Annotated in this window: 49 protein-coding genes (2 of these 49 running past the window's edge); 13 read left to right on the top strand and 36 right to left on the bottom strand. The window is 63.3% G+C overall.

Annotated features, from left to right (window positions below; all coding sequences use genetic code 11):
* Positions 1-987, top strand: the 3' portion of a protein-coding gene (locus SOQ14_RS03625; protein ID WP_322896680.1) for an acyl-CoA dehydrogenase family protein. 144 nt of this gene lie to the left of the window's left edge; the window shows 987 of its 1131 coding nt (coding positions 145-1131); its start codon lies off the left edge, out of view; its stop codon occupies positions 985-987.
* A 103-nt stretch (positions 988-1090) separates the two neighbouring features.
* Here SOQ14_RS03625 and SOQ14_RS03620 read toward each other — a convergent pair whose 3' ends face one another.
* Together SOQ14_RS03620 and SOQ14_RS03615 are read right to left on the bottom strand one after the other, a co-directional pair.
* The gene (locus SOQ14_RS03620; RefSeq protein WP_322896679.1) at positions 1091-1783 is read right to left on the bottom strand and encodes a DUF2490 domain-containing protein; all 693 of its coding nucleotides are present in this window, start codon (positions 1781-1783) and stop codon (positions 1091-1093) included.
* 82 nt (positions 1784-1865) lie between these two features.
* Positions 1866-2453: a metal-independent carbonic anhydrase family protein gene (locus tag SOQ14_RS03615; RefSeq protein WP_322896678.1), complete on the bottom strand. Its 588-nt coding sequence runs from the start codon at positions 2451-2453 to the stop codon at positions 1866-1868.
* Positions 2454-2602: 149 nt separating this feature from the next.
* On the opposite strand from SOQ14_RS03615, the gene SOQ14_RS03610 reads away from it, so the two are divergent.
* From SOQ14_RS03610 to SOQ14_RS03595, 4 genes are read left to right on the top strand one after another with little or no spacing between them, the layout of a single operon-like run.
* Positions 2603-3631: a sensor histidine kinase gene (locus SOQ14_RS03610; RefSeq protein ID WP_322896677.1), complete on the top strand. Its 1029-nt coding sequence runs from the start codon at positions 2603-2605 to the stop codon at positions 3629-3631.
* Positions 3628-4281, top strand: coding sequence for a response regulator (locus tag SOQ14_RS03605; protein WP_322896676.1), 654 nt, complete (start codon positions 3628-3630; stop codon positions 4279-4281). The genes SOQ14_RS03610 and SOQ14_RS03605 overlap by 4 nt, the downstream gene beginning before the upstream one ends.
* Positions 4281-6626: an ATP-binding protein gene (locus SOQ14_RS03600; RefSeq protein WP_322896675.1), complete on the top strand. Its 2346-nt coding sequence runs from the start codon at positions 4281-4283 to the stop codon at positions 6624-6626. Before SOQ14_RS03605 ends, SOQ14_RS03600 begins: the two co-directional genes overlap by 1 nt.
* Positions 6623-7054 carry a response regulator gene (locus tag SOQ14_RS03595; protein WP_322896674.1) on the top strand — a complete coding sequence of 144 codons (432 nt, stop codon included), beginning with the start codon at positions 6623-6625 and terminating at the stop codon, positions 7052-7054. The genes SOQ14_RS03600 and SOQ14_RS03595 overlap by 4 nt, the downstream gene beginning before the upstream one ends.
* 21 nt (positions 7055-7075) lie before the next feature.
* Here SOQ14_RS03595 and SOQ14_RS03590 read toward each other — a convergent pair whose 3' ends face one another.
* From SOQ14_RS03590 to SOQ14_RS03560, 7 genes are all read right to left on the bottom strand, one after another.
* Entirely contained in the window at positions 7076-8443 is a 1368-nt protein-coding gene (locus SOQ14_RS03590; RefSeq protein WP_322896673.1) for an ATP-binding protein, read from the bottom strand.
* 459 nt (positions 8444-8902) lie between these two features.
* Complete coding sequence (locus SOQ14_RS03585; RefSeq protein ID WP_322896672.1) at positions 8903-11680, bottom strand: TonB-dependent receptor plug domain-containing protein; 2778 nt, start codon at positions 11678-11680, stop codon at positions 8903-8905.
* A 453-nt stretch (positions 11681-12133) separates the two neighbouring features.
* A complete protein-coding gene (gene katG / locus SOQ14_RS03580; protein WP_322896671.1) occupies positions 12134-14395 on the bottom strand; it encodes a catalase/peroxidase HPI in 2262 nt (753 codons plus the stop codon).
* 223 nt (positions 14396-14618) lie between these two features.
* On the bottom strand, positions 14619-15671 hold the full coding sequence (locus SOQ14_RS03575; protein WP_322896670.1) for a BLUF domain-containing protein: 1053 nt from the start codon (positions 15669-15671) through the stop codon (positions 14619-14621).
* Between the two features lie 729 nt (positions 15672-16400).
* A complete protein-coding gene (locus tag SOQ14_RS03570; protein WP_322896669.1) occupies positions 16401-18767 on the bottom strand; it encodes an EAL domain-containing protein in 2367 nt (788 codons plus the stop codon).
* Positions 18768-18891: 124 nt separating this feature from the next.
* On the bottom strand, positions 18892-21030 hold the full coding sequence (locus SOQ14_RS03565) for a S46 family peptidase (RefSeq protein WP_322896668.1): 2139 nt from the start codon (positions 21028-21030) through the stop codon (positions 18892-18894).
* A 119-nt stretch (positions 21031-21149) separates the two neighbouring features.
* Positions 21150-21758: a DUF1826 domain-containing protein gene (locus tag SOQ14_RS03560; RefSeq protein ID WP_322896667.1), complete on the bottom strand. Its 609-nt coding sequence runs from the start codon at positions 21756-21758 to the stop codon at positions 21150-21152.
* A gap of 163 nt (positions 21759-21921) precedes the next feature.
* Here SOQ14_RS03560 and SOQ14_RS03555 point away from each other — a divergent pair, with 163 nt between their 5' ends.
* Positions 21922-22782, top strand: coding sequence for a hypothetical protein (locus tag SOQ14_RS03555; RefSeq protein ID WP_322896666.1), 861 nt, complete (start codon positions 21922-21924; stop codon positions 22780-22782).
* Between the two features lie 13 nt (positions 22783-22795).
* Here SOQ14_RS03555 and SOQ14_RS03550 read toward each other — a convergent pair whose 3' ends face one another.
* The 11 genes from SOQ14_RS03550 to SOQ14_RS03500 all read right to left on the bottom strand — a co-directional run bounded on the left by SOQ14_RS03550 (position 22796) and on the right by SOQ14_RS03500 (position 33125).
* Entirely contained in the window at positions 22796-24106 is a 1311-nt protein-coding gene (locus tag SOQ14_RS03550) for a radical SAM protein (RefSeq protein ID WP_322896665.1), read from the bottom strand.
* A gap of 170 nt (positions 24107-24276) precedes the next feature.
* Complete coding sequence (locus tag SOQ14_RS03545; protein WP_322896664.1) at positions 24277-24486, bottom strand: hypothetical protein; 210 nt, start codon at positions 24484-24486, stop codon at positions 24277-24279.
* Positions 24483-24644: a cbb3-type cytochrome oxidase assembly protein CcoS gene (gene ccoS, locus SOQ14_RS03540; protein WP_322896663.1), complete on the bottom strand. Its 162-nt coding sequence runs from the start codon at positions 24642-24644 to the stop codon at positions 24483-24485. Before ccoS ends, SOQ14_RS03545 begins: the two co-directional genes overlap by 4 nt.
* Positions 24641-26776 carry a heavy metal translocating P-type ATPase gene (locus SOQ14_RS03535; protein ID WP_322896662.1) on the bottom strand — a complete coding sequence of 712 codons (2136 nt, stop codon included), beginning with the start codon at positions 26774-26776 and terminating at the stop codon, positions 24641-24643. The genes ccoS and SOQ14_RS03535 overlap by 4 nt, the downstream gene beginning before the upstream one ends.
* Positions 26777-27235, bottom strand: coding sequence for a FixH family protein (locus SOQ14_RS03530; RefSeq protein WP_322896661.1), 459 nt, complete (start codon positions 27233-27235; stop codon positions 26777-26779).
* Positions 27235-28767 carry a cytochrome c oxidase accessory protein CcoG gene (ccoG, locus tag SOQ14_RS03525; protein WP_322896660.1) on the bottom strand — a complete coding sequence of 511 codons (1533 nt, stop codon included), beginning with the start codon at positions 28765-28767 and terminating at the stop codon, positions 27235-27237. Before ccoG ends, SOQ14_RS03530 begins: the two co-directional genes overlap by 1 nt.
* Positions 28760-29704, bottom strand: a complete 945-nt coding sequence (ccoP, locus tag SOQ14_RS03520; RefSeq protein WP_322896659.1) for a cytochrome-c oxidase, cbb3-type subunit III — start codon at positions 29702-29704, stop codon at positions 28760-28762. Before ccoP ends, ccoG begins: the two co-directional genes overlap by 8 nt.
* Positions 29691-29858 carry a cbb3-type cytochrome oxidase subunit 3 gene (locus tag SOQ14_RS03515; RefSeq protein ID WP_322896658.1) on the bottom strand — a complete coding sequence of 56 codons (168 nt, stop codon included), beginning with the start codon at positions 29856-29858 and terminating at the stop codon, positions 29691-29693. The genes ccoP and SOQ14_RS03515 overlap by 14 nt, the downstream gene beginning before the upstream one ends.
* A complete protein-coding gene (ccoO, locus tag SOQ14_RS03510; RefSeq protein ID WP_322896657.1) occupies positions 29855-30622 on the bottom strand; it encodes a cytochrome-c oxidase, cbb3-type subunit II in 768 nt (255 codons plus the stop codon). The genes SOQ14_RS03515 and ccoO overlap by 4 nt, the downstream gene beginning before the upstream one ends.
* 25 nt (positions 30623-30647) lie before the next feature.
* Positions 30648-32315: a cytochrome-c oxidase, cbb3-type subunit I gene (gene ccoN / locus SOQ14_RS03505; RefSeq protein ID WP_322896656.1), complete on the bottom strand. Its 1668-nt coding sequence runs from the start codon at positions 32313-32315 to the stop codon at positions 30648-30650.
* A gap of 75 nt (positions 32316-32390) precedes the next feature.
* The gene (locus tag SOQ14_RS03500) at positions 32391-33125 is read right to left on the bottom strand and encodes a Crp/Fnr family transcriptional regulator (protein ID WP_322896655.1); all 735 of its coding nucleotides are present in this window, start codon (positions 33123-33125) and stop codon (positions 32391-32393) included.
* Between the two features lie 161 nt (positions 33126-33286).
* On the opposite strand from SOQ14_RS03500, the gene SOQ14_RS03495 reads away from it, so the two are divergent.
* A complete protein-coding gene (locus tag SOQ14_RS03495; protein ID WP_416232721.1) occupies positions 33287-33958 on the top strand; it encodes an OmpW/AlkL family protein in 672 nt (223 codons plus the stop codon).
* 157 nt (positions 33959-34115) lie between these two features.
* Positions 34116-36041 (top strand): acetate--CoA ligase, encoded by a 1926-nt coding sequence (acs, locus tag SOQ14_RS03490; protein WP_322896653.1) that lies wholly within the window; start codon positions 34116-34118, stop codon positions 36039-36041.
* Positions 36042-36047: 6 nt separating this feature from the next.
* Here acs and SOQ14_RS03485 read toward each other — a convergent pair whose 3' ends face one another.
* Genes SOQ14_RS03485 through SOQ14_RS03475 form a run of 3 tightly spaced genes read right to left on the bottom strand, consistent with a single transcriptional unit; the run spans position 36048 to position 40344 of the window.
* Positions 36048-37532 (bottom strand): TolC family protein, encoded by a 1485-nt coding sequence (locus SOQ14_RS03485; RefSeq protein ID WP_322896651.1) that lies wholly within the window; start codon positions 37530-37532, stop codon positions 36048-36050.
* 8 nt (positions 37533-37540) lie between these two features.
* Complete coding sequence (locus SOQ14_RS03480; RefSeq protein WP_322896650.1) at positions 37541-38578, bottom strand: HlyD family secretion protein; 1038 nt, start codon at positions 38576-38578, stop codon at positions 37541-37543.
* Positions 38578-40344 carry an ABC transporter transmembrane domain-containing protein gene (locus SOQ14_RS03475; protein ID WP_322896649.1) on the bottom strand — a complete coding sequence of 589 codons (1767 nt, stop codon included), beginning with the start codon at positions 40342-40344 and terminating at the stop codon, positions 38578-38580. The genes SOQ14_RS03480 and SOQ14_RS03475 overlap by 1 nt, the downstream gene beginning before the upstream one ends.
* A 287-nt stretch (positions 40345-40631) precedes the next feature.
* On the opposite strand from SOQ14_RS03475, the gene SOQ14_RS03470 reads away from it, so the two are divergent.
* Genes SOQ14_RS03470 through SOQ14_RS03455 form a run of 4 tightly spaced genes read left to right on the top strand, consistent with a single transcriptional unit; the run spans position 40632 to position 45899 of the window.
* Positions 40632-41834, top strand: a complete 1203-nt coding sequence (locus SOQ14_RS03470) for an FAD-dependent oxidoreductase (protein ID WP_322896648.1) — start codon at positions 40632-40634, stop codon at positions 41832-41834.
* Between the two features lie 32 nt (positions 41835-41866).
* The gene (locus SOQ14_RS03465) at positions 41867-44008 is read left to right on the top strand and encodes a dihydrolipoyl dehydrogenase family protein (RefSeq protein WP_322896647.1); all 2142 of its coding nucleotides are present in this window, start codon (positions 41867-41869) and stop codon (positions 44006-44008) included.
* Between the two features lie 6 nt (positions 44009-44014).
* Positions 44015-45301, top strand: a complete 1287-nt coding sequence (locus SOQ14_RS03460; RefSeq protein WP_322896646.1) for a NupC/NupG family nucleoside CNT transporter — start codon at positions 44015-44017, stop codon at positions 45299-45301.
* Complete coding sequence (locus tag SOQ14_RS03455; RefSeq protein WP_322896645.1) at positions 45294-45899, top strand: CDP-alcohol phosphatidyltransferase family protein; 606 nt, start codon at positions 45294-45296, stop codon at positions 45897-45899. The genes SOQ14_RS03460 and SOQ14_RS03455 overlap by 8 nt, the downstream gene beginning before the upstream one ends.
* Here the strand turns inward: SOQ14_RS03455 and SOQ14_RS03450 are convergent, their stop codons facing one another.
* A complete protein-coding gene (locus tag SOQ14_RS03450) occupies positions 45900-46703 on the bottom strand; it encodes a DUF1499 domain-containing protein (RefSeq protein WP_322896644.1) in 804 nt (267 codons plus the stop codon).
* A 222-nt stretch (positions 46704-46925) separates the two neighbouring features.
* On the opposite strand from SOQ14_RS03450, the gene SOQ14_RS03445 reads away from it, so the two are divergent.
* Positions 46926-47450 (top strand): c-type cytochrome, encoded by a 525-nt coding sequence (locus SOQ14_RS03445; RefSeq protein WP_322896643.1) that lies wholly within the window; start codon positions 46926-46928, stop codon positions 47448-47450.
* A gap of 68 nt (positions 47451-47518) precedes the next feature.
* On the opposite strand, the gene SOQ14_RS03440 is transcribed toward SOQ14_RS03445, so the two are convergent.
* The 12 genes from SOQ14_RS03440 to SOQ14_RS03385 form a co-directional block, all read right to left on the bottom strand.
* Entirely contained in the window at positions 47519-48196 is a 678-nt protein-coding gene (locus SOQ14_RS03440) for a fibrobacter succinogenes major paralogous domain-containing protein (protein WP_322896642.1), read from the bottom strand.
* A 126-nt stretch (positions 48197-48322) separates the two neighbouring features.
* Positions 48323-49543: a 5-aminolevulinate synthase gene (hemA, locus tag SOQ14_RS03435; RefSeq protein ID WP_322896640.1), complete on the bottom strand. Its 1221-nt coding sequence runs from the start codon at positions 49541-49543 to the stop codon at positions 48323-48325.
* A 23-nt stretch (positions 49544-49566) separates the two neighbouring features.
* A complete protein-coding gene (puhE, locus tag SOQ14_RS03430) occupies positions 49567-50400 on the bottom strand; it encodes a putative photosynthetic complex assembly protein PuhE (protein WP_322896639.1) in 834 nt (277 codons plus the stop codon).
* Positions 50394-51479: a magnesium-protoporphyrin IX monomethyl ester (oxidative) cyclase gene (gene acsF, locus SOQ14_RS03425; RefSeq protein ID WP_322896638.1), complete on the bottom strand. Its 1086-nt coding sequence runs from the start codon at positions 51477-51479 to the stop codon at positions 50394-50396. The genes puhE and acsF overlap by 7 nt, the downstream gene beginning before the upstream one ends.
* Positions 51476-51763 carry an O2-dependent cyclase accessory protein gene (locus SOQ14_RS03420; protein WP_322896637.1) on the bottom strand — a complete coding sequence of 96 codons (288 nt, stop codon included), beginning with the start codon at positions 51761-51763 and terminating at the stop codon, positions 51476-51478. The genes acsF and SOQ14_RS03420 overlap by 4 nt, the downstream gene beginning before the upstream one ends.
* Positions 51763-52263 (bottom strand): photosynthetic complex assembly protein PuhC, encoded by a 501-nt coding sequence (gene puhC, locus SOQ14_RS03415; RefSeq protein WP_322896635.1) that lies wholly within the window; start codon positions 52261-52263, stop codon positions 51763-51765. The genes SOQ14_RS03420 and puhC overlap by 1 nt, the downstream gene beginning before the upstream one ends.
* The gene (gene puhB / locus SOQ14_RS03410) at positions 52260-53039 is read right to left on the bottom strand and encodes a photosynthetic complex putative assembly protein PuhB (RefSeq protein WP_322896634.1); all 780 of its coding nucleotides are present in this window, start codon (positions 53037-53039) and stop codon (positions 52260-52262) included. Before puhB ends, puhC begins: the two co-directional genes overlap by 4 nt.
* Positions 53030-53821 (bottom strand): photosynthetic reaction center subunit H, encoded by a 792-nt coding sequence (puhA, locus tag SOQ14_RS03405; protein WP_322896633.1) that lies wholly within the window; start codon positions 53819-53821, stop codon positions 53030-53032. The genes puhB and puhA overlap by 10 nt, the downstream gene beginning before the upstream one ends.
* Positions 53822-53894: 73 nt before the next feature.
* Positions 53895-55334, bottom strand: coding sequence for a BCD family MFS transporter (locus SOQ14_RS03400; protein ID WP_322896632.1), 1440 nt, complete (start codon positions 55332-55334; stop codon positions 53895-53897).
* The gene (gene bchM / locus SOQ14_RS03395; protein ID WP_322896631.1) at positions 55331-56035 is read right to left on the bottom strand and encodes a magnesium protoporphyrin IX methyltransferase; all 705 of its coding nucleotides are present in this window, start codon (positions 56033-56035) and stop codon (positions 55331-55333) included. Before bchM ends, SOQ14_RS03400 begins: the two co-directional genes overlap by 4 nt.
* Entirely contained in the window at positions 56035-56931 is an 897-nt protein-coding gene (gene bchL, locus SOQ14_RS03390; protein WP_322896630.1) for a ferredoxin:protochlorophyllide reductase (ATP-dependent) iron-sulfur ATP-binding protein, read from the bottom strand. The genes bchM and bchL overlap by 1 nt, the downstream gene beginning before the upstream one ends.
* Positions 56932-56951: 20 nt before the next feature.
* On the bottom strand, positions 56952-57671 hold the final stretch of the coding sequence (locus SOQ14_RS03385) for a magnesium chelatase subunit H (RefSeq protein ID WP_322896629.1). 2910 nt of this gene lie beyond the right edge of the window; the window shows 720 of its 3630 coding nt (coding positions 2911-3630); its start codon lies off the right edge, out of view; the stop codon is at positions 56952-56954.

Raw genomic sequence — 57671 nt, 5'->3', positions numbered from 1 at the left:
GAGCTGGGCATTCTCGGCATGCCGTTCAGCGAAGCCGACGGCGGTTTCGGGGGCGGCGCGGTCGATGCGATGGTCATCATGGAGGAGTTCGGCAAGGGTCTGGTGATCGAGCCCTTCCTCCCCACCGTAGTCTGTGCGGGGGGCTTCCTCAAGCACGGCGGGACCGCGGCGCAGAAGGAAGAACATATCGGCGCGATCGTGTCGGGGGCGGCGGTCTTCGCCTTCGCCTATGCCGAGCCCAAGGGCCGCTATGACTATGCCGACCTCGAGACCACCGCGAAAAAAGACGGCGCGGGCTGGGTGCTCAACGGCCACAAGGCGGTCGTGATCGGCGCACCCTGGGCGAGCCACCTCGTCGTCACCGCCCGCACCGGCGGCGAGCGGCGGGATCGCTCGGGCGTTTCGGTCTTCGTGCTCGCCAAGGACACGCCGGGCGTCACCACCCGCGACTATGTGACGGTCGATGGCCGCCGCGCATCGGAAGTCTATTTTGAGAACGTCGCGCTCGGTGCCGAGGCACTGATCGGCGCCGAGGGCGAGGGGCTGGCGCTGATCGAGCTTGTCACCGACGAAGCCATCGCCGCGCTGTGCGCCGAGGCCTGCGGGGCGATGAAGGTCGCCCATGCCATGACGGTCGATTACAGCCGCCAGCGCAAGCAGTTCGGTGTGCCCATCGGCAGCTTCCAAGTGCTCCAGCACCGCATGGTCGACATGTACACCGCCTACGAACAGGCCGTCTCGCTGACCTATCTCGCCACCTTGCGCCTCGGCTCGGACGAGCGGACCCGCAAGCTGGCGGTCTCGGCCGCGAAGGTCGGCGTCGGCCAGTCGGCGCGGCTGATCGGGCAGGAAGCGGTGCAGATCCACGGCGGCAATGGCGTGACCGACGAATATGCCATCGGCCACTATTTCAAGCGCCTGACGATCTTCGATTCCGAGTTCGGCAATGTCGACCACCACCTGAAGCGCCACGTCGCGCTGTCCTGAATCACCATGGCCGCAAGGCAAACAGGCCCCGCTCTCGGCAGTCGAGAGCGGGGCTTTTTTGTGTCAGGTGCCGCACATCCGCACGCAACCGGCGGATACCACCTCAGAATGTCATGAACAGATTGACGTTCGCGGTGTGGTCCACCCGGTCGCGGCCATCGCGGACAACATATTGGTTGAGATAGCCGGGCACCACTTCGACACCCTTGGCAAGCGGGATCGCAAGGCCCGCGAAATTGCGCCAGATTGACAGTCCGCCGTGCTGCACCCCGGTTTCGTTGAGATCGATGAAGGGCTCGCTGTAGACCACCACCTTGTTGTTTTTGCTCACCGGCACACGCAGCTGGACAAAGTTGCGCAGGCGCCAAGAGGTGTCCATCCGCTCTTCAAAGGTGCGCTGTTCAAGCCGTGTGCGCGAATCGAGCGTGACGCCGTCCTTGTCGATCAGGCGGATATTGAGCTCTTGATAGTAGCGGTGCTCGTTGAGCCTGACAGGGCCGACCGGATCGGTAAAGATGAAGGCATAGCCGACCCCTGCATTCACTGTGTTGGTGAAGCGATAGGCGACCAGCGAACGCAGCAGCAATTGGCCGAGCCGCCCAGCATCATTGGTGAACCGCTCTTGCGCCTCAAGCCGCACATAGACCTTTTCCGAAGCGTTGATTGTCGCGAATTGACCCAGCCAGACATTGGCATCCTCCTCGGTGGCGGCAGCCGGCGAGGCCGCAAGGGCGAGGGCGAGCGCGAGGCCAACAGCAGGGCTGAGCGCGGACGAGGCAGAAGTGCGCAGGGGCATGATGAGAGTCCGGATGAGAAAGGTCAGCGCGGGCCGGCCGAAAATCCGGCGCGACCCGCGCAATGCAGATGGTTAGTGCGTCTCAGGCCCCGTTATAGGGAACCGACGACTGGTGCACCACGATCTTCAGCGCGCCGTCGAGCCCGCGGATATAGCCAAAGGTGTACTCGACCTTGGTTTCCTCGCCGCCGGTCGTCGAGGTGAAGTAGTAATTGCCCATCGCCACGGCCATGTTGCACGAATTGTTGGTGATGCCGACATTCTTCCAGCGGACCTTGCTCCAGGGCCTGATCGCGAAGCCCTTGTCTTCAGGATAGGCGGGATTGCCGCCGACGAAGTACGACAGGGCGGAATCAAACGAGGTGCGGAACTGATCAACCGAGGCAAGCGTCGGCTTGAACAGGACGAGGCTCAGATCATAGGCATAGAACTGGTCGATATGCGCGGCAGCCGCGGCGGAATAGTCGCCGCCTTCCTGATACACCTTGCCGATCTTGATGATGCCGTCGCCCCAGGCCTTCTGGGCAGCCACGACTTCCCTTTCGGTGATGCAGTTGACCGTCTGGTCGACCGGCGCGGTGGCCGAGCGCGTGCGTTCCTTGGCATAGCCGGGGCTGCACGCCGTGGCGAGCACTGCGGCATAGGTGAGGGCGAGGGTGCGGGTCTTCATCGAGCGTCTCCGAAAGCAAGTTGGGGGTGTTTGCGGTGGGACAGATCTTGCGGAGCGATCGGCTTCGCGCATCGGCTGGATGGCGGGCCGGGCGGCCTATGCCGTTCGGCATATGACAAAGGCATGATTGGCGTTTAATCTCACCCGCGATGACCCTCGCCCCCGCGTTACCCGACACCGCAGCCGATCTGCGCACGCTCTATCGCGCCGCCGAAGCCCGCGCCGCGCGCCTGCGCGTGCTGGTCGAGGCGAGCCGCCTGCTCACGTCCTGTGAAGCGGAAGGATTGGAGGCAGCAGCGCAGGATGTGGCGCAGCAGGCGGCGCATCTCGCGGGCTTTGCGACGGGGCGTATCGCGGCACGGGATGCCCCGCCGCCTGCCGGTGACGATGCGCTGGTGCTGCCGCTGGTTGCCCCCGGCGCGGGCGGCATGACAATCGGCGCGCTCGTGCTTGAGCAGCGCCTCGGCACGCTCGCGCCCGAAGATCGCGAGGCGCTGGCCATCCTTGCCCAGTTGATCGGCAGCGCGCTCGCCGCCCGCGCGCGCGAGGCGCGGTTGGCACGGCTGCTGGCAGAATTCCTCGGCGCGCAGGAAGCCGAGCGCAGCCGGGTCGCGCACGAGCTGCACGATGGGGTCGCCCAATCGGCTGCCGCGCTGGCGCGGCGGCTGGAGCTTGCCGCCGATGGCGATCAAGCGGATCTCGCCGAAGCCACCCGTCAGGCCCGCGCGCTGGTGCGCGAGCTGCGCCAGGTCATCACCGGGATGCGGCCCCCGGCGCTCGACGATCTCGGCCTTGCCGCAGCCCTCCACCAATTGGCCGAGGATGCGCGTGACGGGATCGCCGTCTCGCTCGCGGTGGACCTTGCCGCGCGCCCCTGCGAGGCGATCGAGACCGCGCTGTTCCGGATCGTGCAGGAAGGGCTCAACAATGCCCGCCTTCATGCCGGGAAGGATGCACACGTGATGGTGCGGATCGCGGAGGAAGAAGGCGCATACCGCATCGCGATCACGGATAATGGGCCGGGCTTCGATCCGCGCGCGGTGGCCGCGCCCGCTGGCGCAAGCGGGCTCGGGCTGGCCTATATGCGCGAGCGCATCGAGCGGCTTGGCGGGCGGCTGGACATCATCGCAGCGCCTGGCGCGGGTTGCCGTCTGCTGGCCGAGATCCCCGCTGCATGAGCAACCGCCCCAGCATCCTCATCGCCGATGATCACGACCTCGCGCGCGAAGGTCTGCGCGCCTTGATCGAGCGCAGCGGCGCTTATGCCGTGGTGGCCGAGGCGTGCAGCGGCGAGGAGGCGCTTGCGCTTGCCGCAGAGCATCAACCCGATCTGGCGCTGCTTGATATCCGCTATGCTGGCGGCGGAATTGACGGGTTCGCGGCGGCGCGCAACCTTTCCGAAACCCAGCCGCAGACGGGCGTGATCCTGATCACCATGCACGACAGCCCGGCCTATCTGCGCGCTGGCATTGCCGCGGGCGCGCGCGGCTTTCTGGCCAAGGATGCCTCGCGCGAGGAGGTGCTCGCCGCGCTGGCGCAGGTCGCGGCAGGGGGCGTGGCATTCCCCCCGGATTTGATGCGCCGCGCTGTCAGCGATGACGGGCGCAGCGCGGTGCTGGCCTCGCTGGATCGCCTCACGCCCCGGGAACGCGAGGTGCTTGGCGCGCTGGCAGGTGGGAGCACCAACAAGGAAATCGCCCTTGTCCTTGGCATTTCCCCCGGCACGGTAAAGGCTCATGTGGAGCGTCTGATCGGCAAGCTCGGCGTGCGTGATCGCACCCAGGCTGCGATCCTCGCGACCCGCCACGGCATGGGGCGGACGGGGTGATGATGCGCGCGATTTCCGCCTGGTGGGCCAATCGCCCGCTCGCCACCAAAGGGCTGGTGGTGGTGGCTGTGCCGCTGCTGATCTTCCTTGGATCGGTCGCCGCACTCTATGCCATCAGCCGTCTGGAGTCCCGCGCCGAACAGGATGTGCGGCTGACCATCGCCATCCAGAACGATGTGAACGAGGTGCACGCGTTGCTGGCAGAGGCATCCTCGGGGGTGCGCGGCTATCTGCTCACCGGCGAGCCGCGCTTTCTCCAGCCCTACCGGCGCGCCGAACAGCAGGTGCCCGAAGTCACCCGGCGCCTGCGCGCCTCGGTGCGTGATCCCGAAGCCGCCGCGCGGCTCGGCCGGATCGAAATGCTGGCGGGCGAAAAGCGCGAAGGCCTTGCGCTGCTGCTGGTCGCGCGTGAGCGGACCGGGCCTGCGATCATCGGTGATACCACGATCACGGCCGGCCTGGCCGCAAACAAGCAGGCGCTGGATGCGCTGCGCGACGAGATCGAGGGGATGCAGGCGCGCGAGCGCGAATTGCTCGCCGCGCGGCAGGAGCGCCTCAACACGGTGCGCCGCAATGGTCTGATCGCGACCGGGGTGCTGACCTTTGTCGGGCTGGTCGGCAGCCTGTTTGCCGTGTTCCTGTTCTCAAGCGGGATCGTGCGCCGCGTCCAGCGGCTGGAAAGCGATGCGGTGCGGCTTGCCGAGGGGCAGGCGCTCGTCACACGCGGGGCCGAGCGTGATGAGATCGGGCTCTTGTCTGCGCGGATGATCGAGGCCAGCCGGCTGTTGCGCGCCCGCGAACAGGCGCTGCGCGAGGGCGAGGAACGCTTCCGGCTCGTGATCGAAGGCGTGCGCGATTACGGCATCTTCGCGCTCGACCCCGAAGGCCATGTGGTGAGCTGGAACACAGGCGCGCAGCGCATCAAAGGGTGGATGGGCGATGAAATCCTCGGCCGCCACTTCTCGGTCTTCTATCCCGGCGAGGATGCGCATGACCGCTCGATGCGCAATCTCGCCGATGCGATGCGCGATGGCCGGACAGAGGATGAAGGCTGGCGCGTCCGCAAGGATGGGACGCGCTTCTGGGCCAATGTCGTGATCACCGCGCTGTATGACGAAGCGGGTGAGCTGCGTGGCTATTCCAAGGTCACCCGCGACATCACCGAGCGCCGCCGCGCGCAGGAGGCGCTCGAGCTGGCCCGCCAGGAAGCCGAACAGGCGAGTGCAGCCAAGAGCCTGTTCCTCTCGCGCATGAGCCATGAATTGCGCACCCCCCTCAACGCGATCCTCGGCTTTGCCCAATTGCTGGAACTGGACCGCACCCGCGCCCATGCGGGAGAGACCGATCGGGCGAGCATTGATCATATCCTGCGGGCCGGGCGGCATCTGCTGGGCCTTATCGACGAGGTGCTGGATATTGCGCGGATCGAGGCAGGCAAGTTGGGGCTGGCCATCGCGCCGGTCAGACCCGCGGCGGTAATTGCCGAGGCGGTCGGCCTGTCCTTGCCCGAGGCCGAAAGCCGTCAGATCACCCTTGTCAATGCGGCCACCAGCCTCCCGCCGGTCACCGCCGATCCGCGCCGCTTGCTGCAAGTGCTGCTCAACCTGCTGAGCAATGCGATCAAGTTTAACCGCAAGGGCGGCACGGTCACCATCAGCGCGCAGAGCGACGACAAGCGGGTGCGCATCCGCGTCGAGGACACCGGCATAGGGATTGAAGCCAATCAGGTCGGAGAGCTGTTCCAGCCCTTCACCCGTCTTGCCCAAGGTGCTGCGCGTAGCGAGGGGACCGGGCTTGGCCTGTCGCTGTCGCGCGCTCTGGTGGAAGCGATGGATGGCCGGATCGGCTATGCGCCGCGCGCCGATGGGCAGGCCGGGGCCTGCTTCTGGTTCGATCTGCCGCTGGCAGACGAAGCCGCGGATCCCGATCCGCTGCCGCAAGTGACAGCTCCGCCCACTGTCGCCGATCCGCATTCGGTGACGATCCTGCTGGTCGAGGATAATCTCGCCAATGCCCAGCTTATCGAGGCGGTGGTGGCCCGCCACTTGCCACAGGCGCGCCTGATGAGCGCGATGCAGGGGCGCCTCGGCCTTGATCTTGCCCGGCGGCACCGGCCCGATCTCGTCCTGCTTGACCTGCATCTGCCGGACAAGGATGGCGACGGGGTGCTTGACGAGTTGACCTCAACCCTGCCGGATTTGCCGGTGATCCTGCTTACCGCCGATGCCATTGCGGCGCAGGGGGATTGGGCGGGGCGGGGCGCGCGTGCGGTGTTGACCAAGCCGATTGATGTGCCCGCGCTGCTCGAAGCGATGGACCGGGCGCTGCTGGAGCGCACGCGGTGAACGCCGGCCGGGTCGCGGCCAGCGCGCGTATTCTTGTGATCGATGACGAACCGGCCAATCTGGCGCTGGTGGCGGCGGTCCTCGCGCGCGAGTGCTATGCCGAAGTCGAGACGCTGGCCGATCCGCAGCGCGCCGCCGCGCGCTATCTTGCATTCAGGCCCGATCTCGTCCTGCTCGATCTGATGATGCCGAGCATCGATGGCTACGCGCTTCTTGATAGTCTCGGGCGGCTTACCAGCGCGGATGAGCTGGTGCCGATCATGGTGCTGACGGCTGATACATCGATCGAAGCCAAGCGCCGTGCGCTGGCGCTCGGCGCGCGCGACATTGTGACCAAGCCCTTTGACGTGTTCGAATTTGCGCTGCGCGTGGCCAATCTTATCGAACTGCGCCTGCTGTTCGAACAGACGCGGCGTGCCCGCGATTAGGACGCAGCTCCTGAGCCGATCTCAGGCCGCGCTGGGCACGTCTGCCGCATCGAGCAAGGACCGCAACGTCGTTGCCAGCAAGGTGCGGCTATAGGGCTTGGGCAGAAGCTTCAGCGATGCGTCAAAGGTTCCGTTGTCGATGATCGCATTCTCGCTGTAGCCCGATGTCAGCAGGATCTTGAGATCAGGGCGTAGCGCCCTTGCGGGCTCGGCCAGCCTGATCCCGTCCATATCGCCCGGCATCACGATATCGCTGAACAGCAGATCAATATCCTGCGGTCTTTCCAGTTCGGCGAGCCCTTCGGCGCCATTGCAGCTGGTGATGACGCTATAGCCAAGCATCTGCAATTGCTTGAGCATATGCGCGCGGACCAGATCATTATCCTCCACCAGCAGGATCGTTTCTGTCCCACCGGGAAGCGCATTGCTCTGCCCACTGGCCTGTGCAGCGGGCTGCTTTTCGTGCGCGCGCGGCAGCAGCTGGACAGTGGTGCCGACCCCGACTCCGCTTGATACCGAGACATGCCCGCCCGACTGCTTCGCGAAACCATAGACCATGCTGAGGCCCAAGCCAGTGCCTTCGCCGATGGGTTTGGTCGTGAAGAAGGGATCAAACACCTTTTCCAGAATATCAGCCGGAATGCCGGTGCCGCTATCGGTGACGCGCAATTGCACATAATCGCCCGGCTTGAGTTCCGGATCGATCCTGCGGAATTCAGACGTGACCTTGTAATTGCTGGCGGCCAGCGTCAGGCGCCCACCCGCAGGCATCGCGTCTTTGGCATTGAGCGACAGGTTGACGAGGGCGCTTTCCAGCTGGCCGGCATCAGCTTCGACCTGCCACAGGTCGGCGGCGCTCTCGACCGCGATGGTGATGTTTTCCGGCAGCACGCGGTTCAACAGGTCGACCGCGGCGGCAAGCTGTTCCTCGATCCTGAGGGTCTTGGGTTCGAGCGGCTGGCGCCGCGCAAACGAAAGCAGGCGGCTCGTCAAATCCGCGCCATGCTGCGATGCACTGGCAACCAGATCCACCATGTCGCGCGCTTCGGACTTCTGCGACTTGCGCAGCCTTGCATCCGGCTCGCGCTGCTCGGTGACATCGGTCATGCTGCCAAGTAGGCGGATCGCCTTGCCATCGGCGTTGCGGATGATCGCCGAAAGATCCTCCAAGATCAGGATGCCGTTCGAGGTATCCATGAAGCGATGTTCCGCTGACCATTGCAGATCGTCTCCTGCAATCTCGCCATAGCCGGTGATGGCGGCGAAAGCCTTGTTGAAAAAGATGATGCGGCGATCCGGTGCAAGCACGATCACCCCTTGCGAGATGGATGTGGTGACCGCTGCTAAAATGATGCTTCCACACCGCGCTCTCGTTTGGTGGCTGAGCATACGGGATGCTCTGGCTGTCTGCTATCGAATGAGCTGACTGGCTTACCGATCTTGGAGGACGGTCTGACTAAAATCTGTCCAAATTTTGCCAAGCAGAATAATAAAAACAAATAACAACATTATCTTAACAATAATGTTTATTTTGCATCAAATTTTCTCAATGGATGATGGCTACGAAAATTTCCAGAACAAGCGGTGGGTTGCATTGAATTTTTCAGCTTCCTTTGAGGCGCTTAGGTGTCACCAGCACCGCTTGCGAGGCGTGCAGCTTCGATCTGCGCCGCCAGTACGATCTTTAGCGAAAGCGGTCGGAGGCGAACAGTATCAACCAGCGCAGCACAGCGCGCATGGAAGATCACGGGCGTTCTTATGAAACAGAAAAGGGGGTGAGCCGCGCGCCACAATACCGTGGCACTGGCTCACCCCCGAATGTCTGGCGCTATCCGGCGCCCGGCGGCATCAGAAGATGTAGCTCAGCCGACCATAGAGGAACCGCCCGTTGAAGCCAAAGGGCGAGAAGCTCGAGAACGGCAGGAAGTAGTTATTGACCGACAGGTTCTGCAACGCACCCGTCGTGGGGTTGATCGCCTGACCGGTCGGGTTCGCCGTGGGATATTCATCAAACAGGTTATTGGCCCCGAAGGCGAGTTCAAGCCGGTTGGCCCAACCTTCTTGCGGGCGGATGCGAATTTCCGCATCGGTGATCCAGCGCGGGCGCAGCACCAGGTCATCGATCGGCGAAGCGCCGGCTGACAGCACTTCGCCAAAGCGGTTGCTGCGCAGGGTGACGCTCAGCCAGTTCCATTCCCAATCCGCGCCCAGATTGATGCGATCGCGCGGCTGGCCGCGTTCGATGCGGGTCGATTCCAGTCGCCCGAACAGGTTGATCCCCGGCACTTGCCCAAGTGCACCCGGATTGTCGCGCCGTCCGGTAATGTCGACCTCATTCCAGTTATAGCCTGCCGTCAGCGAGACGGTCCCGGCATTGCCCACGCTGGTGCGATAGGTCGCGATGGCGTCAAAGCCGCGGGTGCGCGTGTCGATCCCGTTGAAGAAGAAGCGCGCTGCCGAAATATTGGTGAAGCCCGCATCATTGAGAATCTGCGCAATTGCCCGGCCCGTGCCCGTGCCCGACGGGTTGCCTGCGGCATCGCGGGTGGCGGTGAGGTTGTCGGTCAACACGATGCGATCATCAATGTCGATCTGGTAATAGTCGAAGGTGATGTTCAGCCCGCGCACCGCGTTGAACACCGCACCACCCGACCACGAGAACGACGTTTCCGCCTCCAGCGGGCTCGAACCCAGGGCAAGCGCCACCGGGTTGTTCACCGGCAAGGTCACGGCATCGACCAACACGCCGCCGATATTGTTGGTGGCAGCTGCGGCAAAGAACTGTTGCTGAAGCGAGGGCGCGCGGAACCCGGTCGAAATCGCGCCGCGCAGCGCAAAGCCTTCCACCATCTCGAGGCGGGTGGCGAGCTTGCCATTCACCGTCGAGCCGAAATCCGAATAATCCTCGACCCGGCCTGCCACCTGGACGTTCCACGCCTTGGTGATGTCGGTATCGAGTTCGACATAGGCCGAGAAGTTCTCGCGGCTGTTGGCCTGGGTCACATCAACCCCGCCAATCGTCGCCTGGAAGCCGGGGAAGACCTGGCTGCCGGGCGCGGCAAAGGCAGTCGCGGCAGCGCCAGTGATGAACGGGTTGTTCGTGCCCACTCGCACCGGGCCAGCGATAAAGCTGTTCGGCTCGCCCGCGCCAAGCTTATACCGCTCACGGCGCCATTCGGCCCCGAGCGACAGAGTCATCCGTTCGATGCCGGACACGGCCAGATCGCGGTTCACATCGAAATTGGCCATCAACTGGCTATATTCGAGCGAACCGGCATCAAACTCGGTCTGGCTGGCAGCCCCGAGCGAGGCGTTGAGCGTGTTGGTGATCCGGAAGTCGACCTGGTTGCTGCCGTACGACATCGACAGATCCCAGTTCCAACCCTTGTATTCCCCGTCAAACCCGCCGGTGATGGCAAAATCCGTCGTGTCCGTGTTGATCAGCGGGAGGAAGCCATCGGGATAGATCGCCACCACATTGCGATTATCCGCGGCGCGGCGATAGAAGCCCGCCGACTCCCCTTGCCGGGTTCCGAAGGTGCCGAAGGCGTAGAATTCGGCGTTGTCGGACACCGGCACGCCCATGTTGACGACAAGGTTGAAATCTTCGGTCTTGGCATCGCCATAGCGGTGGCTGCGGCGGTCGAAGGTCAGCTCGCGCGGATCGAGCGGGCCGCTTTGCGAATACTGGCGGCGCGGATCATAGCCGGTGCGATTGGTGTCGCCCCGGTCGCGGTATTCGGCAGTGATATTGATGAAGCCTTCGGGGCCAAGCGGCAGGCCGATATTGCCCGAAACCGCCAGCACCTCGCCGTCGGTGACACGCAGCCCGCGGCCCGTATCATTGAGCTGGAGCACCCCATCGGGCGTCAGTGTCGGCACTTGTCCGGCGGTGGCGTTGACACCGGTGACTTCGTTCACACCGGCAATGCGGGTGTTGAACGCGCCATAATTGACCCAGAATCGGCCGCCTTCGCGCGAATCGTTGAGCTGGAAGTTGATCACCCCGGCAATGGCATCCGAACCATATTGCGCCGCGGCGCCATCGCGCAGCACTTCGACCCGCCCAAGCGAGGATGCGGGGATCTGGTTGAGGTCAACCGCCGAAGACCCGCGCCCGACCGAGCCGTTGATGTTGAGCAGCGCGGCGACATGGCGGCGCTTGCCATTGATCAGCACCAGCGTCTGATCCGGGCCAAGTCCGCGCAAAGTGGCCGGACGGATCACATCAGTGCCATCGGTGATCGAGGGCTGCGGGAAGTTCAGCGAAGGCACCAGATCGCGCAGCAGGCGCGCGGTCTCGGTCAGGCCGGATTGGCGCAGCTGATCATCGGAAATCACATCGATCGGCACCGCGCTGTCGGCGACCGTGCGCCCGGCACGGCGGGTGCCGGTGACGATGAGCTGGCCCATCGGCGTTTCATCCACCGCATCGCTCGCGGCCTGCTGCATCGTTGCAAGGCCCGTCGTCGCCGCAGCGGTCACTACCACCGGCTCGGCGCTGGCGCTGTCCGTTTCGGTGCTTTCAGCGGCAGCTGCTACCGAAGGCAGGGCGGCGGCGCCAAGCAGGGCTGCGCTGGTCGCAAGAAGCGAGGTGGAATGAAAAACACGTGATGAAAGGCGCATGACGAAATTCCCTGTACTGCTTGATCTCACAACCCATCGGCCATGGGGTGGACGGGTCTGACAAAACCGGACGGACAGCGGAGTGCGCATGCCATGTGGCGGCAGGCGGCGGGGTCCGGCCGAAGCGCTCCGGCTTTTTTGCGATGGGGCGCTACACTGCGGCATTGTTGCACAGCGCGCACCCTTCGATCTGCGGTGCCGCAGGACAAGACCCCCGAGCGTCGGACGCGGCACGCAGTGGCCGTTGCACGGCCTCACCGTGGCGACAAGTCTGTTGCAACAAACGCAGGCGATATATTGTTACTTTCGTTCGTTGCTGTCACGTATCTGCAACAGTTTATTACGTCAGGGTGCTGAAGGGCGAACCTGCGATCGATCCGCGCCCGAACCTGACGCACAAACGCCGGACTGTCTTGCGACAGCCCGGCGCATATTGTGGGATTGGTGTGAGGCTTAACGCAGATCGAAGCGATCGAGCATCATCACCTTGTTCCAAGCCTTGACGAAGTCCTCGGCGAACTTCTTGTCGCCGCCCTTGACCGCATAGGTCTCTGCGACAGCGCGCAGCTCCGAATTCGAGCCGAACACCAGATCGACTTCGGTAGCAGTCCATTTGAGTGCACCGCTTGCACGGTCACGGCCTTCATACAGGCCCTTGATCGCCGCCGGCTTCCACACATTGCCCATGTCGAGCAGGTTGATGAAGAAGTCGTTGCTCAGGGTGCCGGGGCGGCTGGTGAACACGCCGTGCTTGGCCCCGCCGCTGTTGGCATCGAGCATCCGCATGCCTGCCACCAGCACCGTCATTTCCGGCACGGTCAGCGTCAGCGTGTCAGCCTGATCGATCAGCATTTCGGTGGGCGAACGTCGTGCGCGGTCGCTATAGAAATTGCGGAAGCCATCCGCTGCCGGACGCAGCAATTCGAAGCTCGCCGGATCGGTATGGGCATCGGTCGCATCAACGCGGCCGGGGGTGAAGGGCACGGTGATGGTGTGGCCCGCCGCCTTGGCCGCGTTCTCGATAGCAACTGCCCCGCCAAGCACGACCAGATCAGCGATCGAAACCTTGCGTGCACCCGAACGCCCGTTGAACTGCGTCTGCACCTTTTCCAGTGCCGGGATCACCCGGGCGAGCACTTCGGGATCATTGACTGTCCAATCCTTCTGCGGCGCAAGGCGGATACGCGCGCCATTGGCACCGCCGCGCTTGTCTGTATCGCGATAGGTCACCGCCGCAGCCCATGCGGTGCGGACGAGATCGGAGTTGCTGAGGCCGGTTGTGGCAATCGCCTGCTTGAGCGCGGTGATATCCGCTGCGGTGATTGTCGCATAATCAGCCTTGGGCAGCGGATCCTGCCAGAGCAGGTCTTCGGACGGAACCTCGGCCCCGACATAACGCGCCTTGGGCCCCATATCGCGGTGGGTCAGCTTGAACCACGCCCGGGCGAAGGCCTCGTCCATTTCCTTGGGGTTCTTGACCCAGCGTTGGGTGATCTTGCCATAGGCCGGATCATACCGCAGTGCGAGATCGGTGGTCAGCATGACAGGGGCATGGGTGACATTCGGATCATAGGCGTCGGGCACGAACTTCACATCTGCCGCATTGACCGGCTCCCACTGTTTGGCACCGGCCGGGCTGGTGGTGAGCTTCCATTCAAAAGCATAGAGGTTGTCGAGGTAGTTGCTGCTCCACTGGACAGGCGTTGCCGTCCACGCACCTTCGAGACCGCTGGTGGTGGCATCCGTGCCAACGCCGGTGCCGCAGCTGTTCTTCCAGCCAAAGCCCTGCGCTTCGACGCCTTCGGCAGCCGGCTCCTTGCCGACGCAATCGGCCGCCTTGCGGGCGCCGTGCATCTTGCCGATGGTGTGGCCGCCAATGATCAGCGCAGCGGTTTCCTCGTCATTCATCCCCATCCGGCCAAAGGTCGTGCGGATCTGCTTGGCCGAGGCGAGGATATCCGGATTGCCTTCCGGGCCTTCGGGATTGACATAGATCAGCCCCATTTCGGTCGCGCCCAGCGGGTTGTCGAGATTTTCGCCTTCGGCATTACGCTCGGAAGTCAGGAACTTGGTCTCCGGGCCCCAATAGACCAGCTCGGGCTCCCACGCATCGACGCGGCCACCGGCAAAGCCATAGGTCTTGAGCCCCGTGTTCTCGAGCGCGACATTGCCCGCGAGGATGATCAGATCGGACCATGACAGGCTGGCGCCATACTTCTGCTTGACTGGCCACAGCACACGGCGGGCCTTGTCGAGATTGCCATTGTCGGGCCAGGAATTGAGCGGTTCGAAGCGGATCTGCCCGCCATCCGAACCGCCGCGCCCGTCACCCGACCGGTAGGTGCCCGCAGAGTGCCAGGCGAGGCGGATGAACAGGCCCGCGTAATTGCCGTAGTCGGCTGGCCACCAGCTTTGCGAGTCCGTCAGCGCGGCATTGATATCGGCCTTCACCGCCTTGAGATCGAGCTTTGCGAATTCCGCCGCGTAATCAAATTCGGCGCCACGCGGATCGGCATTGTAGGCATGCTTGCGCAGCGGCGAGAGATCGACCTGATTGGGCCACCAATCCTGCACCGAACGCGGCGCGGCTTCGGTTTGCGGCTTGCCGACGCGGCCCATGCCGGGCTCATTGAAGCCGGGAGGCGTGGCGTGCGCAGGCACAGCAAGCGCAACGCATGAGGTGGCGAGCAGGATGCTCTTGAGGCTCTTGATCATCGGATAAGTCCCTGTGTTTGGTTCGCGCGACCCCGTGGCAGGCGATGGGGGAAGCCATTGTTCGACAAGGCCCCAAGCGCCGCCCACGCTCGCTAATGCGGGAGCGGGCGAGGGGGAAATTGCTTGTTACGATAACAGTGATTGAGATTTTCGGGGTTGATCCAACGCAAAGCGGCGACGCCATGCTCTGGGGCGCCGCCGTTTGCGGGTCATGAACGGCTGATCAGCGTGCGCGTTTCTGGCGCACCAGATCCCCCATGGCCACGGTCGCACCGATCACCGAGGTGCGGGCATGGTCTGCGCCCACCATCATCGCGGTGACAGCCGCTTCGGCGAACAGCCGGCCGCCGACCGAGATCACCGTGGGTGAGGCGGGGGTCGCAAGCCGGCTTTGCTCGATCGCGCGGCTCAGCCGTACCAACGCATGGCGGCGCGGCAAGGCTTCCGACAGGCCGAGATCAATTGCGTCAGGGCGCTGGGCTCTCACCTGATTTACAAGCGCCTCGGTGCTGTCGGGGAAAGCCACATCGACTTGCCATCCGGCATCAATGAACTGATCGGCGAGCAGGCTGGTGCCGAGCCGGTGTTGTTCCCCGGGAGCCGTGGCCAACAGAATGCTGTAACGCCGCGAACCGGGGGGCGGGGGCACGGGCTGGACGTTGCGCACGGCATGGCCTGCAAGTTGCAGCATGCTCAGCGCAATCGTCAGATCGATCTCGGTGCATTGATCGGCCAGCCACGCATCGCCCAGCGCGCGCGCGGCGGGTTCGATCAGCAGCGAAATGATCGCATCGGCCTTCCATCCCTGTTCGCCAAGCTGGCCGAGCAAGGTATCGATCTTGCGATCATCGCCTTCGAGCGCGAGGCGTTGCAGCTTGCGAATGTTGCGCGCAATCGCGGGCGGGGCGGCGGCATGGCTGCTGCGCTTGGCGTGATCATGCTCGCGATCATAAAGCATCAGGTCCCAAGCGGAAAACAGCCGGTTATTGACCACATGCTCGCTGAGGATCTGGATATCGCGGTGGCGCGGATCACGCTTGATAGAGTTCCACACCATATCGAGTTGATCGGGTGGACCTTCGAGAGTTTGCAGAAAGCAGCCATCCTCGAAGAGCAGCATGCCGGTGATGCCCAGCTCGCGATTGCGGGCGCGGGCCTTGCTCACCATCGCTTTGAGATCTGCGGGGGTGGGATTGTAGGTCGCCATGCTCTTGTAAGTCAGGCAACCGATCCATTCATTATCGAGGCGCTGTTTTGTATGCGCTCTTGACGCCATGTTACCTCTCCCGAGCGGGATGAAGATGACACGTCGATCAAGGCGAGCGCGAAGCCCGTCCCAGATATCGGCGTAGATCCCCATCCGCCAATCTTGTCTTTATATTTTGCAGAGGTCGGGCAGGAATGGCGGCATCGCACGCAAGCCTCGAAAGGGGGGCGAGGCTGGCAGGCTATGCCGGAGCTGCGCGTCAAGACGATCCTCGCGGGCAGCGGCGGCATGAACCTTCGATGACATCGCAAGTCCTACCGGATCCCTGACCTGCCGGGCGAGCTGTTTCGACTCTTCCCGGCGGGCAGTGCAAGGCATCCGACAAGCTGTGCGGGTCGTCAAGCACGGTGCACAAAAAAATGCGGTGCCGGCCAATCTCTCAGGGGAAAACTGCCGCCACGGCAGGGCGGTGCGCGGTGGTGAACGGGACGCTGAAACGTGCACGACATCACCTTTTGGCGCGCTTGGCGCTCAAAAATCTTAACCATAACCGAATCGGTTGAAGGCGTTTGGGGAGGTCGGCTTGGCGGCTGCGCCGGGCGCATAGCCGCAACCACAGGATCGGTCTAAAAACAAAAAAAACCCCGGAAAACCGGGGTTTTTAAGAGGTTATCCCCATCGCTTAGCGACGGCCGAAGATAACCGTGAAATATTCCCAAATCGACATAACAGCCTCCATAGCGACCAGTGCGCATGAAGGCGTTAACACAATTTTAACCATAATCAAGCGATTTGACGTCAGGCCGCCGCGCGCTTTTCCTGAATCATCTCCACCAGTTGCTCCATGGGGATCGCCTTTGCGAAGAGGTAGCCCTGTCCGTGGTCGCATTGCATGTCGCGCAACTCGGCGGCAATTTCCTCGGTCTCGACACCTTCAGCCACCACAACCTTGCCGAGCGAATGGGCGATAGCGATGGTCGCGCGGACAATCGCCTTGCTCTCTTCCGAAGATGCCATGCCCTGGACGAAGCGCTTGTCGATCTTGAGTTCGTTGCTTGGCAGCTTTTCGAGATATTCGAGGTTGGAATGGCCTGTGCCGAAGTCATCCACCGAGAGCGAGATATTGCGCTGCTGGAGTGCCTTGATCTGCCCGGCGATACGCGCATCATCGAGCTTGGCGGTTTCGGTGAGTTCCAGCGTGAGATTCTTGCCCGGGAAACGGTGCTGGCCGAGCAGGGTCATCATGTCGAACAGGAAATCCGTATCGCTGAGGCTTTTGGCGGACATGTTGATCGCAAGCTTGAAATCGGGATTGACCTTGAGCGCCGCGCGCGCATCGCGAAGCGCGACGTCCATCACGATCAGGGTCAGATCATTGATCATGTCATTGGCCTCGGCCGTCAGCACGAGTTCCTGCGGGTTGATGTAGCCTTCGCCCTCGGGTTGCCAGCGGATCAAGGCTTCGGCGCCCACGATCAAGCCGTTGTCGAGATCAACCTTGGGTTGGTAACCGACGCCAATCGAACGATCGCGCAGACCCCGTTCGAGCAGTCGCAACAGTTCCAGCCGCTGCTGCCGCGCTTCGAGATAGGCGGCATTGTTGACGATAAACCGCAGACCCTTGCCCGCCGCTTCATCGGCCGCCTGAACCGCCTTCTTGATGCGTTGCCGCACCGACAATTCATAGTGCGTGTCGATTCCCAGCGCCGGAACCCCTCCCGCGACATGGTTATCGTGATTGATCGCCATCTTGAGCATCATCGCCAGCCCATCGGCGTGCTTTTCGAGCATGGTGTTGGCCATGCGAGGGGCAAGCCAGATGAGCACGTCTTTCTCGAAGGCGACTTCCTGGGCATCGCCGGGACCTTTGATGAAGCTGATCAGATTGGCAACGAAATCGCCCATCTGCGTGTCGCTCCAGTCTTCCGACAGTTCGGCCAGATTGCTGATCTTGAGCGCGTAGACATCCTTGTCCGCGCTGATCTGATCAAGCGGCATGGCTGATGTGGTGAAGGCATCGACTTCAGTGTTGTAATACTTGCGGGCAATCCGCCGGAAGCCGATCCCGGCCACAATAAGCCCCAGCAAGGCCGAAAGCACATCGACATTCACGCCCAGCCCATCCAACGCAAAAGGCCCGATCACCAGTGCACCGGCAGCCAACCGAAGGCTACGATTGGAGCGTGCGCCCGAGCGGACTTGCCAAACCAGCGTCAGGACCAGCAGCAGCAAAGCCGGGTAACTGCCCAGATCAATAGGCAAGCCGCGCTTCAGGGTATGTGCGCCAATAATGTGGAAATAAGCACCGGGAATACTGCCTTCGCCGGGAAACTGGAACACATCCTTGTTATTGATAAATGTCCAGCCAACCAGAACCCGTTTCCCTTTGAGGTCGGCCGGATTGAACTGGCCTGTGGCCACATCGATGTAGGATATCGCGGGTACCTGACTGGGTTGAAACGCATAGTCCGGAAAGTACCACGCAGGCTTGCCGTCATAATCTGCGAGCACCGCCGAGATGCCCGGCATCTGGCTTCCGTCGGAATCGAAGGTGGTGCGGAACCTTACGGAGAGGCTGTAAGGCATGGCAAACCCTGCCATACTCGCGACCTGCGCATGTTCGCGAAACTTCTCGAGAGGGAGGATCGGATCAATCTCGGTCAGTCCAAGCTTGGTGCGTGGTACGCCGCCCAACCAAACCTTATCGCCATACTTTGCTAAGGTTTCAGCAAACTTCGCATCCGCCTCAGGCGTTTGTGGATCGGCATGCGCCTGATCCCACACGATTCGATCTACCCCTGCGGCAACGAGATTCTCGATCAGACGGCTATCGTCGAAGCGGGAAGGCTCCGCACGCCCGAGCTTTGTCAACGTCGCATCATCGATCGCAATCAGGACGATATCCTGCGGCGGGGTGGTGGCACGCACCTGTGCGCGCAAGCTGCGATAGGTGCCTTCGAGCGGTAGCGGCAGTTCGATTGCGGCTGATACCAGCCCGATCAGGCCGGCAATCACCGCAATCTTGATACGCTTGCGTTTTATGAGATTGGCGCTGGAGGCCGCTTCGAACAGCGGCGGCGCGCTATCGCGTCGGGTCAGGCGCCCGGACAGCCGCTGGATCGCAGATCGCACGGCCTGGCCGAGCGAGGGGAGAAATAAAGGCATCAAGACGGCTCCGTCAACACGCCATCCTGCCTAGTGCGGTTTGGTTAATTCTCCGTAAGTGTTCGGCAAGCAAAAGCGCGGCACCACTTGGGTGCCGCGCCTTGCCAGCCAGCCATTCGCGGGCTCAGTTGGTTTGCACGCCCATTTCCTTGAGCAGGCGATCCGCCCCGTCGACCTTTTCCATGGTCCACAGCATGAAGCGGCTGTCGACGTGGATCGTGCGGTTGATCTTGGGATCATACATCCAGTCGCTGACCACGCCTTCGATCGTCCCGTCGAAAGCCAGACCCACGAACTCGCCGCGCGCATTGAGGGTCGAGGAGCCCGAGTTGCCGTTGGTGATGTCGACGGTCGAGAGGAAGTCGACCGGCAGCGTGCCCAGTTCCGGCGCAACATAGCGACCATAGTCCTTGGCCTTGATCAGCTCGATCATCTTGTCCGGCACATCGAATTCACCGCGGCCAGTGTGTTTGGCGACAATGCCTTCGGCGGTGGTGAAGGGCGTCCAGACCTGCCCGTCAACCGCCTTGCCGGTCACCTTGCCATAGGTGAAGCGGAGCGAGCCATTGGCGTCGGGATACATCTGCTTGCCCTGCGAGGCGGCATAGGCAAGGCGGGCTTCCATGACCTGGGAGCGGGCTTTCTGCACTGTGCCCGAGCGTGCCTTTTCCTTCGCTTCGTTGGCCATCGCCTCGTCATAGGTGGCGACCGCGAGCTGGATGAAGGGATCGCTGCTGGCCTTGAAGTCGGCGACCGACTTGCCCATCCACTCCATCCGCTTGGCAGTGTTGCCGAGTTCGGTCGCGGCATAGAACGATGCCAGATCGCGCCCTTCCATGAAGGCGTCGAAAGCGGCGCTGCGCTCGTCGGCGGGCAGGGTACGGTATTCGGCGATGCCGTCAGCCCACAGCGCCTTGTCGATCTCGGCGACATAACGCCGCTCGATCCGCTGCATCCCTTGCGTCATGAACGCGCGGTCACGCTCCTGATAGCCGGGCTCGCGGTCCTTGTCGGGCTTGGCCTGCTCGTTGGCCCAGCGATAGAGCTGGCGCGCTGCCGCATAGAGCTGCCCGCGCCCGAGCATCCCACGCTTGGCATCGGCGAGCGCTTCGGCGTTGCTTTCGGCGATCAGCCGGTCGAGTTCGGCGAGCGCGGCGCCGTATTGCGCCTCGCGCTTGGGATCAGCCTTGATCCATGCGCGGAAGCCGGCTTCTTCGGCCTGCTTCTTTTCAACCAGCGAGATGGCATCGGCCCCGGCCATCTGGCCGGCGATCTTCTTCTCGTAGTTCTCGACGCCTTGCAGCGTGGCGGCATAGGCGATGGTCGCCGCCTGGTTGCCTGCGGTCAGCTCGTCGATACGGTCGCCGTATTCCGCCAGCATCCGCTGCTGATAGGGGTAGAGCTCCTCGTAGTAGAAGCGCGCTTCCTCGGCGGTACGCAGACGCTCGGTGGTGCCGGGGAAGCCGGCGACCATGATGAAATCGCCGTCCTTCACGCCATCCTTGGCGATCGGCAGCCAGGCCTTGGGCTTGAACGGCACATTGTCCTTGCTGAAGGCTGCCGAGGAGCCATCGGGGGCCACGTAAGCGCGGTAGAACGAGAAATCGCCGGTGTGGCGCGGCCACATCCAGTTGTCCTTCTCGCCGCCGAAATTGCCAACGCCCGCAGCGGGGGCATAGACGAGGCGCACGTCCTTGATCTCGAGCTGCTGCTGGAGCCAGTATTGCTGCCCGCCGAAATAGGCGCGCACGTCGCAGCGGCGGTTGGCCTGCTTCTCGCATGCCTCGATCAGCGCGGTGCGGTTGGCTTGCAGCCGGTCATAGCGCGCGCGGCCGTCAAGCTTGTCGGCACCTTTGAGCATGGCCGTGGTCACATTGCGCAGATCTTCGATCACGTAGACGCGGCTGCCGGGGGCGGCGGGCAGTTCGTCACCCAGCGTCTTCGCGAGGAAGCCGTTGGTGAGATAGTCGTTCTCGGGCGAGGAATTGTACTGGAGCGATCCGGCGACGCAGTGGTGGTTGGTCGCCACCAGCCCTTGCGGCGAAAGGAACGCCGCAGAGCAGCCGCCCAGCGAGGCAATCGCGGTCAGCGGCGGGCGGTTCAGATCGCCGAGCGTCGCCGGATCGAGTTCAAGCCCGGCGGCCTTGAGATCGGCAGCAAGCGACCCGGTCTGGCTCGGCAGCCACATGCCTTCTTCGGCCATGAGCATGGTCGGCGAGCAGGCGAGAAGAGCAGAAGCCCCGGCGAGCAGCGATTTTTTCATGATGAACAGCCCCTTGAAAATTTTGGGAATTGTGTCGCCTTGCTCGGCGACGGAATCATTGCATGGCGTGGGATAGATCAAGCGCGTCCACAAGGAAATGGTGGCTTTCGCCGCTGTCCTCAATGACTGTGCGCGCTCACGGGGTTGAGCACCAGCAAAAGGCGTGTTTCGCCGCTTTGGCTGATCGGTGGCGAACGGTGGATCGCGGGGTAAGAGGTTGCCAGCTTGCCCTTGAATAGGCCGACATCACCTGACGCCATGCGGTTGATTTGGGAGGGCTCCTCACCGCGCGCCACGGCCTCGGCATCGCGGGTATCAAGCCAGTCAGTGCCCGGCCCGGCATAGGTGGTGATGAGCCGCGCCGAGACATAATCGGCATGGAACTTGCGGCAGGAATCGGTCGTCACCACTTCGAGCCGGATTTCAAGCCGCGCGAGGCCGAGCGCGGCACAGAAATGCTGTGCCAGCGCGCCGGCATCGCTGGCCAGCGCGTCATGCAGGTGGCTTGCGGCAAAGCCATGCGCGGCGAGTTGGCCGACAAGGACTTCAGGCACTTCATCGCGCGCGGCCTCGCAGCGGATATCCTGCGGCGTGCCGTGCAGCATGGGCGCAAAGTCCACCGCCAGAGCCCGTTGCCAGATCGCCAGATTGCAATCCTCGCGGCAGATATCTTGCAGGATTGCAGGATCGGTCGCGGCAAGGGCCGCGGGAATGGACAGCACGGACATCAGAAGGTGAGCTCCACAAAGGTATGAGATAACATCTCAATAAGAATAGCGGGACGTGCTGGCAAGCGCCGCCTGAAAAGCCCTCTTGCGAGCCATTATCAATTCCGCCATGAGGGCGCTCGCAATCTTCGACAACACAATCTTCGACAACAAAGGTTTTCCCATGCGCAGCACTTTCAAAGTCTGGACCCAGCTTGGCCTTGGCACTGCCGTTGCCGGAGGCCTGCTTGCAGCCTGCGGCGGGGAAGCCGGAGGTGGCGAAGCTGGCCAGGACAGCAGCGAGGCCGCGACACAAGCCCCTGCCAGTCAGAGCGGTGAAGGTGGCGAAGGCGGTGAGGGCGGCGAAGGTGGCGAAGGTGGCGAGGGCGGCGAAGCTGGTATCGATACGGCTGCCGCGGGCCGCGATCCTGTCGCCTATCGCAGCGCGCTCGGGGTGGTTGAAGCGCATGTGATGGCCGCCCGCGATGCCTATGCCGCGGGTCGCAAGGCCGAGGCGGCGGAAATGTTCGCCCACCCTGTCAGCGAAGTGCTGGTTGGTATGGCTGCCGTCTTCTCCGCGCAGGGCGTCAGCGACTTCAGCGGCCTTTTGACCAATGCTTCGGCAGCGGTGCTGGATGGTGAAAGCCCGCGGCAAATCAATGCCCGCTATGATGCGATTATCGCGGCGCTGCGCGGCGCGGCGGCCAAGGCCCCCAAAAGCACCGCCAGCGAAGCCGCTGTATCGTCCAAGGTGGTGGCGGACTTGATCGAGCGCGCCGTGGCGATGCACCGTGAGGCAGGCAGCAATGCCGCCTATGAACCCTATCTCGACGGCTATGGCTTTGCCCGCGCCGCGCAAAGCCAATTCAAGGCTTCGGAAAGCGCGATCAAGGCCGCCGATCCGGCGCTGCATGGGCGCATCGCCGAAGCGCTCGGTCTGCTTGGCAAAGCCTATCCGACTGCCACCCGGCCGGCCCAGCTTGCTGTCGAACAGGGGGCGCTTGCAGGCGCTTCATCCAAGGTCATGCTCGCCATTGGCAGTTGAGCCGAACGCGCTGTCAGATTGCCGAGCTGAACCGCTGGTGTGAGCCGGCGCGGTAGGCGTCAAACAGGCTGGCGATCACGCGGGCATAGGGCAGGCCTTCGGCGGTGATGGCAAGCTCATGGCCCGACAGGCGCGCCAGATCGCGCGTGAGGAACGGCGCCAGGGCAGCGCGCAACTCGCCAAGCAGGCAGGGCGCGATCGCGGTATGGCCTTGGCATAGCAGCTGTTCGATCACCGCGCCGCGCAATTGGTCGTCGCCATGGCGCACTATACCATGCACGGCAGAAAGACGCCCTTGTGATGATAGCATGCGGTAGCGGCCATTGTTCTTCTCGTTCTGCGCGATCAGACCGGGAAAGCTGCTGATAGCGCTCGAACCCAAGCCGATCAGCACATCGGACGGATCATCGGTAAAGCCCTGAAAATTGCGCTTGAGCCTTCTCGTGCGCGCGGCTTCGGCCATGGGATCGTGGGGCAGGGCAAAATGATCGAACCCGATCGAGCGATAGCCGTTCCCGGTCAACGCGGCGAAGCCTTGCTCGGCCATGGCAAAGCGCTCGATCGCGCCGGGCAGGGCCTCTTCCGGGATCATCTTCTGGCGCGGCACCATGTGCGGAACATGGGCATAGCCGAACAGCGCGATGCGATCGGCTCCCATCAGCCGGGTGTTTTCCAGACTGTCGGCCAGGTCAGCGGTGCTCTGGTGCGGCAGGCCGTACATCAGATCGAAATTGAGCGAAGTCACCCCCGCTGCGCGCAGCCATTCCACGCTGCGGCTGATCAGAAGGGGGCTTTGCTCGCGCCCGATGGCTTTCTGGCAATGGGAAGCAAAGGTCTGCACACCCATGCTGGCGCGGGTCATGCCGACTTCGCCGATGGCACGGCCCCAGGCCGGGTTCATGCTGCGCGGATCAAGCTCGATCGACCATGTGGGCGCATAAAGCGGGAAATGCGCGTGCAGGGCATCGACCAGCGCGAGAAACTCAGCCGGGAGAATCGCATTGGGGCTGCCCCCGCCAAAGGCAATGCGGCGCACCCGCGCGGATGCGGGAAGCAGGCTTGCCACGGTCGCAATTTCCTGATGGAGCGCGGCGAGGTAGCTTTCGACCCTGGCGCGCTTGCCCGCCACGCCGGTGTTGCACCCGCAATAGTAGCAGATCATCTCGCAGAACGGGATGTGGAGGTAGAGCGAGACATCGCCGCTTGCCTCGCCCATCGCGCGTTCGATTGCGCCGCTGTCGAGCGGGCCGAAATCAGCTGCTGTCGGGTAGCTGGTGTAGCGCGGCACCGCGCGGGCGAGCAATTCGGGATGATAGGTCCACATTCTTGTCCGGCGCTCCTTCGTCGCGGCAGACCCTCAGGTTTCTTGGCCACCCTGCCTCCCCGCCCGGCCACCAATGATTCCATCATGCTATGGTGGCCGGGCTGGGAGGCGGGGTGGGTTGTCTGCGGTTCGCCTTAGCGAACCCCGTGCCGTGGCGTCTTTGCGCGAGATCAAATCCCGCGTTTTGCGCGTTCTCGGCATGTGCCCGCGTGGCAGCCCTTGGGATGGCAACCGGGCTTGTCATTGCTTGGCTTGCCAAGCGGGATGGTGATCTCTCCGCCGCCGCACATCTGCGCGGTGAGCGACACACTGTCGGCCGGTAGCGGCCCGATCAGCACCGGAACCAGCGCCGCAAGAGCAAAAGCCGGGGCAAGGCTCATGCCTCGTCCTCCCCGAACCCGTCATCATCGATCAGGATGCGGTTGGCCGCCCCGTCCATATCCTCATACTGCCCGGCTTTCATCGACCACAGGAAGGCCGCCAGCCCCAAAGCGCCCATGCCGAGCGCAATCGGGATGAGGAAGGCAAGGCCTGTCATGCGCGCGGTTCCTTGGCGCTGCTTGCCAGCCGCAGCGAATTGGCGACGACCACCAACGAGCTCAGCGACATCGCGATGGCGGCGATCAGCGGGGTGACATAGCCGAACAGCGCGAGCGGCACAGCCAGCAGGTTGTAGAGGATCGAGAAGGCGAAATTCTCGCGCACGATCTGCATGGTGCGCCGCGCGACGCGAATAGCAACCGCAACCGGCATCAGCTTTTCGCCAATGAACACGGCATCGGCGGCTTGCTGGCTCGCGTCCGACGCGGTGCCGGGCGCGATCGAGGCATGGGCAGCAGCGAGCGCAGGCCCATCATTGAGACCATCGCCCACCATCAGCGGGCGATGGCCCGCCGCCTTGAGCGCTTCGAGCGCCGCAAGCTTCGCCTGCGGGCTGGCCTCTGCCTCGGCCGCAAGGCCAAGCTGCGCCGCCACTTCGGCGACCAGCGCGGCGCGATCACCCGACAGGATGCTGGCGCTGATCTGCCACTGCCCGAGCGCGCGGAAGGTTTCCGCAGCATCGGCCCGCAGCGGATCGGTGAAGGAGATAAGTTGGCTCTCGTCACCGATGGTCAGCCGCGTTGCGAGCGCGGTGGTGGCGCTGTCCGGCCGTTCGAGCGCGACGCGCAGTCCGCGCCATGTGCCGGTGAGCCCTTCGCCGCTGACTTCGCGGATATTGGTGACAGCGGCCGGTTCGACCCCTGCGCGCAGCAGGCTGGCGGCAAGGCCCTTGCTCAAGGGGTGACGGCTTGCCTGTGCCAGGCCGAGCGCCACCGCGCGGGCTTCGGCATCAAGCGCCGCAATATCCGGACGCGGCTCGCCCAGTGTCAGCGTGCCGGTCTTGTCGAACAGTGCGATGTCGCATTCGGCGAGGCGTTCGAGCGCGCTGCCATCCTTCACCAGCAGCCCGCGTTTCAGCAGCGCCCCGCTCGCCACGACTTGTGCGGATGGCACCGCAAGGCCCATCGCACAGGGGCAGGTGATGATCAGCGCGGCAATCGCAATCACCAAGGATTGGTGCCAGCCTGCACCGGCGATCATCCAGCCGATAAATGCCAGCGCGGCAAGCGTATGCACAACCGGCGCATAGAGCCGCGAGGCGCGATCCGCGATGCGGACATAGGTGCTGCGCGATTGGCCCGCCTCGTCCATCAGCCGGGCGATTTCGGCGAGCGCGGTGTCTTCGGCCACGTGGCTCAGCCGCACGTGCAGCGGTGCGCCGAGATTGATCGCACCGGCATGGACGAGGCTGCCCACCGATACCGCCTCGGGCAGGCTTTCGCCTGTCAGCATGGCATTGTCGAGCGTGCTGGCGCCATGCTCGACCACGCCATCGGCGGCGAGCGCTTCGCCCGCGGCGACCAGCACCAGCATGCCCGGTTCGAGCGCTTCGGCCAGCACGCGGCGGGTGGTGCCGTCAGCGCCGATCACGCTCGCGCTTTTGCCCATCCGGCCCAGCAGCGCGCCAATCCCGGCGCGGGTGCGAGTGCGCATCTCGGCATCGAGCGCGCGCCCTGCCAGCAGGAAGAACAGCAGCATCACTGCGCTTTCGAAATAGGCATGATCGCCGCCGGTCAGCGTTTCGTAGATGCTGAGACTGGTGGCGAGGATCACCCCGATGGAAATCGGCACATCCATATTGGTGCGTCGGTGCCTCAGCGCCATCCACGCGCTGGCGAAGAAGGGGCGGCCCGCATAGGCGATTACCGGGAGCGCGATCAGCGCGGAAAGCCAGTGGAACAGCTGCTTGGTTGCCCCGTCCGCCCCCGACCAGATGCTGACCGACAACAGCATCACGTTCATCATGCCGAAGCCTGCGACGCCGAGCGCACGGGTCAGTTGCTTGCGCTCCTTGGCATCAGAGCCGAGCGGATTATCGACCACGCGCTGCGCTTCGAAGCCGAGCGTCTGCAAGGCCTGTTCAAGCACGGCCTCGTCAACCGCCGGATCGTGAGTGATCGCCACCCGCTTGGCCGAGAAATTGGCGCGCGCGGCGTGGACACCGGGGGTTTTGGGCAATTCCCGTTCGATCTTGGCGATGCAGCCGGCGCAGCGCATTCCGGGCACGGTAAAGCGGCTCGTGGTGAGCGCGTGATCGCCGGGCGCGTGAAGAACCGCAGGCGCGTTCATCTACAATTCGCTTTCATCGGCCCAGGTGATGCCCTCGGCCTGCGCTGACAGCCGGATCAGCCAACGGCCCGCGGCGACCGGCTGATCGGAACGCCATGTTCCGTCCGCAACCGGGCGGAAGGTGAGATCGGCGAAGGCTTTCTCGCCAAGCGGGCGGCGCAAGGCGCCGACAAAGCGGGTGCCTGCGGGCACGCCTGCGGTGGTCAGCGTGACAAAGCCATCCTCATCCCTTGCGGGCGTGACCTGCCAGCCGAGCGCGCGGGCCTTTTCCGCTTGCCCGAGCCATCCGTTGAATTGCTGGCTCGCGACATAGGAATTTTCCACGACCACGCCCTGAAATCCGCCGATAGCAACGGCGGCCATGGCGAGATTGACGGCGATCACAATCCCGAAGCCCGCCACCATGATGATCGCCATGTGCCGCCCGGTGAATTTGCCGCTGCCTGACTTGCCGCGCATCATGGTTCTCCCGGCGTTGTGAAGGTGGTGGCGGCGAGATCGGTTTCGCGATCTTCGGCGAGCGATGTGAGACGGAAGCTGAAGCTGTCCGCGCGGGTGCCAGCCGGGATGGTGACATAGGCCCGGACAATGCGGGTCTCGTTGGCGGGGACGGCCACCACCTGCGCCGGGGCTGCTGCGTCCATATTGACGTTTTCGGTCCACATCACCGCGCCTTGCGGCAGGCCAACCAACGCCACTTCCATGTCGCGCGGGCGCGCCTGCATGTTGCGCAGCCGCAGCGTATAGGCGTTGCGCACCGCGCCATCCTTCATCAGCATGAACGGCGGGTTGCGATCGGGCGATACGGTCAACTCGGTGCGCGTGCGGGTGCCGAGCGCGAACAGCAGGCCCGCACCAATCGCGCTCCACACGCCAAGATAGAGCAGCGTGCGGAACCGCAGCAGCGCTTTCCATGCAGGTGTCGGCGCGGCGCCGGCGGCTTCGGCCTCGCATTGTTCGAGCGTGGCATAATCGATCAGCCCGCGTGGGCGGCCGACTTCCTTCATCACGCGGTCGCAGGCGTCGATGCACAGCCCGCAGGTGATGCAGCCGATCTGCTGGCCTTCGCGAATGTCGATACCCGTCGGGCAAACCGCAACGCACATGTTGCAGTCGACACAGTCGCCGAACTTTTCCGGGGCTTTCTCGGCTTTCTTGAGGCTGCCACGCGGTTCGCCGCGCCAGTCCTTGTAGGTGACGATCAGCGATTTTTCATCGAGCATCGCAGCCTGGATGCGCGGCCACGGACACATGTAGATGCACACCTGTTCGCGCATGAAGCCGCCGAGCCAGAAGGTCGTGAAGGTGAGCACGCCGACCGTGGCATAGGCAACGAACGCCGCCTCGCCGGTGAAGAATTCCCGGAACAGGGTGGGGGCATCGGCGAAATAGAGGATCCATGCGCCGCCGGTCGCCATGCTGATGGCGAGATAGATCGTCCATTTGACGCTGCGCCGCGCGATCTTGGAGGCCGTCCACGGCGCCTTGTCGAGCCGCATCCGCGCATTGCGATCACCATCGATGAAGCGATCGACATGCTGGAACAGATCGGTCCACACGGTTTGCGGGCAGGCATAGCCGCACCACGCGCGGCCGACCGCGCTCGTCACCAGAAACAGGCCAATCCCGGCCATGATCAACAGCCCGGCCACGAAGTAGAATTCGTGCGGCCAGATCTCGATATCGAACATGTAGAAACGGCGATGTTCGATATCGATCAGCACGGCCTGATCGGGGGCATAGGGACCGCGATCCCAGCGCAGCCACGGGGTGATGTAGTAGATCGCCAGTGTGACGATCATCACCAGCCATTTGAAGCGCCGGAACGGGCCATCGATGCGCTTGTTGTGGACGGCCTTGCGTGCTTCGTAGAGCTGCGGGCGCGGTGCCGGGCCGCCCGTCCCGGCGGGTTGGGGAACCGGGGATGATCCCAGCGCCGAAGCCCAGTCGCGTTGCGGTGGAGCCGGATCAGGATTGCCCGAATCAGCCATCATTCTCCGCCTTCGCCGCGCTGGCCACGGCTGGTTCGGCGTCGGCAGCTGGCGCAGGGGCAGGCGCAGCAGGCGCTTCGCCGCCACCACGCGAATGGACATAGGCGGCCAGCATCTTGATCGTCACCGGATCAAGCCGCGCTTGCCATGCCGGCATCACCCCGTGACGCGGCGCGATGATCTGGCTGCGCACTTGCGCTTCCGAACCACCGAAAAGCCAGATCGCATCATTGAGCGCAGGCGCGCCTTGCGCCGGATCACCGGCACCCGCCGGGCCATGGCAGGCGGCGCAGTTTTCGGCATAAAGCGTCGCGCCGCGTGCGTTCGGCTTGGCTTTCCCCGAAAGCGACAGCACATGCTTGGTCAGCGCGTTCACTTCGGGTTTGCTCAGGATCTCGCCAAAGGCAGGCATGTAATTCACGCGCGTTTCGGCAGCCTCGGTCCAGCGGATGCCGTGGGTGATCGAATAGCTGATCTCGGTCAGCGTGCCGCCCCACAGCCAATCATTGTCGTTGAGGTTGGGATAGCCTTCCGAACCCGCTGCGCCCGCGCCGTGACATTGCACGCAATTGACCTTGAATGCCGCGGAGCCACCCGCGATCGCGGCCTTCCACAGCTCTTCATCCTTGGGCAGGTCTTCGATGTCCATCGCGGCGATGCGATCAAATTGCACCTGACGGCGCGCTTCGGCGGCGCGCATGTCCTTGGCCAGTTCGCCCCGGCTGGTCCACCCTAGCGTGCCGGCTGTCGCATCCTTGAGCAGCGGCCAGGCGGGATAGAGCACCACGTATACCGCGGCTATCGCAATGGTCGCATAGAAGGTCCACAGCCACCAGCGTGGCAGCGGGGTGTTGAGTTCCTCGATGCCATCCCACTCGTGGCCGACAAGTTCGGTGCCGGTGGGTTCATCAATCCGCTTGTTATCAGGGCTGGACATGATCGTCCTCCGTGAAGATCGATTGTTTGGCGGCGTCAACGTGGCGCTTGGCCGAGGGGCGGAAATGCCACAGGCACAGCACCAGATAGAGGCCGAAGATCACCGCCAGCCAATAGGAATCCGCGAAGTGGCGCAGGGTTTCGTAGAAGCTCATCGCCCAGCCTCCTGAGCCAATTGTTCCTGTGCCGCCGCGCTGTTCACATCGACCAGCGTGCCGAGCATCTGGAGATAGGCCACCAACGCGTCCATTTCGGTGACGCGCTTGGGATCGCCGTCGTAATCGCGGATCTGTGCCTTGGGATAGCGGGTGGTCAGATCGCCGGCATCAAGATCGGGATTGGCCTGCGCCATCAGATCCTTGCCCGCCATGGCGATGTCGATGTCGCTGTAGGGCACGCCCACCCGGCGGAGCGCGGTGAGCGTTGCCGAGGGGTCTGGCACTTTCAGCGGGGTTTCCGCAAGGAAGCTGTAGCCTGGCATGATGCTTTCGGGCACCACACTGCGCGGCGCCTTGAGATGCTGGACGTGCCATTCATCCGAATAGCGCCCGCCCACCCGCGCCAGATCAGGCCCGGTGCGCTTGCTGCCCCACTGGAAGGGGTGATCATACATGCTTTCGGCGGCGAGGCTGTAATGGCCGTAACGTTCGACCTCGTCCCGGAAAGGGCGGATCATCTGGCTATGGCAGGTGTAGCAGCCTTCGCGGATGTAGATATCGCGGCCCGCCTGTTCGAGCGGGGTGTAGGGACGCATCCCTTCCACCTTCTCGATGGTGTTATCGAGCCAGAACAGCGGTGCGATCTCGACGATCCCGCCAATCGCCACAACCGCAAGGGTGCCAGCGGCCAGCAGGGTAACGTTCTTCTCCAGCTTCTTGTGGCTGTCGAAGACGTCGCTTGGGGGTGCAGAATTGCTCATGAGAAAAGTCCTTCTCGCGCGGCGCTCATTCGGCGGGTTGGGCTTGCGGGGCGGCGACAAGCGGGCGGTCAGCGGCTGCATCGTAAGGCGTATCGCCCATCGGGGCTTCGTCGCGCAGATGGCCGGCAACCGTCATCCAGACGTTGTAGGCCATGATCACCGCGCCCGAGAGGTAGAGCAGCCCGCCAAAGGCACGCAGCGCATACATCTTGTTGAGCGCGACCACGGTGTCGATGAAGCTGTTCACCAGATAGCCGTCCGAGCCGTATTCACGCCACATCAGGCCCTGGGTGATCCCGGCAACCCACATGCTCGCGGCGTAGAAAACGATCCCGGCGGTCGCGAGCCAGAAGTGCCAGTTGATCATCCGCAAGCTGTACATCCGCTCGCGCTGCCACAGGCGGGGCACGAGGAAGTAGACGCAGGCAAAGGTGATCATCCCATTCCAGCCCAGCGCCCCGGAATGGACATGGCCGATCGTCCAGTCGGTGTAGTGCGACAGGCTGTTCACCGCCTTGATCGACAGCATCGGCCCTTCAAAGGTGCTCATCCCGTAGAAGGCGAGCGCCAGCACCATCATGCGGATGATCGGATCGGTGCGGATCTTGTCCCACGCGCCGTTCAAGGTCATCAGCCCGTTGATCATACCGCCCCACGAAGGCATCCACAGCATGATCGAGAACACCATGCCGAGCGTCTGCGCCCAATCGGGCAGGGCGGTGTAATGGAGGTGGTGCGGCCCGGCCCAGATGTAGAGGAAGATCAGCGACCAGAAGTGGATGATCGAGAGGCGATAGGAATAGACCGGGCGGTTCGCCTGCTTCGGCACGAAGTAATACATCATTGCGAGGAAGCCGGCGGTGAGGAAGAAGCCCACCGCATTGTGGCCATACCACCACTGGGTCATCGCATCCTGCACCCCGGCAAAGGCGCTGTAGCTGCGCGCGCCGAAGGGGCTGACCGGGACGGCCAGATTGTTCACCACATGCAGCATCGCCACGGTGATGATGAAGGCGAGGTAGAACCAGTTCGCCACATAGATATGCGGTTCATGGCGGCGCAGGATCGTGCCGACAAAGACCGCGAGATAGGCGAGCCACACGATCGTCAGCCACAGGTCGACATACCATTCCGGCTCGGCATATTCCTTCGACTGGGTCACGCCGAGGAGATAGCCGGTCGCGGCCAGCACGATGAAGAGCTGGTAGCCCCAGAACACGAAGCGGGCCATGCCAGGAAAGGCGAGTGTTGTGCGGCAGGTGCGCTGCACCACATAGAAGCTCGTGGCGATCAGGGCATTGCCACCGAAGGCAAAGATCACCGCGCTGGTGTGGAGCGGCCGCACCCGGCCGAAATTGAACCACGGCTCGAAATTGAGCTGCGGGAACACCAACTGGGTGGCGATGATCACTCCGACCAGCAACCCGGCAAGGCCCCAGAACATCGTGGCGATCACGCCCCAGCGGATCACATCATCATCATAGCGCGATGGCCCGGGCGGCATGCGGAAAATGCTCTGCGCTTTTGCGAGCGGATCGAAGCGCACCATTGTCAGCACCGCGAGCAAGGCCGCGACAACCGCAATCAGACCCATGTGCACCGCAAAGGCGGTGTCCTGTGCCAAGGCAAGCGCGATAATGGCGAGAAGCAGGATACTGCCCCAGATTCCCAGCCGCCGGACCACTGATTCCATGTTGCTATGTCCCTTTCGTCAACCCGCGCTTAGCGAGCCCCCGAGTGGCTAGAATTGATCTAAATCAAGATTGTGTCAAATGTGTTGGACGCTGCCCAAATGGCACGTCTGACCAGCCACTTGTGCCAGAGCTGGCACATCAAGCAGCCGAACATGCGAACGGCCGCGGGTTTCGATCAGTCCGGCATCGCGCAATTCGGTGAATTGGCGGCTGACGGTCTCGATGGTGAGGCCCAGACTCTCGCCGATGTCGCGGCGGCTCATCGGCAGGATGATGCGGCAGGTCCGGCTGCGGGCATCGCTCATACGCTCCGCCATCGAGACGAGGAAATCGGCGATCCGCTGGCGCGCGGACTTGTGCCCCAATTGCATCATCCGGTGGCGGCTGCGGTGGAGCGCTTGCAGACTGCTGGTAAGCACCCAGCGCAGTATGGCGGGATCGCCTTCGGCAATGTCGAAAAAGCGATCGGTCGGGAATGCGACCACCTGGCAATCGGTGAGCGCGATCAACCGGAAATCACAATCACGCGGCCGCAGCACCGGGATCATGTCGCCGGGAAAATGGAAGGCCAGCACTTGGCCTGTGCCGCCGCTCTCGTCGCTGGGGCAGGGCGGCGCGACCAATTTGGCCGCACCCGACAGGATGTAGACGAACCGGTCCTGCGCCGGATCACCGGCGAGCGCCTCCCCTTTGGCGAGCTGCGCATAGTCCCCGATGGCAAGCAGGGCGCTGGCAGCAGCGCTGTGTCGCAAGCTCTCGGGCAGCACGGCACAGTGGGCTGTCCTGTCCGTGTCGCCGGAAGAGAGCATGCGGGTTGCCATAATGTGCGCTGGAATGGCGCAGCTTGCCGCCGCTGTCTTTGATCGGGATCAATGAGGATGGATTGACCCTGCGGCTATCGGCACGTCCATGGGCAGCAATCATCCTAGGCCACAGCGCGTGGCCACTGCTGCCCCAAGGGTAGGGAATAATGTTGAGAACCATGACTTTGGCCAGTGTGGCAGCAGTGCTCATGGCAAGCCCTGCGCTGGCGCAGGATCGCGCCGGGCAAGTGCAGTTGAAGCTCGTCGGGACGGCGGTGCTACCCGATGGCAAGATCGATACTGTCAATGCCGATGCAGTCGGTCTGCCGGCAACGTTGCAGACCCGCGCGAGCGACAATTACGTGCCGACGATTGCTGTTGAATACTTTTTCACCAACAATTTCTCGGTCGAGACCATTGCCGGGATGACCCAGCATGATGTCGATGCGACCGCAGGCTTGCCGGTTGCTGCCGAGTTGGTGGCTGATGGCAAGCTGATACCTGCGACGATCACGGCCAAGTACCATTTTGATCTGGGCGGGATCAAACCATATGTCGGGGCCGGGCCGAGCTATTTCCTGTGGGTCTCGCAAAAGCCGGGAGCAGCGGTCGTGCCGCTCGGTGTGACCAGCACCAAGCTGTCCAACGAGCTGGGCCTCGCCTTGCAGGCGGGGATCGATGTGCCGCTCGGCGCCAAAGGGCTCGCGCTCACGCTGGATGCCAAGCGCTATTTCGTCGGCACCACGGCAAGCTGGTTTGTCGGGAACACCAAGGTGATCGAGACCGAGCACAAGCTTGATCCATGGGTCCTGAGCGCGGGCCTCGCCTACCGGTTCTGATCCGGGTCCCGACTGTTGGAAGGGCTGCGCCGGCAGTGTCAGCGCGGCCCTGTCCTTTGCACGCATGGCGCGCGGGTCGTCTAACCCCTTTGTCTCGAACCGCCCAATGTGTAGCCTGCCGCGCAATGACAGCGATAACATCAGGGAGACTCGCGCCATGAGCCACATCGTTCGGCGCCCGCAGGCCAACGCCCCCACGCATTGCGGGCCGGAAGATTATGCGCGGATGTATCAACGCTCGATCACCGCGCCCGATGCCTTCTGGCTTGAACAGGCGCAGCGGCTCGATTGGTTTGAAAGCCCCACCATCGGCGGGGATTGGTCTTATGATCCGGTGGCGATCAAGTGGTTCGAGGACGGCACCTTGAACCTGTGCCACAACGCGGTTGATCGCCATCTGGCCGCGCATCGCGATCGGACAGCGCTGATTTTCGAGCCGGATGATCCCGCCGCTGCAAGCCGCAGCCTCACCTATGGCGAACTCCACCGCGAAGTCATCCGCATGGCCAATGCGCTGAAGGCGCTTGGCGTTACCAAGGGTGACCGGGTGACGATCTACATGCCGATGATCCTCGAAGGCGTGGTCGCCATGCTCGCCTGCGCAAGGCTGGGGGCGGTGCATTCGGTGGTGTTCGGCGGCTTTTCTCCGGAGGCGCTCGCGGGCCGGATCGAGGATTGCGGCAGCCGCTTCGTCATCACCGCCGATGAAGGCCTGCGCGGCGGCAAGCGCGTGCCGCTGAAGGCGAATGTCGATGCCGCGCTGGCGCACCCCGGCGTCGCAGTTGCTGGCGTGCTGGTGATCCCGCACACCGGCGGGGACATTGCGATGGTGGAGGGCCGCGACCACTGGCTCGCCGACCTTGCCAGCGATGAAGATTGCCCCTGCGCGGTGATGGGCGCGGAAGATCCGCTGTTCATCCTCTACACCTCGGGCTCGACCGGCAAGCCCAAGGGCGTGCTCCACACTACCGGCGGCTACGGCGTGTGGACTGCGACGACCTTCCACTACATCTTCGATTATCAGCCCGGCGAGGTGTTCTGGTGCACTGCCGATATCGGCTGGGTGACGGGCCACTCCTACGTCGTTTACGGCCCGCTGATGAACGCCGCGACGGCCGTGGTGTTCGAAGGCGTGCCCAATTACCCCGATCACGGGCGGTTCTGGGATGTGGTCGACAAGCACGGCGTCAACATCCTCTACACCGCGCCGACCGCGATCCGCGCGCTGATGCGCGAGGGCGATCACCATGTAACGAGCCGCTCGCGCGCCTCGCTGCGCCTGCTCGGCTCGGTCGGTGAACCGATCAATCCCGAGGCATGGCGCTGGTATTTCGACGTGGTGGGCGAAGGCCGCTGCCCGGTGATCGACACCTGGTGGCAGACGGAGACCGGCGGTTGCATGATCACCACGCTCCCCGGAGCGCATGACATGAAGCCCGGGAGCGCGGGCCTGCCGTTCTTTGGCATCCGCCCGGAATTGGTCGATAATGAGGGCCATGTGCTAGGCGGCGCAGCCGAGGGCAATCTGTGCATCACGCATAGCTGGCCTGGGCAGGCGCGCACCGTCTACGGCGATCATGATCGCTTCGTGCAGACCTATTTCAGCACCTATGCCGGCAAGTATTTCACCGGTGACGGGTGCAAGCGCGACGCAGCTGGCTATTACTGGATCACCGGGCGGGTCGATGATGTGATCAATGTCTCGGGCCACCGGATGGGCACGGCGGAAGTCGAAAGCGCGCTGGTGCTCCACGCCAAGGTCGCCGAAGCGGCGGTGGTCGGATACCCGCACGACATTAAGGGGCAGGGCATCTATTGCTACGTCACGCTGAATGTTGGCGAGGAAGGCACCGACGCGTTGCTGGCCGAGCTCAAGGCGCAGGTGCGCCGGGAAATCGGCCCGGTGGCGACGCCTGATGTGATCCACTTCACTGATGGCCTGCCCAAGACCCGTTCGGGCAAAATCATGCGCCGAATCCTGCGCAAGATCGCCGAGAACGAGTTCGGATCGCTGGGGGATACCTCGACGCTCGCCGACCCTTCGCTGGTCGAGCGGCTGATCGCCGGCCGCCAGAACCGCTGAACCGGCCTATTCGAGACCGAGCGCGGGCAGGTTGATCGTCGCGGCGTTGTAACTCGTGGCGGCGATCCGGCCTGAAAGCTGCGCGCGGATCGCACGGATACGGGCATCGGCGGCGGCCTCCTCGCGCAGGTTCACGAGGAAGAAATCGCCCGCGCCGAGGCGGAACCGGTTGCGTTCCGCCTGCACCATCGTGTTGGCCTGCTTCACTTCGTCGCTCGCCAGCGAAGTCAGGCGGTTCGCGGCGTTGAGGGTCGCGAGGATATTGTCGATCTCGACTTCGATCTGATCGGCAATGCGGCGCTCGCGGAGTTCGAGTTCGCGCAGCTCGGCCTCGGCGCGTGCCAGCCGTCCGCGCGCCTCACGCCGTTGCAACGGCACCGAGAACGTCAACCCCACCACCGTATCAGTCGAATCGAAGGACGGCCCGCCAGCGCCGATCTGGCCGAAGTCGCGCGAGATCTCGACCTTGCCATCGAGCGAGGGTTGCAGATCATTGCGCCGCAATTCGATGCGGTTGGCCGCGCGCTCGGTCGCGATCCGCAGCGTACGCAGCTCGGGGCGCTTTTCGAGGATTTCATTGCGCTCTGCGGCGACCAGTTCTTCGGTGGCAGGCAGGGTGCCCAACTGCGCCAGCGTCGGCAATTGTTCGCGCCGTGGGATCACCATCTGCCCCGATGAATCGCGCAGGAAAAAGCTCAGCGAATTGGCCGCGGTCGTGAAATTGCGGCGCGCCTCTTCCAACAGGGTGCGGCGGCGCAGCAAATTCTGCTCGTTCTCGGTCAAGGCAATCGCCGCGCGAGCGCCTTCCTGCACCCCGCGCCGCAGGCCGACCTGCCGCGCTTCGGCGATTTCGAGCAATTCCTCGAATACGCGGATTTCCTCACCCGCGGCCACCCAGCGCCAATAGGCCTTGAGCGCTTCTTGCTGGACGTTCAGCTGCACCAGCAGCACATCGATGCTGGCCTGCCCCGCGGCGAGGCGCGTGTCCTCGATCGCAAAACGGCGCTGATCGATCCGCCGATCGCGCAGCAGCGAGAACATCGCGCCGATCTTGATTTCGCCCAGCGCGTTGGTGAAATTGATGTTCTCGTAAACCGGGAAGGTGCCATCCGACACGCGGTAGCTGGCAAAAACATCCGCGCCGAAGGGACGCAGGCCCTGCCGCGCTTCGCCTTTGACAAAGCCGCCGTTGTAGAAGCCAGTGACGCGGTCATAGACCTCGCCCTTCAGCATCAGATCAAAGGCCCCGTCCGCGCCGAGTTGATCGCCGCGCGCCGCCGCTTCCCGCTCGAAAGCCTCGAGGATCGAAGGGAAGGTGAGCGCCGAGGATCGCAGCACGGCTTCGGGCTGCAAGGTGCCTTGCCGCAGGGCCGTATCAATCGGCGCGCCCACCGGTGCAATGTCCTGCGCCTGCACCGGCACACCGGGCAGCGCAAGCGCAGCCGGGGCAACCAGAGCCAGCAGCAGGACACGGGCCGAAGAGCGGATCATGGATCGTCTCAGGTTCCCGACGGCGCGCTGGTTGCAGACGGGTTGGGAAGGACCGGCGGGAAGCTGTTGAGCTGCCGCCAGAGTTCATAGCCCACCGGCACGGTTTCAAGCAGCACCCAGGCCTGTGCCTTCGCGCCAAACCGCACGAAGCGTTCTTCCGGCCAGCGGTGCCCGTCGCTCGCATCCTCACGGATCAATACACGGAAGCGGCCATCGGGCTGCGAGGCCTGATCGACCGAAATCACCTCGCCGCCGAAGGTACCGACCGCCACGGCGGGCCAGCCGCTGAACTGCACGGCAGGCCAGCCTTCAAACATCACCCGCGCCTTGGCGCCTTTCTGCACCAGCGCGACATCGCGCCCGACGATGAAGACTTCGATCACCCGCTGCGAGGTTTCCGGCACGAACATCGCCAGCATATCGCCTGCGCGCACATAAGTCGCCGCATCGCCCGCCTGCACCCGCTGGATAAAGCCATCGCGCGGTGCGGTGACAATCTGCACCGCCTGCCGCGACAGATTGGTGCGGGCGCGGGCTAGGGCGGCCTCATCGCTCGCGATCTTGCCGCGCATGTCCTGAATGCGGATCATCGCCTGTTCGTATTCGCGCCGCGGGGCGAGCCCGGCCTCGAACAGCTCGCGCATCCGGCGCTCGTCGATTTGGGCGGTGGCCATCGCGCTGCGCGAGGCTTCGAGCTGCAGTTCGACCTGCCGGACTTCGGCCTCAAGCCGCGTGATCAGCTGCGGATCAATATCGACGATGCGGACAATCGGATCGCCTTTGGCGACTTTTGCGCCATCGCCGACATACCATTCCTCGATCCGCCCGGTGACAAGCGCATTGATCGTCTGTTCGCGTTCATTGGGGCTGAGCGTGGTGACAATCCCGCGTCCGGTCGTGGTCTGCACCCACGGCACATAGATCAGGAACACCAGCGACAGGACGAAACCGATCAGCAGCATCAGGAACACCGTGCGCATCACGCGCGGGATCTTGACGGATTCCAGCGCGCTGAAGCGGTGCGGGACTTTCTCAAGCGTCGCCATTACTGTTCTCCGCCTGAAGGTTCGCCTGCGATGAGCTGGCTGGCATCGGGGCCGCTTGCGCGCTGGGTGCGGCTGGCGCGGCGGAAGGCAGCAAAATCATCATAGAAGGTCTGCTCGGTCGCCTGGATATGCAGATAGCTGTCGCAGCCCAACTCGCAGTCGCGTTCGGAGAAATAGATCACCGTGGTGTTCGAGCTCGCTTTGAGCGCTGCGAAGGTACGCCGCAGATCTTCGGCGTCGACAAGGTCGAACAAGCGGGTCAGCACAAGAATCCGCGGCTTGGCCAGCAGCGCGCTCGCCAGTTTTAGCGCCAGCAGTTCGGCGGTGGACAGCGGATAGCCGGTCGCCGCGATCTTGGTATCGAGCCCTTTCTCGAAACTGGCAATCGTGCCGGCCAGCCCCACGGTTTCCAGCGCCTCGATGATGCGCCAGCTATCCCCCTTGTCGCAGGCGAGCCCGAGATAATCGCGCACCGTCATCGGCACGAAGCTGGGGCGATCGAGCACATAGACCGAACGGCGCAGATGGTGGGTCTCGATCTCCTTGATATCCGCGCCGCCCAGCGTGGTGTAGCCGCTCGCGGGAATCTCGTAGAGTTTGAGGATATTGGTGAACATCCGCTGCAAGCCATGCTGGCTGGTCGCCGCCATCACGATGGCGCCGGTCGGAATCGAGAAATTGAATCGCGCATTCTCGAACCGCGCGCGCCCGCCTGCATCCTTGAAGGTGAGCGTGTGATCATCGCCGATGATCGGATCATCGCCGCGCGGGTCTTCCTGCTCGACATCGAAGAACTGCGAGATTTCCTCCACGGCGGCGCACAGATCATAGAAATAGGTGAGGTAACTGCCGAGCATCGCCACGCCAAAGAAGGCGGCTGACAGCACCAGCTCGGCCGCCACGAGTTGGCCCAGCGTCAGCTCGAAGTTGATCACCAGCCAGCCGCCAAGGCCCAGCAGCACTGCACTGGCGGCGGCGTAGAGGAACAGGAACGAGAGCGTCTGCGAGAAATGCAGGCGGAAATAGCGCTTGCGCGCATCGAGATAGCCGTGAGTGTAGCGATCAGTTTGCTTGATCGCATAATCGACCCGGCGCTGCGATTTGAAGAACCCGTTGGATTCGCCGATCTGTTCGAGCCACGCCGCCGTGCCATGCTTGGCATGGCTGACATCAATCGCGGCGCGCACCGCGCGCGGCCCCCAGATGAACCACACCAGCGCGATCAGGCCGACCAGCACCAGCGTGAAAATCAGGAACAGGGGGTGGTAAAGCGAGACCAGCACGAAGCCGACACCGATGCTCAGCAAAATCGAATAGCCGTCCAGGATCAGGATCGGCATCCGCGACATCACCACCATCACATCGAAATAGCGGTTAAACAGCGCGCTGCGAGTGTTGTCGGTGAAAAAGGGGTTCTGCGCGTAAATCGCGATCAGCGAGATTTCGCTAACAAGCCGCGCATAGAACCGCCGCGCGAACAGTTCCATCAGGTGGATGCGCAGAGCGTAGAGCAGCGAGGACAGCAGCAGCAGCCCGAACAGGGTGAGCGAAAGCATCACCAGCGGCGCCGGCATTGCAGTATTCGCAATCGTGCTGATCAGCAATTGCACCGAAATCGGGGTCGCCAGCGCAAGCAGGCTGATGCCGACGCCATAGACAATCGCGATCCAGTAGAAATTGGCTTCAGGTTTGAGGATTTCAAAGAAAATACGGAAGAATTTTGAAAGGGATATGCTTTCGCCATAAGTTGGCTTCTTAACCGGCATGAGCGTTTTCCCGTTCGATCCGCGCGTACGGCGCGGTGCCGCTTGGCGGTGCGTCCATTTGTCCCATCCCTGATTTTGGGCGGATGGCCGCCTGCCTCGTTTCACCTAAAATGAGAAACTTGCAAGACAGTTCCAAGGCTTGTCCCTTTCGTGTTCCACATTTTCAACAGACCAGCGGGCCGCTCACCATTGGCGCGGGCAAAGAGGCTGCTCGCTGGCCCTTGTGCAGGCGCTCCGTTATCGGGTTTAGCTTGCGGCGCGATGAACCAACCCTGCAACCACGTGGCATGGCGGCAAAAATTGTGCTGGCTTGGCCGCGACATGGTGATCGCACCTCGCTTTGGGGCGGCCTCGCTGGCATGGTCGCGCAGATGCGCAGATTTGATCTGGTCTTGATAGGGGGCGGCCATGCCAATCTGGCGGTGCTGGCTGATTGGATCCGCCGGGGTGTTCCCGAGGATGCGCGCGCGGCGCTGGTCACGCCGCAACCCTTCCTGACCTATTCGGGCATGGTCCCCGGGGTGATATCCGGGGCCTATCGCCTTGAGGACGGGCACGTTGATCTCGCGCGGCTGGCCGCCCGTGCCGGCGTTGATCTGATTCCCGGGCGCTGCATAGCCATGGATGCAGCAACGCGGCGGGTGACGCTCGACACGGGCGAAGAGATCGCGTTCCGATTGGTTGCGATCGATGCAGGCGGTGTGGGACGAGGTGAAGAGGTGCTGGGGACTGATCCGCGCCTTATTGATGTGCGCCCGATGGATGGCTTCGCCGCGCGGCTGACAGCATGGCGCGCCGCTCATCGCGAGGGGGCGCAGCGCATCGCCGTGCTGGGCGGCGGGGCAGGCGGGGTCGAACTGGCCTTTGCCTGCGCCAATATGGCGGGCCTCGCCGCGCCTTGTGCCGTTACTCTCATAACAGGCGAGCAAGGGCTGCTGCCCGGCTTTGTCCCGCGCTTCCGAAAGCTCGCGGCGCGAGAGCTCGCCTGTCAGCGGATCACCATCATCGCAGCTGATGCGCGGGTTGAGGCAGGCGCGCTCATGGCGGGTGAGCGGGTGCTTGAGCCTTGCGATCTCATCATCACCGCGCTCGGCAGCGCCGCGCCCGATTGGCCGCGTGCCGCCGGGCTGGCCTGCGATGCCGATGGCTTCATCGCGGTTGATCGTCACCAGCGCAGCCTCTCCCACCCGCATATCTTCGCTGCGGGCGATATCGCCGCGCGCAGCGATCGCAGGGTGGTGCATTCGGGGGTTCATGCGGTGCACACCGGCCCGGTGCTTGCCGCCAATCTGCGCAGCGCACTGGCAGGCCTGGCGCCGCCGCGCACCTATACCCCGCGCCCCGCCAGTCTCTATCTGCTCAGCTGCGGCGATGGCACCGCGCTCGCCAGTTACGGCCCGCTCGCCGGGCATGGCCGCTGGGCGCAGCGGCTCAAGCAGCGGATAGACACGCGCTGGATTGCCGCATACGCGAGGATGGCAGGCGCGTAACATCTGCTGCGTCATCACACCGGGACACCGCCTTGTTCAAAAAGCTTCTCATCCTTGCTGCACTGACCGCTGTTATCGCAGCCTATTTCGGCTTAGGCCTTGGGCAATATCTGACCTTTGACGGGATGAAAGCGGCGGTGAGCGAGTGGGATGCGTTCTACCGTGAAAATCCTGCGCTGGTGCTGGCGGCGTTCTTTGCCGTCTATGTCGCGGTCACCGCGGCCTCCTTGCCGGGAGCCGCGATCATGACTCTTGCGGCCGGGGCGCTGTTCGGTCTGGTGGTGGGGACGGTGCTCGTGTCTTTCGCCTCGACTATGGGGGCCGGGCTTGCCTTCCTGTCGGCCCGCTATGTCCTGCGTGACGGGGTCGAGGCGCGGTTTGGCGAGCGTCTGCGCAGCATCAACGCCGGGCTTGAACGCGACGGGGCGTTCTATCTCTTCACGCTGCGGATGATCCCGGTTTTCCCGTTCTTTGTCGTCAATCTCGTCATGGGGCTGACCCGCATCCGCTTGCTGACATTCCTGTGGGTGAGCCAGTTGGGGATGCTGCTCGGCACCATTGTCTATGTGAACGCGGGGACGCAGCTCGCCCGGATCGAGAGCCTTTCGGGCATAGTCTCGCCCGCGCTGCTGGGCTCTTTCGCGCTGCTCGGGATCGCGCCGTGGCTGGCCAAGCTGCTGATCGGCTGGGTGCGCGCGCGCAAGGCCTATGCGGGCTTTACCCGTCCCAAGAGGTTTGATCGCAATCTGGTGGTCATCGGTGCGGGTTCCGCGGGGCTGGTCTCGGCCTATATCGCGGCGACCGTCAAGGCCAAGGTCACACTGGTCGAGGCGAAGGCAATGGGCGGCGATTGCCTCAACACCGGCTGCGTGCCGTCGAAAGCCCTGATCAAGAGCGCCAAGGTTGCCGCGCAGATGCGGCATGCAGATCGCTACGGCCTTGCGCCCGTGCGCCCGCAGGTGCCGTTCCGCGACACCATCGCCCGCGTGCAGCAGGTGATCCGCGCGATCGAGCCGCATGATTCAGTCGAACGCTTCGAAGGGCTCGGGGTTGATGTGGTGCAAGGCTATGCCCGCATCCTTGATCCGTGGACGGTGGAGATCGCCCGCGCCGATGGAACCCCGCAGCGCCTCACTACCCGCAGCATCATCCTTGCCACCGGGGCGGAACCGGTTGTCCCGCCGATCCCCGGTATCGAGGCGTCAGGCTATCTCACCAGTGAGACGATGTGGGATGCCTTTGCCGCGATGGACGCCGTGCCCGCCCGGCTGACAATCCTTGGCGGCGGGCCGATTGGCTGCGAACTGGCACAGACCTTCGCGCGGCTTGGTTCCGAGGTCACGCTGGTCGAGCAGGCCGACAAGGTCTTGGGGCGCGAAGATCCCGAGGTGAGCGAATTGGCAGCGCGCGTGCTCGAAGAGGCAGGGGTGCGGGTGCTCACCGGCCACACGGCAGCGCGCTTTGAAGGCGGTATGCTGATAGCCGAGCGGGCCGGTGATGAATTGCGCGTCGCCTATGATGCCCTGATCGTCGCGGTGGGGCGCCGCCCGCGGCTTGCCGGGTTCGGGCTGGAGGACTTGGGAGTGGAAACCACCGGGACGCTGGCGACCGATGGGTTCCTCGCCACCCGCTTCCCCAACATCCTGGCGGCGGGGGATGTGGCCGGGCCTTACCAGCTCACCCATGCTGCCAGCCATCAGGCGTGGTATGCGGCCGTCAATGCCCTGTTCGGCCATCTCAAGAAGTTCACAGCCGATTACAGGGTCATCCCGCAAGTCACTTTTCTTGAACCTGAATTTGCCCGCGTTGGCCTGAACGAAAGCGCGGCCGCAGCACAGGGCATTGCTTATGAGGTCACCCGCTATGCCCTTGATGATCTCGACCGGGCGATTGCCGAAAGCGAGACGCATGGCTTTGTCAAAGTGCTGACCGCGCCGGGCAAGGACCGCATTCTTGGCGTGACGATTGTCGCTGCCCACGCGGGCGAATTGCTCGCCGAATATGTGCTGGCGATGAAGCACGGGCTGGGCCTCAACAAAATCCTCGGCACGATCCATTCCTATCCGACCTTTGCCGAAGCGAACAAGTTCGCGGCGGGGCAGTGGAAGCTCGCGCGCAAGCCCGAAAAGCTGCTGGCATGGGTCGAAAAATACCATGCATGGCGGCGCGGGTAGCAGGCGATGGAGTGGTTCGATCAGACACGCGGCGTGATCGGCATCATGGTGCTGCTGGGCATCGCGTGGGGCCTCAGCGAGAACCGCAGCGCACGTCCCGGTTGGCGCTGGATCGCGGGCGCGCTGGCGCTGCAAGGCGCGCTCACGCTGGTTATCGTTAGGGTGCCGGTGGTCTGGGATCTGATGCAATATGCCAATAAAGCTGTGCAGGCCGTTGAAAAGGCAACGCTTGTGGGATCGTCCTACATGTTCGGCTATCTTGGCGGGGCACCGGTGCCGTTCCAACTGGCCGAAGGGACGCAGCCGCCGCTGATCATCGCCTTCCAGATCCTGCCGCTGGTGATTGTCTTTTCCGCGCTGGCGGCCCTGTTGTGGCATTGGGGTGTGCTGCGCGCCGCGGTCAACGGCCTGTCATTCCTGTTGCGCCGCTCGCTCGGGGTGAGCGGTGTCGTCGGCCTGTCAGGCGGCGCGAACATGTTCCTTGGCGTGGTGGAAAGCCCGTTGGTGGTGCGCGCCTATTTCGCCCGGATGAGCCGCGCGGAATTGTTTCAGGTCATGGTGCTGGCCATGGCCACGATCTCGGGCGCGATCCTGATACTTTACGCAACGACACTCAGCAAAACCGTGTCCGATGCGGTGGGCCATATGATCGCCGCTTCGCTGGTGTCGCTGCCGGCCGCGCTGCTGATCGCGCGCCTGATGGTGCCTGATGATGGCCAAGCCGCCGCGACCGACATCGCCGAGGGCGAGGAGGGCCTGCGCTACGAATCCAGCATTGACGCCATCATCAAAGGCACGATGGACGGGATGCAGCTGTTCCTTGCGGTGATTTCGGTGATCATCGTGGTGTTCGCGCTGGTCGCGCTGGTCGACCAGGCCCTGGCGCTGGCCCCTATGATCGACGGTGCGCCGCTCACGCTCAAGCGCCTGTTTGGCTGGCTGTGTGCGCCGCTGATGTGGCTGATCGGCGTGCCCTGGGCCGAAGCGCAGGCGGCAGGCGCGCTGATGGGGACCAAGGCGGTGCTCAACGAATATGTCGCCTATCTCGAACTGGCCGCCTTACCCGCGGGCGCGTTGAGCCCGCGCAGCCTGCTGATTGTCACCTATGCGCTGTGCGGGGTGGCCAATCTGGCAAGCGTGGGTCTGCTGGTTTCGACCATCGGCACCCTGTGTCCCGAACGTCGCGCGGAGACGGCGGGTCTCGGCATGAAAAGCTGGGTGGCGGGCAACCTCGCCACCGCGATGACCGGGGCGTGGATCGGGCTGGTCAGTTGGGGTGCCCCGAGTGTTTGACGCCAAGCTCCGCCCGCTGATCGATCCGCCGCTCAACCGCATCGGGCGCGCGCTGGCCGGGCTGGGCGTGACCGCGAACCAACTGACTTTCGCGGGCCTTGGCCTCGGCCTTGGCGGGGCCGCCGCGATTGCTTTCGGGCATATTGGCTGGGGCCTTGCGCTGATTCTCGCCAACCGGTTGCTCGATGGGTTGGATGGCGCGGTGGCCCGCGTGGCCGGGCCGAGCGATTTCGGCGGCTACTGCGATATTGTCGCGGATTTCGCTTTCTATGTCGCGATCCCGCTCGCCTTCGGGGTGATGGCGCCCGAAAACACGCTTCCTGCGCTGGTGCTGGTGGCGAGCTTCGTGCTGACCGGGGTCAGCTTCCTCGCCTTTGCCACCATTGCCGCCAAGCGCGGGGCTGAGACCGAAGCCCACGGCCGCAAAAGCTTTTTCTATTCAACCGGCTTTGCCGAAGGCGCAGAGACCATCGCGGTGTTCATCGCCATGTGCCTTTTCCCCGCATGGTTCGGCGTGATCGCCTATGCCTATGCCGGGCTGTGCGCGCTGACCGTGATCCAGCGCAGCGCGCTTGCCATGGCGATGTTCAAGGACTGATCAGCCGCCGCCCAGCTTGGCTGCGGTTGCGGCGCGCAGCGCGGCAATCCGCTTGGCATTGGCGCCCAGATCGCTTTGCCCAACCCGGCTGACCGAGCGGAAATCGATCTGCTTGTCGCTGATGCGGGCGACCACATCATCCTTGAAGCCGAACCAGTAGGTCTCGGCCACGCCCTCGACGCGGCCGGCCGCGCTATCGCTGCGGATGGACTTGAAACCCAGCTCATCCATGGCCGCGGCGACAGCGGCTGCGCCTTGCTGCGGGCTGGCCTGCCCGAGCGGCAGCGGCTGGAGCGTCGGGTAGGTTTCGGTGATGATCTGCGCATGGCTGCGGATCGCAACGCTCGGCGAGACGCCTTCGAACACCGGAATATCGCTCAGCGGGGTCTGGTAATCATTGAGCGGATTCGCCTCCGCTTTCTCACGCGCGGCCATGGTTTCCGCGGAAAAGGCGGGCGGGTTGGCGGTATCGGTCGCGACATCATGGATCGGGTTCTTGCTCGCCGTGTTCGCCATTGATGCAAACATCGTGAGCACCCCGCCAGCCACCACCAGTCCGGCAAGGGCAAGCCCGGCCAGCCCGTTACGGCGCGGCTTCCTGATCAGCACCAGCACCAGCGAGATCGCGGCAATCAGCGCAAGCAAGCCGAGAATGATCACCCCTCCGCCCATAGTCAGCGCCAGCAGACCGATCTGCCAGCCCCACAGTCCGATCTTGGTGCCAAGCGCCGAGATCAGGAAAAACACCGGGAGAAACACGGTGAGCGCGAGAACAGCTTTGCTGTGCCAGGGAAGATTTTTCATGCGACCTCTTTTAATCGGCGCGCGGCGCAAGGCAACCGGGCAGCTTTTTGCCGTCTCAATCGGGGCGGGCAGGAAACGCTTTGGCGCGCTGTGCGTTAGGATATCAGGCGAGTTGGGAAAACCTCCCGAACTTGCGAAGTTGCCCGCTTTTCTTGGCGGAGAAAGTGTTTTATGGCCAGTCGCGATGCGGGAGGACATCAGTTGTTAGAGGACACTCAAATCATGAAGCGTACTACCCTGTTGAGCGCAATTGCGCTGGCGAGCCTGGTGACCGTTTCGGCCTGCGGTGGCGGTGCTGGTGCCGATGGCGCTGCTCCGGCTGCGGAAGAAACCACCGTTGCGGAAGCTCCGGCTGCCGAAGCCGCCCCGGCCGCGGAAGAAACCCCGGCTGCTGCTGATGCCGCTGCTGCGGGTGCGACCGCCAGCTTCGCTGGCATGACCACTGATGTGAAGGCAGGCGAGAAGGTCTTCGCGCTGTGCCGTTCGTGCCACGTGCTTGACGAAGGCGTGAACCGCGTCGGTCCGTCGCTGTACAACGTCGTGGGCCGCAAGTCGGGCTCGGTTGCGGGCTACAGCTACTCGGAAGCCAACAAGAACAGCGGCGTGACCTGGACCACCGACGTGCTGTTCAAGTACCTCGAAGATCCCAAGGGCTTCATGCCGGGCACCAAGATGGCCTTCCCGGGCATCAAGGATGCACAGGATCGCGCTAACCTGGTTGCCTATCTCGAAAGCACCAAGAAGTAAGCGCACAGCGAAACGCTGTTAGAAATGGGGCGGTGCGGATATTCCGTGCCGCCCTTTTTCTGTGCTTGTCACGCCTTGATGCAGCGAACCGACATCCCCATCGCCTTGTCATATTCGATGCGGAAAAGCTTGGCATCGTAATCGAACAGCATATGCGCCGTGGTCGTCGTGGCGGTGCGTTCGGTCATCGACCAGAAATAGGCGACCTTTCCGCCGAGGAAGAATTCGCCGCGCTGAGTGCGAAACCCGGCAGGAAGCCCGCCGAAACCCACATCATCACTGCCGCTGCCGGGGCCGTTTTCGGCCATCGGCCAGCCGCTGGCTGACTTCAGCCGGAACGCCGCCCGTTCAGCCCCGAGAAAACGCTCCAACGCGGTCCAATCCGCATCAGTCGGGATGCGGAAGCCTTGCGGGCACAGGCCGCGCGGATCGCTGATCGCGGCATAATTGTAGAGCAAGCCATCGCGGGGGATGCGCGCCTCTTCATTGAGGTAAGCGCTTTGGGCCGGCTTCCCGCTGCGGCCCGCGGCAGCCCATGCAGCCGCATCCGTGATGCGCGCGATTGGATCGCCATTGCGGAAGGTGGTGACAGCCAGATTGCGGGCGAGCCAGACCTGCTCGCCAATCATCACCGTGGCAGGCGTGGGGGCAGGCGCAGCATGGGACGGCGCGCCCAGTGTGATCGCGGCGGCAAGCGCTCCGCCGCCAGCGGCCACAGCGCACAGGAGCATCGGGGGAAAACGCATCGCAGACCTTCCCTTTTTCGCGACCCCCATGTGCTCTTACGTCGCTTGCGGTCTCCGGTATGCAAAAGGGGTCGGGAAATCATCGCTTCCCGGCCCCTTGGCTGTTCTGTTGGGAACCTGCGTGGTTCAGGCTGCGGTTGCCATCCGCGCCAGTTCGCACTGTGACCAGATTTCGGACAGCGCCTTGATCAGCCGATCAATATCGCCATCGGTGTGGACGGGCGAGGGGGTGAGCCGCAGGCGTTCCGTCCCCACCGGCACGGTCGGATAATTGATCGGCTGCACATAGATGCCGTGGTTATCCATCAGCCAGTCGCTGATCATCTTGCACTTCTTGGCATCGCCCACCATCACCGGGATGATGTGGCTGGGATTGGGCAGATGGGGAATGCCCATCATGTCCAGCTTGCGGCGCACCTGCGCCACCCGATCCTGCTGCATCTCGCGCTCGACATTGCTGGTCTTGAGATGGCGGATGCTGGCGGCCGCGCCCGCGGCAATCGCCGGGGGCAGGGCGGTCGAGAAGATGAAGCCGCTGGCAAAGCTGCGCACGAAATCGACGAGATTCTTGCTCGCCGCGATATAGCCGCCCATCACGCCGAAGGCCTTGCCGAGCGTGCCTTCGATCACGGTGATGCGGTCCATCAGCCCTTCGCGTTCCGCCACGCCGCCGCCGCGCGGGCCATAAAGGCCAACCGCGTGGACTTCGTCGATATAGCTCATCGCGCCGTGTTTTTCGCACACGTCGAGAATTTCGGCGATCGGCGCAATATCGCCATCCATCGAATAGACGCTTTCGAACACCACCAGCTTGGGCACTTCGGGGCCGTAATCCGACAGCAGGCGATCGAGATCCTCGGGATCATTGTGCTTCCAGATCTTGTAGGGTGCGCGGCTGTGGCGCACCCCCTCGATCATCGAGGCATGGTTGAGGGCATCGGAAAACACCACGCAGCCCGGGATCTTGGCCGCCAGCGTTCCGATGCCCGCCCAGTTCGAGACATAGCCCGAAGTGAACAACAGTGCGGATTCCTTGCCGTGCAGATCGGCAAGTTCCTGTTCGAGCAACACGTGATAGTGATTGGTGCCCGAAATATTGCGGGTGCCACCAGCGCCCGCGCCGCATTCGTCAAGGCAATCATGCATCGCCTGAAGGACATCGGGGTGTTGCCCCATGCCGAGATAATCATTCGAACACCAGACAGTCACCGCCTGGGTTTCTTCGCCGATAAAGCGCGTGGCATGGGGGAAGCGCCCGCGATGCCGCTTGATATCGGTGAACACCCGGTAGCGCCCATCCTCGCGAACCTGATCGAGTTCACGGGCGAAGTAGGCTTCGAAGTCCATGGCAGATCCCTTTTTGTCCATGTTCATGTCGTGATGTCCCGGCTGGCCGGAACCGTAACCTTGTTGTGTGGCACCTTGCTTGCGGCCAGTTTGTGGCTCGGCAGAGCCCAGCCCCACAGCATCCCGTCGCGGAACGGCAACGAGAGAAACAGGTGTTCGATCACGCCGAGCAATGACAGCGTGAAGAGCAGGCTTGCCCCGACCATTTCCGCGCTTCCTGCGGGAGCCGCCAGCGCCAGGGTGGCAAACCATGTTGCCACGGCAGTAATCCCGATCATCGAGATCGCCAGCAAAAGGGTCATCCGGTTAGGGCCGAAATAGGTCTTGAGATAGGCGAGGTGATCGGGGAGCATTTCCACCGAGGAATTGGGCACGCCGACGAAGAGATTGATCTTTGACGTCAGGCGCATCGCAAACATCAGCACAAACACGGTCGCGCCGATCTGGTTGGGCACATCCCACGACAGCGAGATGAGGAGCAGCGCGGTGAGGGCGAGGGCAACCTCATGGTGCATCACCGTGGCCGCAGCCTGACGGAACCGGGCGAGCCCGGTCAGCGCCGGATCAGCCGGGCCACGGCGCGGCCCTGCGGCAGCGCCGGTGAGGAAGCTGATTTCGTGCCAGCCCCACACCATCAGCGCACCGATAAAGCCGATATAGACCGCCCACACCTCAGCCGAAAGCGAGGCAAAGAGGATCACCACCAGTCCGGCAATGCCGCTGATGCTGCCCACCATCTGACTGCGCGAAAAGGTCGCGCGGGGGCGGTTATCGGCCCAGGCCACCAGGCCTGTCGCAATGAACCACACCATGACCGTCACGATGAAGGGGACAATATGGCCTTCCCAGCTCACCATGCAGGGTGCATCCGGATGGTGGCGGGCAGTTCATGGGTGTGGGTGCGGTGGAAATAGAGCCGCGCGAAGGCCAAGCCTGCGCCCGCCATGCCCGAAACCCGCTTGGCCAATCCGCCAAGGCCGCCTGCGCGCTTGCCTTCCTCGATCTTGAGCGCGGCCAGTCGCATGTTTTCCATCTGCTGGCGGAAGGCCGGGCTGTCGATGTCGAGTTCGATCGGATAGACCTGACGCGTGATCTGGTTGCAGACCTTGAACACCTCGTAATCATATTCCGTGGGATCAACGCCAAGCGCCTGATGGAAGGCGGGGCGGGCATGATCGCGGACATACATCGTGGCATAGACCGCCACGAGGAAGAAGCGGATCCACAGCTTGTTGAGGCCCTTGAGCAGCTTGGGATCGGCGCGCATGATCATCGCGAAGGCCTCACCGTGGCGGAACTCGTCGTTACACCACTGTTCGAACCAGTCGAAAATCGGGTGGAACTTGTATTGCGGATTCCGCGCCAGCTGGCGGTAGATCGTGATGTAGCGCGCGTAGCCGATCTTCTCGGACAGATATACCGAGTACCAGATGAACTTCGGCTTGAAATAATGATACTTCTTGGACTTGGTGAGAAAGCCGAGATTGATCCCGATGCCTTCATCCTTGAGCGTTTCGTTGATGAAGCCGGCGTGACGGCTTTCATCGCGCGCCAGCAGCTTGAACAGCTGCTTCATATCCGGGTTCTTGGTGCGCTTGGCAATTTCGGCATAAAGAATGCAGCCCGAGAACTCGGAGGTCAGCGACGAGACCAGAAAATCGATGAATTCGGCGCGCAGCTCGGGCTCGAGCGCCGAGATCACCCCGTCGAAGCTTTCGTTCTTGCGGAAGTGCTTCTTGTTGGGATCGGCGACCATGTCGGCCATCAACTGATCCCACTCGGCGCGCACCAGACTGACATCGATCTTGTCGAGCGCGTCGAAATCCGTGGTGTAGAACCGCGGCGAGAGCACGGTTTCATGAGCCGCCATCGCCAGCGTATCGGGCTTCGCGGCATCCTGCGGGGCTGCGGCGGTGATGGAGGTGTGGGCGTTCATCGGATGCTCCCGGGGTTGAAACTGACTTCGTAAAGCTCGGTAAGATCGAAATAGGCGGCAAAGCGGGTCCAGGCGCGGGTCAGCGCAGTCGCGCGCTTGACGGTCGCCATGCGGGTGAATTGCAGGCTTTGCCCGAAATCCACCGTCATCGGCGCGCCGTGCACTTTCACCTCGTCACCCGGATAGAGCGGGATATCGCCTTCGAGCTCGACATGAGCATGGAAATGATCGGGGCTCTGCTCGATCGTGATCGTGCAGGGAATGTCGAACTGGCGCGCGCTCATCAGCGGCGCTCCCGCGTGAAGCCATTGGCTTCGGGGAGCATATTGGCAAAGACCATGCGATTATCCGGGCCGAAATTGGCAACTTCCACCGTGCGCTTGCTGATCGGATCGAGCAAGGTGAGCGAGGTATCGCTCCAGCCCTGAAGCACGAAGGGAACTTCGGCACCCTTGCCGCGGATACGGCGCTGGTGGACAAGGCTGCGCACGCTGGCGCGAATGAACCCGCCTTCGCCGATGCCGAAGCGGCCGACAACTTCGCCGGTCGCCGCGTCTTCAACCCGCACCGTGCCATCGGGTTCGTCATAGAATTGGATCGAACGCTCCACAGCCAGCGCGACGTTGGTCTCGGCACGATATTGCGCGGCGACGGCGCTTTTCGGCAGATAGCCATTGGTAACCAGCGCGGTCAGGATCAGCGATATCCCCACAAGGCCACCCATCAGCAAGAGCGGCACCTTGTGGACGGTCACTTCGTCCTTTTCATATTCCCGAACGATCATGCGGGCGCTCCCTCAAGTCCCTTGTCACCCAGACCCGTGCGCAGCGGCGCAACCGGGCGCAGGCCCACAGTGGCAGACACGGCCTGCCCTTGGTGAACGGTTTCAGCCGCCGTTTCTTTGACGTCGCTCAAATTCTGTTCGATTTCGCCGTAGATCGCGCGGGCATCGGCCATGAGTTGCGCGACGCGGGCAACTTCGGGGATGGCGCGCAGCATCGGCTGCGGATGATTGATATGCCACGGACGCAGGTGGGGCCACAGCAGCACCACGCCAAGCAGGCGGTCACCGTTGAGTTCGAGCGCAATGTCCCCGAAACCCTTGCCGCTGTCACGCAAGTGCGCGGCCTTCACTTGCTTGAGCGGGACATTGATGCGGGTCTCGATCGCCATGCCGATGCGCATGATGACGCGCACATCGGTCAGGATGTAAAGCGTGCTGCGCGCGCTGAGCCAGGCGAGGAAATAGAGGATCGCGATGGTGACAGCACCTGCGCCGGCCATGATCGCCGCCGTGCCGGGCCGATCGGTCGCAACGCAAACCGCCACCAGCACCGCGAAGTAGAAGGCCACCCAATAGGCGCGGAATGCACCGCGGGCGAGCAGCGACACCTTGGGGCGGCCGCGCCACAGCAGGCGTTCATCGGGTTGCGGCGTGCCGAGCTTGTCGCCATGCGCAGTCGGGCCATCGCCTTCGAGCAGCGCGTGATCCAGCCCTTCGGGCAGGGTGGGGGACAGCCGCGCGGCTGCCCCCTGATCGGTGTCGGAATTCAGAGCCACGGTTCAGCCCTTTCCGGCGTTGCGTACATGTACCCGCCGCCGAAATAGGCCTGGATGCGGTCTTCTTCGAAGCGGGTGATCTGGCCGGGGGTTTCCAGCTCGGGCACACGCTCGAATTGTTCGGCGGTGATTGCATCGATCTCCACCAGTTCGGGCTTGTCGCCGAAGAAGCCCTTGGTCTGCACCGAGGCCACCATCATCGGGGCAAGCACTTTCTTGCCCGAATTGGTCGTCACTTCGAGATAGCGGATGATGTGTTCGGCCTGATCGGTCCAGATATCAGTGATGGTGCCGGCCTTCTTGCCGTCAGCCGCGATCACCGGCCAGCCCATGATGTTGGGATCGCCCGGCGCAATCGCCATTTCATGATAGGAATTGCCGATCGGAATGATCCGCGGACGGCCATCAGCGGTGACATCAGGATACTTGGCGCGGTTCGCCCAAGCTGCCGGCCCGAGGCCATCGACCATCGGATCGCCGGTCGGCACGTAAGGCGCACCGGCGGAGCGGAACATCGGCTTGGCCGGGATGCTGACCGGATCGCGGGCGACATCTTCCGGGACATAGGTGCCGCGGCCATTGGGCAACTTGAACACCTTCTTGTCGCCATCGAACAGGCTCTTGGGGTGGACGCGGCCCGTCAATTCATCCTCAACCGGGTAGCCCTCACGACGGCTTTCCTTGTTCAGGTAAAACACCAGCGCGATGAAGAAAGCGAAGAACAGCAGAAATGCAAGTTCGGCGACATCAAATGTCCCGACAATATAGGTGTGGTTCATCATGTGACGTTCCTCTCATGGAAACACGCGAGCGATGCGCTTTGGGCAGAGACAAGTGGCAGGCTAAAGACGGCAATCATGTCGGAAATTCCTGCAGGCCAAAGGGCTGGTCGCTCTGGTCTGCCTCACTCTTGGCATTTCTGCGGCTACGGCCGACCAGCGGCCCCAGCGCAGCAAGCCCTGCCAGCAGCAGGGCAATCTCGATGATGTAGACGGTGCTGTATCCGGTCGAGCGCATTGCCAGCGTGGCAGCAGGCGCATCGCCTTGCACCAACATGGCAACGATATCGCGCAGGATCCCGCCAATCGCGATGCCCGCACCGGCGCAGGTGGCCTGCACGGCGCCCCACGCGCCCAGCGCCATGCCGGCGGTTTCGTTCTTGGCAAGCGCCATCGCTTCCATCAGCGTGCCGACCGAGAACAGGCCAAGCCCGATCCCGATGGTGAGCGCACCAAGATAGAGCAGGAAAGGCGAACCGAACGGCGCCGCAAACAGCACCATCAGGAAGGCGTTGATGCCGATGACAATGCCCTTGCCGGCAATCCGCATCGGATCGCCGCCAAAGCCGAGCATCCGGCCCGACCACATGAAGCCGATCAGCGAGCCAAGCGCCCACACCCCGGTGAGGCCGGTGGTCGCGCCGACCGAGAGCTTCAAAATCTCGCCGCCATAGGGTTCGAGCAAAGCATCCTGCATCGCAAAACCCGCAGCCCCGATGCCGATCGCGGTCAGCAGCCGTGCGTTGCGGCCGTCGCGCATAAAGGTCTGCCACAATTCGCTGAAAGTCGGCGTGTCACGATCCGGCGCGGTGATCTTGGGATTGCGCGCTTCCTGCTTCCACAAGGCAATGGTGTTGAGGATCAGCGTGATCAGCGCGGTGCCCTGAATGACCTGCACCAGCCGCATCGGGCTGTAGTCGTGCAGCATCCCGCCGATCACGAACGCCGCCAGCATCATGCCGACCAGCAGCATGACATAAAGCAGCGCAATCGCGCGCGGACGCTTGATTTCAGGGGCCAGATCGGTTGCGAGCGCAAGGCCAGCGGTCTGCGTCACATGGAAACCAATGCCGGTGAGCAGGAAAGCAAAGGCGCCCGCAACGAGGCCAAGCTCAAAGCGATCGGCTTCGCCCAGCAGCAGCAGGGCAAAGGGCATGATCGCCAACCCGCCAAACTGGAGAAGCGAACCGAACCAGATGTAAGGCACGCGCCGCCAGCCCAGCACCGAACGGTGCGTGTCTGACCGGTGCCCGATCAGCGCGCGGAACGGCGCGACCACCACCGGCACGGCAATCAGGATCGCGACCAGCCAGGTCGGCGTGCCCAACTCGACAATCATCACGCGGTTCAGAGTGCCGTTAAGCAGCACCATCGCCATCCCCACCGTCACCTGAAACAGCGACAGGCGCAGCAATTGCCCGAGCGGAAGATCCGTGCTCGCCGCATCCGCAAACGGCAGCATGCGGAAAATCACCGCTGTCCAGTGTGGCGGCTTGGGGCGAACGTCCGGGGTCATCCGTGCCTCACCAGTTCCAGCGCCTGCGAGGTGTAGAAGCCGCTCGAAATGCGCTTGGTGCGGCCGATGCGCCAGCCGCGCAGCTGGCTCAGGCGGTGACGGATTTCCCATTCCAGCGTCGGGACGATCGCGGGCGAACGGTCAGAGCGCGGGAACAGCTTGCCCACGGTGTACATGGTTTGCAGCAGCGCGGTGCGCGGCGCGAAGGTGAACAGGATGGAATCGGTCGTGCGTTCGGCAAGCTGCGCCAGCGCATCGGCCAGATCAGCGGGCTGATAGTGGATCAGCGAATCCATCGCGACGACATGGGCAAAGGTGCCGAGCGAGGGATCGAGCATATCGCCCGCGCGCCAATCGATCCGGCCATGCCCGATGAAGGACGGGGTGCGTTGGCGGGCCACGTCAACCAGGCCCGCCGCGACATCAATGCCGGTGACTTCCGCACCACGGCAGGCCGCCGCGATGCTGAAGGCGCCGGTGCCGCACCCGGCATCGAGCACGCGGGTGCGGCGCAGATCCGTCGGCAGCCAGTCGAGCAAGGTCGCGCGCATCGCATCGCGCCCGGCGCGCACCGTGGCGCGGATGCCGCTGACTTTCACATCAGAGGTCAGATCAATCCACGCCTGCCGCGCGGTGCTGTCAAAATAAGTCGCCAGCGCCTCGCGCTGGGCATCGTAACGATTAGGAGAACGCGTTGCCATTACTCAAATCCCAGGAAGTCAAAGATATCGCGGTCTTTCATCGGTTGCGCGGCTGACGGTTCGACACCGTCCCACAGCATCTGCGCGAGACGCAGATATTCATTCTGGGCAGCGATCACTTCGGGATCATCACCCATTTCGAACAAGGTGCATTTCTTGAGCCGCGACCGGCGGATCGCATCAACATCGCGGAAGTGCGCGAGGCGCTGCATCCCGATCTTGTCGCAGAAGCGATCAATCTCATCGGTCTCGCGGCTGCGGTTGGCGACGACGCCGGCAAGGCGCACATCGTAGTTCTTCGACTTCGCGCCAATCGCCGCGACAATGCGGTTCATGGCAAAGATGCTGTCGAAATCGTTGGCGGCGACCACGATCGCGCGTTCGGCATGTTGCAGCGGCGCGGCAAAGCCGCCGCACACCACATCGCCGAGCACATCGAAGATCACCACATCGGTTTCTTCAAGCAGGTGGTGCTGCTTGAGCAGCTTCACCGTCTGGCCAACGACATAGCCGCCGCAGCCGGTGCCAGCCGGCGGCCCGCCCGCCTCGACGCACATCACGCCATTATAGCCTTCGAACATGTAGTCTTCAGGCCGCAATTCTTCGGCATGGAATTCCACCGTTTCGAGCACGTCGATCACCGTCGGCATCAGCTTCTTGGTGAGCGTGAAGGTGCTGTCATGCTTGGGATCGCAGCCGATCTGGAGCACGCGGTGGCCGAGCTTCGAAAAAGCCGCCGAAAGGTTCGACGACGTCGTCGACTTGCCGATCCCGCCCTTGCCGTAAACGGCGAAGACCTTGGCGCCCTTGATCTTGTCGGACGGGTCCAGCTGGACCTGCACCGATCCCTCGCCATCAGGCGGACTGAACGAGGCATTGGGGGTGTGCAGGTTCATTGGTCGATCCCTTTGTTCATTTATTCTGCGAACACGCCTTCGAGGCGATCTTCGAGCTCGTCGCTGGCTTCACGCAGAGCGGCGAGGGTGGCTTCATCGGGCTCCCACAGATTGCGGTCGCAGGCTTCGAGCAGGCGGCCGGCCAGCTTGGCCGAGCTCTTGGGATTGAGCTCGCTCATGCGGCGGCGCATGTCGGGATCGAGCACGAAGGTTTCCGAGATCTTCTGATAGACCCAGGGGGCAACCTGACCGGTGGTGGCGGACCAGCCGAATGTGCTGTTCACATGGCCTTCGATCTGGCGGACGCCTTCGTAGCCATGTTCGAGCAGGGCTTCGTACCACTTGGGGTTGAGCGTGCGGGTGCGCGCCTCGAGATCGATCTGTTCGGCTAGGGTGCGCACCTTGGGCTTTCCGCGGGTAGCATCGAGAATATAGACCGGGGCTTCTTCGCCCTTGGCCTTGGCCACGCTGCGCGCGACCCCGCCAAGCCCGTCGACATACTGGTCGACATCATTGATGCCGAGCTCGATGCTTTCGAGGTTCTGGTAGGTGAAGTCGACGGTGCTGAGCGCGCTCTGCAAGATTTCGCGCTGCTGCACCGGGCGGCCCGAAATGCCATAGCCAAAGCCCTTCTGGGTTTCGAAGGCATTGGCGAGTTCATCGGGATCGGCCCAGGTGCCGCCATCGATCATCTGGTTGACGTTGGCACCATAGGCACCTTCGGCATTCGAGAAGACGCG

This window comes from Erythrobacter epiphyticus (genome assembly GCF_034653295.1).
Classification (GTDB): domain Bacteria; phylum Pseudomonadota; class Alphaproteobacteria; order Sphingomonadales; family Sphingomonadaceae; genus Erythrobacter.
Note: the sequence above shows the minus strand (reverse complement) of the source record. Positions and strands in the feature narration are given on the sequence as shown.

Excerpts from the sequence above, each read along its gene's own strand:
- hemA (WP_322896640.1), bottom strand. The coding sequence starts at position 49,543 with ATGGACTTCGAAGCCTACTTCGCCCGTGAACTCGATCAGGTTCGCGAG.
- bchL (WP_322896630.1), bottom strand. The coding sequence starts at position 56,931 with ATGAACCTGCACACCCCCAATGCCTCGTTCAGTCCGCCTGATGGCGAG.
- SOQ14_RS03565 (WP_322896668.1), bottom strand. The coding sequence starts at position 21,030 with ATGAAAAAATCGCTGCTCGCCGGGGCTTCTGCTCTTCTCGCCTGCTCG.
- SOQ14_RS03535 (WP_322896662.1), bottom strand. The coding sequence starts at position 26,776 with ATGAACGCGCCTGCGGTTCTTCACGCGCCCGGCGATCACGCGCTCACC.
- bchM (WP_322896631.1), bottom strand. The coding sequence starts at position 56,035 with ATGGCAACGCGTTCTCCTAATCGTTACGATGCCCAGCGCGAGGCGCTG.
- SOQ14_RS03620 (WP_322896679.1), bottom strand. The coding sequence starts at position 1,783 with ATGCCCCTGCGCACTTCTGCCTCGTCCGCGCTCAGCCCTGCTGTTGGC.
- ccoO (WP_322896657.1), bottom strand. The coding sequence starts at position 30,622 with ATGAGCAATTCTGCACCCCCAAGCGACGTCTTCGACAGCCACAAGAAG.
- ccoP (WP_322896659.1), bottom strand. The coding sequence starts at position 29,704 with ATGTCCAGCCCTGATAACAAGCGGATTGATGAACCCACCGGCACCGAA.
- SOQ14_RS03550 (WP_322896665.1), bottom strand. The coding sequence starts at position 24,106 with ATGTGGACCTATCATCCCGAATTGCTCGCCCGCGCGGTGCCGCGCTAC.
- puhA (WP_322896633.1), bottom strand. The coding sequence starts at position 53,821 with ATGATGAACCACACCTATATTGTCGGGACATTTGATGTCGCCGAACTT.
- SOQ14_RS03530 (WP_322896661.1), bottom strand. The coding sequence starts at position 27,235 with ATGCGCGGCAAGTCAGGCAGCGGCAAATTCACCGGGCGGCACATGGCG.
- SOQ14_RS03480 (WP_322896650.1), bottom strand. The coding sequence starts at position 38,578 with ATGGCGACGCTTGAGAAAGTCCCGCACCGCTTCAGCGCGCTGGAATCC.
- ccoG (WP_322896660.1), bottom strand. The coding sequence starts at position 28,767 with ATGGCTGATTCGGGCAATCCTGATCCGGCTCCACCGCAACGCGACTGG.
- SOQ14_RS03440 (WP_322896642.1), bottom strand. The coding sequence starts at position 48,196 with ATGCGTTTTCCCCCGATGCTCCTGTGCGCTGTGGCCGCTGGCGGCGGA.
- SOQ14_RS03445 (WP_322896643.1), top strand. The coding sequence starts at position 46,926 with ATGAAGCGTACTACCCTGTTGAGCGCAATTGCGCTGGCGAGCCTGGTG.
- SOQ14_RS03470 (WP_322896648.1), top strand. The coding sequence starts at position 40,632 with ATGGCGGCAAAAATTGTGCTGGCTTGGCCGCGACATGGTGATCGCACC.
- ccoS (WP_322896663.1), bottom strand. The coding sequence starts at position 24,644 with ATGACAGGCCTTGCCTTCCTCATCCCGATTGCGCTCGGCATGGGCGCT.
- SOQ14_RS03570 (WP_322896669.1), bottom strand. The coding sequence starts at position 18,767 with ATGCCTTTATTTCTCCCCTCGCTCGGCCAGGCCGTGCGATCTGCGATC.
- SOQ14_RS03615 (WP_322896678.1), bottom strand. The coding sequence starts at position 2,453 with ATGAAGACCCGCACCCTCGCCCTCACCTATGCCGCAGTGCTCGCCACG.
- SOQ14_RS03575 (WP_322896670.1), bottom strand. The coding sequence starts at position 15,671 with ATGGCGTCAAGAGCGCATACAAAACAGCGCCTCGATAATGAATGGATC.
- SOQ14_RS03585 (WP_322896672.1), bottom strand. The coding sequence starts at position 11,680 with ATGCGCCTTTCATCACGTGTTTTTCATTCCACCTCGCTTCTTGCGACC.
- SOQ14_RS03400 (WP_322896632.1), bottom strand. The coding sequence starts at position 55,334 with ATGACCCCGGACGTTCGCCCCAAGCCGCCACACTGGACAGCGGTGATT.
- SOQ14_RS03495 (WP_416232721.1), top strand. The coding sequence starts at position 33,287 with ATGTTGAGAACCATGACTTTGGCCAGTGTGGCAGCAGTGCTCATGGCA.
- katG (WP_322896671.1), bottom strand. The coding sequence starts at position 14,395 with ATGATCAAGAGCCTCAAGAGCATCCTGCTCGCCACCTCATGCGTTGCG.
- SOQ14_RS03610 (WP_322896677.1), top strand. The coding sequence starts at position 2,603 with ATGACCCTCGCCCCCGCGTTACCCGACACCGCAGCCGATCTGCGCACG.
- SOQ14_RS03515 (WP_322896658.1), bottom strand. The coding sequence starts at position 29,858 with ATGAGCTTCTACGAAACCCTGCGCCACTTCGCGGATTCCTATTGGCTG.
- ccoN (WP_322896656.1), bottom strand. The coding sequence starts at position 32,315 with ATGGAATCAGTGGTCCGGCGGCTGGGAATCTGGGGCAGTATCCTGCTT.
- SOQ14_RS03560 (WP_322896667.1), bottom strand. The coding sequence starts at position 21,758 with ATGTCCGTGCTGTCCATTCCCGCGGCCCTTGCCGCGACCGATCCTGCA.
- SOQ14_RS03485 (WP_322896651.1), bottom strand. The coding sequence starts at position 37,532 with ATGATCCGCTCTTCGGCCCGTGTCCTGCTGCTGGCTCTGGTTGCCCCG.
- SOQ14_RS03450 (WP_322896644.1), bottom strand. The coding sequence starts at position 46,703 with ATGAAAAATCTTCCCTGGCACAGCAAAGCTGTTCTCGCGCTCACCGTG.
- SOQ14_RS03545 (WP_322896664.1), bottom strand. The coding sequence starts at position 24,486 with ATGAGCCTTGCCCCGGCTTTTGCTCTTGCGGCGCTGGTTCCGGTGCTG.
- acsF (WP_322896638.1), bottom strand. The coding sequence starts at position 51,479 with ATGAACGCCCACACCTCCATCACCGCCGCAGCCCCGCAGGATGCCGCG.
- SOQ14_RS03600 (WP_322896675.1), top strand. The coding sequence starts at position 4,281 with ATGATGCGCGCGATTTCCGCCTGGTGGGCCAATCGCCCGCTCGCCACC.
- SOQ14_RS03590 (WP_322896673.1), bottom strand. The coding sequence starts at position 8,443 with ATGCTCAGCCACCAAACGAGAGCGCGGTGTGGAAGCATCATTTTAGCA.
- puhE (WP_322896639.1), bottom strand. The coding sequence starts at position 50,400 with ATGGTGAGCTGGGAAGGCCATATTGTCCCCTTCATCGTGACGGTCATG.
- SOQ14_RS03420 (WP_322896637.1), bottom strand. The coding sequence starts at position 51,763 with ATGAGCGCGCGCCAGTTCGACATTCCCTGCACGATCACGATCGAGCAG.
- SOQ14_RS03460 (WP_322896646.1), top strand. The coding sequence starts at position 44,015 with ATGGAGTGGTTCGATCAGACACGCGGCGTGATCGGCATCATGGTGCTG.
- SOQ14_RS03555 (WP_322896666.1), top strand. The coding sequence starts at position 21,922 with ATGCGCAGCACTTTCAAAGTCTGGACCCAGCTTGGCCTTGGCACTGCC.
- SOQ14_RS03605 (WP_322896676.1), top strand. The coding sequence starts at position 3,628 with ATGAGCAACCGCCCCAGCATCCTCATCGCCGATGATCACGACCTCGCG.
- SOQ14_RS03500 (WP_322896655.1), bottom strand. The coding sequence starts at position 33,125 with ATGCTCTCTTCCGGCGACACGGACAGGACAGCCCACTGTGCCGTGCTG.
- acs (WP_322896653.1), top strand. The coding sequence starts at position 34,116 with ATGAGCCACATCGTTCGGCGCCCGCAGGCCAACGCCCCCACGCATTGC.
- puhC (WP_322896635.1), bottom strand. The coding sequence starts at position 52,263 with ATGATCGTTCGGGAATATGAAAAGGACGAAGTGACCGTCCACAAGGTG.
- SOQ14_RS03475 (WP_322896649.1), bottom strand. The coding sequence starts at position 40,344 with ATGCCGGTTAAGAAGCCAACTTATGGCGAAAGCATATCCCTTTCAAAA.